This is a genomic window from Pseudomonas sediminis (genome assembly GCF_002741105.1).
GTDB classification, from domain to species: Bacteria; Pseudomonadota; Gammaproteobacteria; order Pseudomonadales; family Pseudomonadaceae; genus Aquipseudomonas; species Aquipseudomonas sediminis.
The window spans coordinates 274075-331745 of record NZ_NIQU01000001.1 but is presented as its reverse complement, the minus strand read 5'-3'; the positions used below and the strand labels follow the sequence as shown (position 1 = coordinate 331745).

The window sequence follows — 57671 nt, the reverse complement described above, 5'->3', positions numbered from 1 at the left end:
CCGGCAGCGCCAGCGAGATCCGTGCGCAGCAGGGCAACAAGATCCGCACTCTGGCGATCTTCAGCGAGGAGCGTCTGGGTGGCGATCTGGCCTCCATCCCCACAGCGCGCGAGCAGGGCTACGAAATTCAGTGGCCGTTGATCCGGGGTTATTTCCTTGGCCCGGACGTAAAGGAGGAAGACGTCGCCTGGTGGCACGCGCAGTTCGACAAGCTCAATGCCTCCAAGGACTTCCAGACCTACCTGGCTGACCGTGACGTACTGCCTGATTACGTGACCGGTCCGGCGCTGGAGCAACTGGTCAAGGCGCAAGTGCAGGAATACCGAAAGCTGGGCGAAGAGTTCGGCCTGGTTGAGTGATAGTCCTATGCGCCGCCTCTGCGCGGCGCATCGCTGCGGAGCAACACCATGCATGATCGTATCTTTGCGGGGGTGACCCTGCTGCTTTGCTGCATCCTGGGTTTTTTCGCCTGGGGTTACAGCGCCCCGTTTTCCTACGAACCGGTCGGGCCCAAGGCCTTCCCGTTGCTGCTGTTACTGCTGATCGCCTTTGGCTGCCTGCAACTGCTGCTCAAGCCCGCCGGTGATGTGCAGAGCGAAGAACCGCCCCTGAACCGTGAAGTAATGGTCAAGGCGCTGGTCTTTCTCGGCCTGATGATCGGCTATGCCGTGCTTTTCGAAACCATCGGTTTCATCCCCGCCAGCGTGCTGTTCGGCATCGGCATGGCGCGTCTGTATGGCGGCAGTTGGCTGCACAGCCTGATCAGCGGCGTGGTGTTGGCCATCGGCCTCTACCTGCTGTTCGACAGGGCACTGGCCGTACCGCTGCCGCTTGGCATTCTTTCAACCCTGGAGGGCTGAACCCATGGATACTCTCGGTTATCTCAGCCATGGCTTCGGCGTGGCGCTGAGCCCCTACAACCTGGTCACGGCCCTGTGCGGGACCCTGATCGGCACCGTCGTTGGCCTGCTGCCGGGGCTTGGCCCAATCAACGGCGTGGCCCTGCTGATTCCCGTTGCCTTCGCATTGGGGCTGCCGCCGGAAACCGCCTTGATCCTGCTGGCGGCGGTGTACCTGGGCTGCGAATACGGCGGTCGTATTTCCTCGATTCTGCTGAACATTCCGGGTGAGGCATCTGCCGTGATGACCACCCTCGATGGCTACCCGCTCGCCCGCCAGGGCCAGGCCGGCGTCGCGCTGTCCCTGTCGGCCTGGAGCTCGTTCATCGGTGGCCTGATCGCTACCGTCGGTGTCGTGCTGTTCGCTCCTTTACTGGCCAAGTGGGCGGTGGCGTTCGGCCCCGCCGAATATTTCGTGCTGATGGTCTTCGCCATCACCTGCCTGGCCGGCATGGCTGGCAACAAACCCCTTAAAACTGCCGTTGCGGCGCTGGTCGGCCTGCTGCTCTCCTGTGTGGGCATCGACGCCAACAGCGGAGTCTATCGCTTCACTTTCGGCAGCCTGGGCCTGGCCGATGGCATCCAGTTCGTGGTGCTGGTGCTGGGTCTGTTCTCGGTCAGCGAACTGCTGGTCCTGCTGGAGCGCACCCATCACGGGCAGAAGGCGATCAAGGCCAGCGGACGCATGCTGTTCAATATGAAGGAGGGCGGCTTCGTACTCGCCACCAACCTGCGTAGCGGCGTGGTCGGCTTCGTCCTCGGCGTGCTGCCGGGTGCAGGCGCGACCCTGGCTAGCGCGGTGTCGTACATGAGCGAAAAGCGCATGGCAGTGAAGGACAACAAGTTCGGCAACGGTGACCTGCGCGGCCTGGCCGCACCGGAAACCGCCAACAGTGCCGCTGCCTGCGGCTCCATGGTGCCGATGCTGACCCTCGGTGTGCCTGGCTCGGGCACCACGGCGGTGATGCTCGGCGCCCTGACGCTGTACAACATCACCCCGGGGCCGCTGCTGTTCCAGAATCAGCCGGACATCGTCTGGGGCCTGATCGCATCGCTGTTCGTCGCCAACGTCATGCTGATCATCATGAATGTGCCGATGATCAAGGTCTTCACCAAGGTGCTGGCCGTGCCGTACTGGGCGCTGGTGCCGGCAGTGGCGATCATCACCGCCATCGGCGTGTATGCGGTGCATGCGACCACCTTCGACTTGTACCTGATGATCGCCATCGGCCTCTTCGGCTACGTCATGCGCAAGCTGGACTTCCCGCTGTCGGCGATCCTGCTCGGTTTCATCCTTGGCGGGATGATGGAGCAGAACCTGCGTCGTGCGCTGTCCCTGTCCAGCGGTGATCTCGGTATCCTGTACGCCAGCCCGATCACCTGGGTGGTCTGGGCGCTGGTGGCAGTGATGATCGTGCTGCCGTTCTGGCGCGCCTGGCGTGCGCGCCGTCAGCAGAGCCCCGTTGCCAGCGAGGCCTGATTCGGAGACTTGGCATGCGTATCGTGATACCGGATGACTATCAGCGCGTCGTGCAACAGCTCGATTGCTTCGGGCTGCTGGAGGGTTTCGATGTTCGCGTGTATCACGATGCCGTCAGTGACCCGGATGTACTGGTCGAGCGCTTCGCCGACGCCGATGCGCTGGTGCTGACCCGCGAGCGTACGCGTATCGACGCCGCGCTGCTGGCACGCTTGCCCAACCTGAAGCTGATCAGCCAGACCGGGCGAGCCGGCCCGCATCTGGATGTGGAGGCTTGCCGCGAGCGCGGTGTGACCGTTGCCGAGGGCACTGGCTCACCCATCGCGGCGGCCGAGCTGACCTGGGCGTTGATCCTCAATGCCCGGCGTCAGCTGCGTGAAGCCATGAACGGCCTGTATGCCGGGCACTGGCAGGTCAACCTGGGCCAGCGCCTGTATGGTCAGACGTTGGGCATCTGGGGTTACGGCAAGATCGGGCAGCGCCTGGCACGTTATGCACGCGCGTTCGACATGCAGGTGCTGGTGTGGGGCAGCGAGGCCTCGCGCCAGGCCGCCATCGCCGATGGCTACGAGGCCGCATCGACGCGCGAAGCTTTCTTCGAACAGTCCGACATTCTCACTCTGCACCTGCGCCTGGTGCCGGCTACGCGACATTGCGTAAGCGCAGCCGACCTGGCGCGGATGAAGCCTGACGCCCTGCTGGTCAACACCAGTCGCGCCGAACTGATCGCCCCCGGGGCATTGCTCGCTGCGCTGGACCATGGCCGTCCTGGCCAGGCCGCACTGGACGTGTTCGAGCAGGAGCCGATTTTGCAGGCCAATCACCCGTTGCTGACCCACCCGAAAATCCTCTGCACGCCGCACCTGGGCTATGTTGAAAAGCACAGCTACGAAGCCTACTTCGGCGAGGCATTCGCCAATGTCAGGGCGTTTGCATTGGGCACCACTGCTCAGGGCCTCTAGCGCCTCGCCTGAATCTCAGCATATGCGGCTGACGCAGCCTGCCGTCAGTTTTCTCGTTGCTCTTGGTAGGTGCGTCCGTACGGCAAATTTTCGGTAGTCGTGCCGCTTCTGACTGTGCCGTTTGCGGAGGGCAATGGTTCCTGCCCGCTCCTGCGCGTTCATTCTGTTGCATCTGGTTATATGCCAATCGGCTTCAGTTGGTCGCGACTTGGCGGATCATGGTTTATAACCCTATGACTGATTCAGCTGCGTTACACATCAAACCCCGAGCCCGTCAGGCAAGCCAGCGAACGACTTACAACGAAAAAGGATTTGCGCCATGAAGTACAGCGCTGCAGTGTTCCCGTTTCGCCACTCCCTGATGCTCTCCGCCGCGATTGCTGCCTGTATCTGGGGCGCAGACAGTGCCCGGATGGCGAGTGCGCAAGTGACCTTCACGGGGGACGTGAGCCCTACACCGCCCCCAGGCAATGACTGGGTCGTTGGTGGCGATCTTGTCGTAGGTGATAGTGCTGCCGGAACCTTGCTTATCGATGCTGGTGGCACCGTCAGCGGTACCGCAGATGCCTATGTCGGCAACTTCGACAGCGGCACGGTGACCGTCCAGGGGGAGGACGGTGCAGGCAATGCCTCCTCCTGGACGATAGATGGTGAGGCCTATATCGGCGTCGAGACGGGCAGCACTGGCCGGCTGGATATCCTCGATGGCGGTGTGGTGAGTAGCGACGGCGGCGTTTCTGTCGGTCGAGAAGTTGGCAGCACCGGCAACGTCACCGTCTCGGGGGCCGACTCCTTATGGGAAGCCAGGGCGACCGGGGGGCTCAGCCCCAGTTTTCAGATCGGCGTCGGTGGCGTCGGGACACTGGATATCAACGATGGCGGCGTGGTGCGCAGCCAGCAGGGGTTGATAGGTGTCATTGCTGGAGGCGATGGTCGTGTCACCGTCAACGGTCTTGGGTCGAGTTGGGCGCCGCTCGACAACATTTATGTCGGTTTCGAGGGCACGGGTCTGCTGCAGGTCGAGGACGGTGCCGCGGTCAGTACTGAGCAGGCCGGCGGTGGCGCTGCGACCATCTACATCGGCTATGGCGTAGGCAGTGACGGTTCGGTGAGCGTATCGAGCACCACCGGGGATGTGTCGACGCTGAGTGCTACGGACGACCTGCGGGTCGGCGTCGATGGCACTGGCTCGATTGCGATCGACAGTGGTGGCCTGGTACAGATCGCCGACAACGTGCATATCGCCGATACCGCCACCAGCAGCGGTACGTTGCAGCTCAATGGCAGCGCCGCCGGACGTGGCGTTCTCGAAACCGGGGCGGTGATCGCCGGGCTCGGCACTGCTGATCTCGATATCGATGGTGGGATTCTACGCGCCAACCGTGACGAGAACGACTTCCTGAGAAACTTCACGGCGGGGTTGGCCGTCGGCGCGCAAGGCGCCTGGATCGATAGCAACAGCTATGACATTGGCATCGACACGGCCTTTTCCGGCTCCTCGACCTTCAACAAGCTGGGCACGGGCACGCTGACTCTCACTGGCAACAGCGCCACCTTTACCGGTGACGCCCTGGCACAGGCAGGCACCCTGCAGGTCGATGGCACTCTTGGCGGCACCATGGATGTGTTGGCAGGGGCGCGTCTTACCGGTATCGGCCAGGTCGGTGTAACCACCAACCGCGGGGTGATCGCGCCGGGGCAGCCCGGCAGCCTGGGGACGCTGACGATTGCCGGGGATTACACGCCAGCCGGTGGCAGCATCGAAATCCGCACCCAACTGGGCGACGACAGCTCGCCGACTGACCGCCTGGTGATCACCGGCTCCACCTCTGGCAGCACACCCATCACCGTCATCAACGTCGGTGGTACCGGTGCACAGACCACCGAAGGGATCAGGATCATCGAGGTCGGTGGCGTATCCAACGGCGTATTCACCCTGGCGAGCAGCACGACCTACGAAGGCGACCCGGCGGTGGTGGCCGGCGCCTACGCCTATCGGCTGTATCAGGGCGGCGTATCCACGCCCCTGGATGGCGACTGGTATCTGCGCTCGGTCATTCAGAATACCTCCGCGCCCCCCGGCACGCCGCTTTACCAGCCGGGCGTGCCCAGCTACGAGGCTTATCCGCAGATCCTGCTCGGGCTCAATGGCGTGTCGACGCTGTATCAGCGCGTGGGCAATCGCCTTTGGGAGGAGGGTAGAGCAGTGTCGTCGGCCTAGGAGGCCGGTGGCCGTTTCACCACCTCGAATGGCGTCTGGGTACGGATAGAAGGTGGGCACAATCGCGTCGATCCGCAGCGTTCGACCTCCGGCAGCGAGTATCGCTACGACATGACCAGAACGCAGATCGGTGTCGATGCTCTGTTGCTGCAGAACGCTGGCGGCCACCTCGTTGGTGGTCTTTCTCTGCATTACGTCAACGGCAGTGCTGATACCAATTGGCGCTATGGTGCGGGTGACTATGGCTCTGGCGACATCTCCACCGATGGCTATGGCCTTGGTGCCACGCTGACCTGGTACGGCAACGACGGCTTCTATGTCGACGGTACCGTGCAGGCGACCTGGTACGACAGCAACCTGTCGGCGCGCCCGGTGCGTGGCCTGGTCAGCGACAACGATGCCTTCGGCTACGCCTTCTCGCTGGAGAGCGGTAAACGCATCACCCTGGATCGAGGCTGGCTCATTACCCCGCAGGCTCAGGTGACCTACTCGAAGGTGCGCTTCGACAGCTTCAGCGATGTATTCGGCGCCTCGGTTCGCCCTGGCCGTGACGACAGTCTGCAAGGGCGTGTGGGCGTCAGCCTGGAGCGTCAGCTCGACGCTACACGGCTCTATACCATCGCCAATCTGTACAACGAGTTTCTCGACGGCACCTCGGTGCGTGTCGACGATCAGGTGTTTCGCAGTCGCGACGACCGCGTGAGAGCCGGCGTCGGTTTCGGTGGCTCGCATGACTGGGACGGCGGCAAATATTCGCTTTACGGTGAAGGCAACTTCACCCGTAGCCTGGCCAGCAGCGACTCTTACGGCTACGGCGCCACGCTCGGTTTTCGTGTGAGGTGGTAAGCACATCATTACGATGCTCAGCTCGCCCTGATTTGTCTGGCCACCGGTGCTCGACGGTCAGAGGCTGAGAAGCTGAAACTGACTGGCCTGCGTAACGGCGTGATCACCTTCAGCGGCACCAAGAACGGCAAGTTTCGTTCGGTGCCGATCACTGCAGAGCTGGAAGCCAAGATCGTCAGGCACTGGAAGCCACTCGGCCATCACCTCGTTCCGCCGCGCCCTGGCCAGGACGACCATCCGCCTACCGAAAGGCTAGGCAGCTCACTCCCTGCGCCACACCTTCGCCAGTCGCTTCATCCAGAACGGCGGGAACATCCTCACACTGCAGAAATCCTGGGTCACTTCAGCCTAGCCATGATCATGCGCTACGCGCGCCTGGCGCCGGATCATCTGCAGGATGCGGTACGCATTGGCCCGCTCTCGTCTCTATGATTCAGATATTCCATTGATGGAATATTCCTTTGAGGTTATATTTTCTCCATGACTTGGGATATCGAATACACCGACGAATTCGGTGAGTGGTGGGAAAGCTTGTCTGCTGAGGAACAGGAGTCCGTTGCGGTGTCAGTCCAGCTCCTGGAGGAGCGAGGCCCGTCACTTGGCTTTCCACACAGCAGCGGAGTCAATGGCTCTCGTCACAGCCACATGCGCGAGCTGAGGACCCAGCACGAAGGCCGACCCTACAGAACCCTGTATGCATTTGATCCCAGGCGTTCGGCTATTTTGCTGATCGGTGGCGACAAGACTGGTGATGATCGTTGGTATGACATCAACGTTCCGCTGTCTGATCGACTGTACGACGAACATCTGGAACAGCTTCGTAAGGAGGGCTTGATAGATGGCTAAGAAATTTGCAGAGCTGCGCGCAAAAATGGCGCCTGAGGCTCAGGCCAGGGTAGAGGCCAAAGCCCAGGAGCTGCTTGCAGAGATGCCGCTTAATGAGCTGCGCCAGGCTCGTGGGCTGTCACAGAAGGTGCTGGCTGAGGTGCTGCATGTACAGCAACCATCCATCGCCAAGATGGAAAAGCGTACAGACATGTACATTTCCACTTTGCGTAGCCACATCGAAGCCATGGGTGGTCAGTTGGATGTCATTGCCCGGTTTCCCGATGGTTCGGTGAAGATCAGCAATTTTTCAGACATCGAAAGCGATCTTCTCCAGCAGGCTTAACGCTTCGACGCCTTTTCGACACCCAAAGAAAAACCCCTAACTTTCTCTATGAAAATCAGGGGCTTATGCTTGCTTGAATTGGTGGAGCCGGGGGGATTTGAACCCCCGTCCGCCAGTTCTCCACTGTCGGTACTACATGCTTAGCCGTGTCTATTGAGTTAACCCTCAGCCGCCCGACGGGCAGGGTGCATTGGGCGAGTTGTGTAAGTTTTAGCCACTTCGTCCACAACGTACTACGCGGCGATCCTGTTCTGCATGACAATCACTTCAGGTTTACAGGCATCCCCTAGTGATCGCTGGAGCCGAAGCTACCAGAAGGACTAGTCGCGCCGCTTACGCAGCGAGAGCGTAGCCCTCGTAGTTTTCGTCATTGGCAACTATAGAAAGTTGCAACAGTTTATTTACGACTTCTGTTACCAAGTCGGCATGCACCTCGAGCTTCGCTACCGGCGTCGAATCCTAATCGGCCCCAAAACTTTTCGGTTACAGATAGGACGTGAAGTGTACGGCAAAGGTTCCTCAGCGTCGACTGCGGATTCCGTCCGGGGAGGCTATGATGGCGCCTCGCATCTGCCTGCGCCCTCTGCCAAGGAGCCGTAATGCCGAGTTCTAGCCGCTACCCTCTCCGTCAGTGGATCTGGCGCGCGTTTGTGCAAAGCGCACTGATCCCGCTGATTCTGGTGGAGTCGGTGTTGATTGCGGTGTATCTGCTAAGCAACCAGGCGATTCGCGATGCGCAGATCGGCCATCTGCAGGAGACGGCGGTCAAGGACCTGGCTAGCGCGGCGTTGCGTGAGGGGCAGATCATCGACGGTCGCCTGCGCTCGATCGAGTCCCTGGTGCAGGTGTACCGTGATGCCACCCACAAGGCCCTGCTCGATACCCGCTTTGAGGCTGACGAACTCGAGCGTCAGCGTCATGCTGTGACCGACGGCGTCTTCTATACCCGCAGCGATGACGGGCGTGCGGCCTCCTTCTATGCCAACAGCACGCCGCTGGCACAGCAGGATCACGCCAAGGTGATGCGCCTGTCGCAGCTCGATCCGCTGATGAGTTCGATCCGCCAGGCCAACCCGCTGGTGGCAGCCCTGTATTTCAACACCTGGGATAGCTACAACCGCATTTACCCCTGGTTCGATACGCCCGCGCAGTATCCCCACGACATGGTGATACCCGATTACAACTTCTATTACCTGGCCGACGCCAAGCACAACCCGCAGCGCAAGGTGATGTGGACCGAGGTGTATCTCGACCCCGCCGGCCTGGGCTGGATGATGTCGGCCATCGCTCCGGTGTATCGCGATGATTTTCTCGAAGGTGTGGTCGGTCTCGATGTGACCGTCGGACAGATCCTGGGTGAAATCGCCGAGCTCAACGTGCCCTGGCAGGGCTACGCGATGCTGGTCAGCCATGACCACAACATCATGGCGTTGCCGAAGGCCGGGGAACGGGACTTCGGTCTGCGTGAGCTGACCCAGTATTCCTACGACGAAGCCGTGCGCCGTGAGGTGCTCAAGCCCGAAGACTTCAACCTCACCAAGCGCGAGGGCATGGCGTCGCTGTTGCAGGCGATGAATGAAGGTAATGGCAGCGCGCAAGAGGTGATGCTCGGTGGCCGCAAGCAGTTGGTGGCCTGGAGCGAGATTCCACAGACCGGCTGGCGCCTGTTACTGGTGGTGGACGAGGAGCAGATCTTCCATGACACCAACCAGCTGGCCGAGCGCTACATGCAGATCGGTTATCTGCTGATCGCCGGTCTGGCCGGGTTCTATCTGTTGTTCTTCGCCCTGATGTGGCTGCGCTCGCGCCACCTGAGCGACCAGTTGTCGAGGCCCATCAATGGCATCGTCGACATGGCCGCCAGCCTCGGTCAGGGCAAGTATCTGCCCGCCGCACCGGACAGCCACATCGCCGAGGTCAGCCGCCTGGCCGATGCCGTGCAGCAGGCCGGTAAACAGCTAAAGGCCAGCGAGCATGAGCGACAGGAGGCGCAAAGCATCCTGCAACTGGTGCTGGAGAGCACCACCGAAAGTCTCTGGCAGATCGATACCGCTGCACTGACCATCGAGCTCAGCGAGCGCTTCGTGCGGCGTTTCGGGTTGGGCGCGTCGCTGCTGACCTTGAGCGAGTTCAATCAGCGTGTGCATCCGGACGATCTGGAGCGCTTGCGTCACCTACGCAAGCTGTTCGCCGACAGTGGCGAGGAATACTTCGACGCCGAGTATCGTTATCTCGATTGCCGTGGCGAATACCTCTGGCTGCTCAGCCGTGGCAAGGTGCTGTCGCGTGACGAGAACGGCTGGCCGCTGCGCATCGCCGGTACCCACGTCGACATTACCCGGCTCAAGCAGGTGCAGGAGGAGTTACGTCACGCCAGCCTCGAAGCGCTTGCCGCCAGTCAGGCCAAGAGTCGTTTTCTGTCTAGCATGAGCCATGAGCTGCGCACGCCGCTCAACGCCATCCACGGCTTCGCCCAGTTGATCGAGATGGAGGTGCAGGACAAGCAGGATGCCACGCTGGAGACCGATTACTCGCGTGAGATCGTCAGCGCCAGCCGCCATCTCACCTCGCTGGTCGATGACATCCTCGACCTGTCGAGCATCGAGAGCCGGCGCCAGCAGTTGCAATTCCAGCCGATCGAGATCGGCAGCCTGCTCAAGGGCTGTGCCGAGCTGGTGCAGCCCGAAGTGCAACAAAAACAGCTGCAACTGCAGGTGATGGAGGCGGCCGATCCTCCCTTGTTCGTGCAGGGCGACCCGCGGCGGGTAAGGCAGATTCTGCTCAACTTGCTGTCCAACGCGATCAAGTACAACAGCCCGCGCGGGATGATCCGCATGGGCTACGAGGTGCGTGCCGACTGCGTGCGCCTGTGGGTCGACGACACCGGGCCGGGGCTATCTGGCGAGCAGCTGGCGCAGCTGTTCCAGCCATTCCAGCGTCTCGGCCGTGAAAGCTCTAATATTCCCGGTACCGGCATCGGGCTGGTGCTGTGCCGCGAGTTGGCCACGCTGATGGACGGCGAGATCGGCGTGCGTAGCGAGGCGGGAGTGGGCAGCCGTTTCTGGCTCGACATTCCCAGCGCGGCAAGCCCTGAAGGGCTGGGCGACGAGGTTGACGACGTCCCCGCGCAGAGCGTGCAGAGCCTGGTGCAGGTTCTGTGCGTGGAGGATCACCCGGCCTGCATGAGAATCCTTCAGGCGTCATTGCGTGAATTTGCCGAAGTCAGGGGCGTGAGCTCCTGCCAGCGGGCGCTGGCTGAGTTGCAGGACAGTGAACCAGCGCTGGTGTTGCTGGATATCGACTTGCCCGACGGCAGCGGACTCGAGGTGCTCGACGCCATGCGCGCCGAACCTCGCTTGCGTGATGTGCCGGTAATGGTGATCAGCGCAGTGGCCGACGCCCGCTTGTTCGAGGATGCTCGGGCCCGCGGAGCGTCAGCCTGCCTGAGCAAACCTGTGGATTTGCAAGAGGTCAGGCAGGTGGCGCTGGGGCTGCTTTACAGCGGCTTCTGAGCGCTCACTCGCTGGCCGACAGCAGGTCCAGGGCTTCGCCGAGTACCTTGACCGACTCGGTGTGATCGCCAGCCTTGTGCAGGGCTTCGCCCTCGGCGCGCAGCTCCTTGCCCTTGGCCAGCACCTCGGGGTCGGACGGTGGATCGCTTTGCAGCAGTGCATCGATCTTGGCCATGTCCTGCGGGCAGTGCATGGCCCACAACGGCAGGCTGATCAGGGTAGCGGCGAGAAACATGAGCGTGCGACGCATGATGACTCTCCTGAAACGGGTGAAGGAAATTTCAGTATAGAAGCCCGCCTTCTGCGTGTTGCCCTTTAGTAGTGATACCAGCGCAGCTCCAGTTTCACTTCATTGACCGGGCTAGCCAGCTGGCTGAATTCGCGCTGGGCGCTCAGGCGCAGGCCGAGGTTGCGCGAAACTTCCCATTGCTGGTTGAGCGATAGACGTCGGCGCACTTCACCGTTGTGGAAGTAATCGCCTGCAGCTTCCAGGGTCATGTTGCCCAGCGGGTTGCGCCAGAGCAGGCCGCTGTTGAAGCCCAGCGCTGGGGAGATAACGGCGGCAAAGTCCTCGTTGTATTCCAGGCGTGCGGTGCCGAGGGCAAAGCCCAGTAGGTCGTCGTGCAACTGCCAGGTGGCGCCGGCACCACCGCTGATATGGCCGACCAACCGGCTATCGCCATCTTCGCCTAGCACCCGCTCCAAACCGCCGCCGATCTGCCAGGACAGCGGCTGCAGCAGGGCGTTGCGTGGTGTTAGCGAGCGGATATTGGCCAGATCCAGGCGTTGCAACTGCCAGTGGTTGTTCTCGTACTGGCGCAGCTTGAGCTGGAAGATCTCGATCTGCGCGCCGAGTGGGAAGCCGTCGAGGTTGTCGGTGAGGTCGTGGTAGGCCATGCGCAGGCCGTACTCGGCAAAGGCGCGATCATCGCGGCTGCCGCCAGCCAGTTGCCAGGTGCGTGATTCGTGGCCTTCCTCAGGCAGCGGCGGGCGCTCGACTGCCAGTGGCGGTGGCGGGTTGCGATTGATCGCGCCGAGTAGCTGGAAGCTGCGCTGGGCGTTGCTGCTGCGCTCTTCATCGTTGGCGTGGTAGCGCACCAGACGGAAGGCGGCGTCCTGGATCAGGGCACGGCGTTCCGCCGGCAGGGCGAGGAGGGCGCTGTCGTCGAGTTGCGTTGGGTCTTGGCTCAGGCGCAGCACCCAGGCCTGTTCGTCGCGCTCCAGCGGTTCAGCGCGGGCCAGCAGTTCGCGTTCGCGCGAGGGGCGGTAGTCGATGCGTTCGATCAGCCCGGCATCCTTGACCGCGCGCACTGTGTCGGTGGGGATGGCTGTGAGCGGGAAATGTTCGGTCAGCTCGATACCGGGGCGGGCGATTTCCAGCAGTTCCAGCAGGCGGTAGGAGCAGTTCTCGTCGAAGAAAAAGTAGTCGAAGCGGATCTGCTTGAGTTCCCAGACGTGCTCGACCATGCGCGCGGTTTCTTCCGGCGTCAGGTTCAGCCGGTATTCCCACAGGTCGCGATTTTCCAGGCGGTTGTATTCGCTGAGTTTCTCGCGGTACGGCACCAGGGCGAACAGGCCGGGATAGCCGCCCATCAGGCCGCGCCAGGCGTAGAGGATGCTGTTGTCGTTACCTTCGATGAACGCACCGAAATTCAGCGCGTAACTGAGCAGTGCGGTGTTGTGGCTATCGATGTCAGGCTGGTCGATGCGCAGCAGGGTATGGCCGAACATCGACGAGGGGCTGTTCAGGTAAGCTGCCGGGAACACCAGCACCGTGCTGTGTGGATTGACGTCGGCGAACCAGTTTCGATATTCGGCGCAGTCGGGGCTGGGCATGTCATCGAGTTGCAATTGCGCCTTGAGCCAACGGGTACGCGCCGGGTAGACGCACTGCGGGTGGCGGTCGCCCAGTTCGGCAGTTTGGTACAGCGCCTTAAGGGTCGCCTGCAGTTCAGCTGCCGGGTCGCTGTCGCCATCTTCGGCGAGAAAGAAATCGTTGTCGTCGACATAGCTACGCCAGCCGCCGAGCTTGCCGGTTTCATAGTGGCCGAGGGCGAGCCAGTAAGGATCGTTGGCCAGTTGTTCGAGCGTGGCAGCGTGCAGGGGAAAGCTGAAGCTCAGGGCAAGGACGGCGAATATCCGTTTCAAGATCGCTGTTCTTCTGGTCATGGCGATGGCCGAGCTTTGGCCACGCGGCCAACTGGTGTCAAGGCAGTCGACGTCGGCATTTTGCGCAAGTGCTGGTCGGTGCTCGTTATGAGCGTTGCGCGGTACATCACGGTTGAATCGCTCTTCATTTTTTGAATCAAGCCTTGATCCCTTTCGCGCCACAGGCCCAGAATCACCCCATGTTTTGCGGAAACTTCCGCCCGCTATAAGGATTGCCAATGTCCAAGCGTAGCCTCGATGCTTTGCGCCTTGCCCCCGACTCACTGACCCGCCCCTTCGCCCCCGAGCAATTCAATTTCAGCAGTACCGATGACCTCGAACCCTTCCGCGGCGTATTGGGCCAGGCCCGCGCGGTCGAAGCCCTGCAGTTCGGTGTGGCCATGCCGCGCCCTGGCTACAACGTGTTCGTCATGGGCGAGCCCGGTACCGGGCGCTTCTCCTTCGTCCAGCGCTACCTCAAGGCCGAAGCCAAACGCATGGAGACGCCGGCCGACCGGGTTTACGTCAATCATTTCGACGAACCCCGTGAGCCGCGTGCGCTGGAGCTGCCAGCTGGTACCGCGAGCGATTTCATCGCCGACATCAACCTGCTGATCGACAACCTGCTGGCCACCTTCCCGGCGGTGTTCGAAACCCCGACTTACCAGCAGAAGAAAAGCGCCATCGATCGCGGCTTCAACAAGCGCTACGACCAGGCGCTGGACGTGATCGAGCGGCTGTCGCTGGAGAAGGGCGTGGCCCTGTACCGCGACAGCACCAATATCGCCTTCACCCCGATGGCCGACGGCAAGGCGCTGGACGAAGCCGAGTTCGCGCAACTGCCCGAAGCCGAGCGTGAGCGCTTCCACGCCGATATCGCCGCGCTGGAAGAGCGCCTCAACGAGGAGCTGGCCAGCCTGCCGCAGTGGAAGCGTGAGTCGAGCAACCTGCTGCGCCAACTCAATGAAGAGACCATCACCGTTGCCCTGCAGCCGCTGCTGGCACCGTTGTCGGAGAAGTACGCGGAAAATGCCGATGTCTGCGCCTATCTCCAGGCCATGCAGGTCAACCTGCTGAAAACCGCCGTCGAGCAACTGGTGGATGTCGACAAGGCTGACCCGCAACTGCGCAAGCTGCTGGAGGAAATGTACTGCCCGAGCCTGGTGGTTGGTCACCATGCCAACGGCGGTGCGCCGGTGGTGTTCGAGTCGCACCCGACCTACGACAATCTGTTCGGCCGTATCGAATACAGCTCCGATCAGGGCGCGCTGTACACCAGCTACCGGCAACTGCGCCCCGGCGCGCTGCACCGCGCCAACGGCGGCTATCTGGTGGTCGAGGCAGAAAAAATGCTGGGTGAGCCTTTCGTCTGGGAAGCGCTGAAGCGTGCCCTGCATTCGCGCCAGTTGAAGATGGAGTCGCCGCTGGGTGATCTCGGCCGCATCGCCACCGTCACGCTCAACCCGCAGGTCATCCCGCTGCAACTGAAGGTCATCATCATCGGCTCGCGTCAGCTCTATTATGCGCTGCAAGACGCCGATCCCGACTTTCAGGAGATGTTTCGCGTCCTGGTCGACTTCGACGAGGACATCCCGCTCGCCGAAGAAAGCCTGGAGCAGTTCGCGCAATTGATGAAGACTCGCACCTCGGAAGAAGGTATGGCGCCGCTGACTGGTGCTGCCGTGGCGCGTCTGGCTACCTACAGCGCACGCCTGGCTGAACATCAGGGGCGTCTGTCGGCGCGTATTGGCGATTTGTTCCAGTTGGTCAGCGAGGCGGACTTCATTCGCCAGCTCGCCGGAGAAGGTCTCACCGATGTCGGTCACATAGAGCGCGCACTCAAGGCCAAGGCCACCCGCACCGGGCGCGTGTCGGCGCGGATCATCGACGACATGCTGGCCGGCATCATTCTGATCGACACCACGGGCGCGGCGGTGGGCAAGTGCAACGGTCTGACCGTGCTGGAAGTCGGCGACTCGGCTTTTGGCGTGCCAGCGCGGATTTCCGCCACGGTCTATCCCGGCGGCAGTGGCATCGTCGATATCGAGCGTGAGGTCAGTCTCGGTCAGTCCATCCACTCCAAGGGGGTGATGATCCTCACCGGCTTCCTCGGCAGCCGCTACGCACAGGAATTCCCGCTGGAGATTTCCGCCAGCATCGCCCTGGAGCAGTCCTACGGTTACGTCGACGGCGACAGCGCGTCACTCGGTGAGGTCTGCACGTTGATCTCGGCGTTGTCGCGCACGCCGCTGAAACAGTGCTTCGCCATCACTGGCTCGATCAACCAATTCGGCGAAGTGCAGGCGGTCGGCGGCGTCAACGAGAAGATCGAAGGCTTCTTCCGTCTGTGCGAGGCGCGTGGCCTGACCGGCGAGCAGGGGGTGATCATCCCGCACTCCAACGTCGCCAACCTGATGCTCGACGAGCGCGTGCTGCAGGCCGTGCGAGAAGGCCAGTTCAACGTCTACGCCGTGCGTCATGTCGACGAGGCCCTGAGCCTGCTGGTCGGCGAGGCGGCTGGTCATCCGGATGAAAAGGGTCGCTTCCCCAAAGGCAGCGTCAACGCTCGGGTGGTCGAACGTTTGCGCGATATCGCCGAGATCGGGCTGGAGGAAGAGATCAAACCGGCTGACGCGGACAAGGCGAAGGCCGAAGCCGAGGCGGCCGCGGTGAAACCGGCCAAGGCGCCGCGGCGCAAGAAGGGGGAGGGTGAAGGCACTGTGGGCTGAGCAAATATTGCACGATTGTCACGGATCGCCCGGGGCAGGTGCATCTTGAATGTTGCTCACTACTCATGCACAGAGTTATCCACAGATTGCGTGGATAACTTTTGCCTTCACAGTGCGGCTGCTCGGGGTGTAGGCTGAAGCCTGGATTCTGCGAGGGTCGCCGCCATGTCGCGCAGCCTCTGCCTCACCCGCCAATGCCTGGGCCTGGTCACTCGCATCGAATGCGTGATCAGGCCACTGGCAGGAGACAACGGACGTTGGACACTGCTTTGCGCCGCCGGTATGTCGGGGGCGCAGCCTTCCGCGATCAAGGCGCAAGGCCCGTTCTATGGGCCTTCCGTCGCCGAGGATGCCCTGGCGGCGATTGCCGAGAGTCTGGCTCTGCAGGGCTACGTCGAATGCTCTGAAGCGCCGATCTGGCGTCTGCACCTGCAGGCCGAGTTACGCCGAGTCAATGGTGAGCGGCACAGCGTTGCCGGGCCCTTCCAGCGCCATCCTGAAACCGACGGACAGAGCTGAGCGCCCGAATCATGGCGCGTCTGGGCAATCCGGGCGTTGCCGCCGGGCTGGGGTTATCCACAGTGCTCAGGCACCTTCTTTTGGTGCAATGCGATGGGTATACTCGCCGCGATTTTCCCCTCCTTCAGTGAGCCCTCCATGGAACGCTTCATCGAAAACACCATGTACGCATCGCGCTGGTTGCTGGCGCCGATCTACTTCGGTCTTTCTCTCGCCGTGCTCGCCTTGTCGGTCAAGTTCTTCCAAGAGCTTTATCACATCCTGCCGCAGATCTTTTCCCTGGCCGAAGCCGACGTGATTCTCAAGCTCCTGTCGCTGATCGACATGGCGCTGGTCGGTGGGCTCTTGGTGATGGTGATGCTGTCCGGCTACGAGAACTTCGTTTCACGCCTGGATATTCACGAAGGCACCGAGAAGCTGAGCTGGCTCGGCAAGATGGACTCCAGCTCGCTGAAGATGAAAGTGGCTGCGTCCATCGTGGCGATTTCGTCCATCCACCTGCTGAAAGTGTTCATGGACGCGAAGAACTACGATCTGGAGTATCTGAAATGGTACGTGATCATTCACCTGACCTTCGTTGGGTCTGCCTTCGCCATGGGCTATCTGGACAAGGTCACCAAGCACGACTGATCCGAAGCCGCCTCGCAACCGCCCGTCCGAACGTGACGGGCGTTTTGCTTTCTGGGCTTGAGCTTTTTCTTTGTTGTACAAGAATTGTTTTTGTATAAGTTCTTGTATAGTTAAGGTCGGAGGCAAGCCTGATGAACCTGAATGATCTGTCCACCCACGCCCAAGCCGGGCGCATCGATGAACTTAACCTGATCTCGCTCGAAGGCGGTATCTATCTGCTTGAAGCGCGCATGGACGGGCGGGCGCACCCGATCATCAATGAACAGGGCAACACGCTCAACCTGCGCTCGGTGGAGCATGCACGTGATGTCCTGCAGGAAATACCGGCGCTGCCGTTTTTCCTGGTGCACAGCTCGGTCCATGATGAAATGTGCGGCATGCCTTCGGCTGACAACAGCCTGCGCGTGCCTCTCGCTTTCCGCTCCAACTGGTGACTGCCGCCTTTGCACCGGCCGCGACGTTGCAGGGCAGGGCCCTGGCCGTCGTGGAGGTGAAGACCACAGGCGTGCATCCGGCACGTGATGCCATCTGGGAGCTGGCGATCATTCAGGTCGATGTCGACGGCACGGTCGAGGCGCGCCTGCACTGGCTGTTCGAGCCTGGCGTGGCCGTACCCCCGCCGTTGCTCAGCTTGGCAGGCCTGCATCCGTTGGAGTTGCGTGGCCAGCCGCGTATCGAATGCGAGGCGCAAGCCATTGCCGAGGCCATTCGTGGCCGCGTGTTGGTGGGCCACAACCTGCGCTTCAGCCTGGCGTTCCTGCGCCGCGTGCTGCCCGAGTGGAAGCGCCTGCGCCCACCCCAGCTGTGCACACTGCGCCTGGCCAGAGCGGCACTGCCAGAGTTGGCGAGCGGCGGTTTCGATGCACTCTGTACGCATTTCGGCATCGCGCGGTTTTTCCGCGATCGTGCGGTGCCGGATGCCGAGGCCGCCCTGGCCTTGGCCCTGCAGCTGTTGACGCGGGTGGCGCCGTCGGCGCTGGGCAGTCAACTGCGTAGCGCTGCACGTCCGCCCCTGCTGGCGGCAGAGCGTTTCGCCCGGTTGCCGGAGCGGCCTGGCGTGTATTACTTCCTGGGTGATGGCGGGGCGCAGCTTTACGTGGGCAAGAGCCGTAATTTGCGCCGCCGGGTGATGTCGCATTTTCAGAACGATCACCGCGACCGTCGCAGCCTGCAAATGGTGCAGCAGATTCGCGACGTGCAACTGGCAGTCACTGCCGGTGAGCTGGGCGCGCTACTGCTCGAGTCTGCCGAGATCAAGCGACTGCAACCCTTGTACAACCGTCATCTGCGCAAGCAGCGCGAGCTGCTGACCTGGGCGCTGGCGGGCGAGCCTGGTGAGCTGCACATCGAACTGCTGCAGCACCATGCATTGAGGCCCGGGCTCAGGCATGTTGGGCTGTTCCGCTCGCGTCATCAGGCGCGTCAGTGGCTTCTGGAGCAGGCGCGCGAGCGGCGACTGTGTCTGCGCGTGCTGGGGTTGGAGGAGGGCGAGGGAGCCTGCTTCGCCTATCAGCTTGGGCGCTGCGCGGGCGCCTGCTGTGGTGAGGAACCGCGCTCGGCCCATGACCGGCGGCTGCTTGCCGGTGCCGAGCGCCTGCAGACCCAGGCCTGGCCCTGGAGCGGGCCGGTCGCGCTGGTCGAGCGCGACGAGCAGCACGGCCTCACTCAGTGGCACGTGCTCGATCAATGGCGTCATCTCGGTACGGTCGACCAGCTCGAGCATGCCCAGCCGCTACTAGCTGCGCGTCGTGGCGGTTTCAATCTCGATACCTATCACATCCTGATCGGCCATCTGCGCCGCCACCCGAATATGGAGATCGTGCCGCTGTGAGTGCGCGCCGTCTGATTCTGATCCTGGGTGACCAGCTTACCCACGGCCTTGGTGCATTGAAGGACATCGACCGCGAGCACGACCACGTGCTGCTGGCCGAAGTGATGGAAGAGGCCAGTCATGTGCCGCATCACCCGAAGAAGATCGCCCTGATCTTCAGCGCCATGCGCCATTTCGCCGAAGCCTTGCGTGAGCAGGGCCAGCAGGTGCATTACGTGGCCCTGGACGATCCGGACAACACGGGCTCGTTGCCGGGCGAGCTGCTGCGCTGGACGCAACGGCTCGACCCTGCCGAGGTGCATCTGACCGAGTGCGGCGACTGGCGCCTGGAGCAGGCGCTGCGTCACTGTGGCGTGCCGATTCACTGGCACCAGGACAGCCGCTTTCTATGCAGCCGCGATGCGTTCGCTGCCTGGGCCAAGGGGCGCAAGCAGTTGCGCATGGAGTTCTTCTACCGTGAGATGCGCCGTGACAGCGGGCTGCTGCTCAACCCTGACGGCACACCGGAGGGCGGTGCCTGGAACTTCGATGCGGACAATCGCAAGGCATTGCCCAAAGGCATACATCCACCCGCGCCGCTGAGTATCGAGCCGGATGCCATCACCCGTGATGTGCTGGCGCTGGTCGAGCGGCGTTTCACCAGTCATTACGGCAGCCTGGAGGGTTTCGATTATCCGGTCACGGCCGAGCAGGCCGAACGCCTCTGGCAGTATTTTCTGGCCCAGGGCCTGGCAGACTTCGGTGACTACCAGGACGCCATGGCCGATGGTGAGCCCTTTCTCTTCCACTCGCGCATTAGCGCTGCGCTGAATATCGGCTTGCTCGATCTGCGGCGGATCTGCGCCGAGGTCGAGGCCGCCTATCGTGCCGGCGACGTGCCGCTGAATGCCGCCGAAGGTTTCATCCGCCAGTTGATCGGCTGGCGCGAATACGTGCGCGGCATCTACTGGCTACGTATGCCGGAGTACGCCGAGGGCAATCGCTTTGGCAACTCACGAGCGCTGCCCCAGTTCTACTGGACCGGCAAGACGCGGATGAACTGCATGCGTCAGGCCATCGGCCAGACTCTGGAGCATGCCTACGCGCACCATATCCAGCGGCTGATGGTCACCGGCAACTTCGCCTTGCTCGCTGGCATCGCGCCCAAAGCCATCTGTGACTGGTACCTGGCCGTGTATATGGACGCCTTCGACTGGGTGGAGCTGCCCAACACTCTGGGCATGGTGATGCATGCCGACGGTGGCTACCTCGGCTCCAAGCCTTATTGCGCCAGTGGTCATTACGTCAAGCGCATGTCCAACCATTGCCAGGGCTGCAGCTACAAGGTGGGCGAGAGCACCGGCGAATCGGCCTGCCCGTTCAACGCGCTGTACTGGCATTTTCTGATGCGCCACCGCGAGCCCCTGGAGCGTAACCCGCGCATTGGCATGGTTTACCGAAACCTGGCGCGCATGACCGAGGCTAAGCAACAGGTGCTGTGGGATTGGGGCGAGCGCCTGCTGGCCAAGCTCGATGCCGGGGAGATGCTGTGAAGAAAAGCGAGTTGCCGGTGAAGACCTGCGCGGTCTGCGGCCTGCCGTTCAGCTGGCGCAAGAAGTGGGCGCGCTGCTGGGACGAGGTGCGCTACTGCTCAGAGCGCTGTCGGCGTTCGCGCTGAGCGGGTGACCGGAGTAACCTCCGGGCACCCGCTGCGAAGGCTCAGACCTGAAAGCGCGCGACCATGCCCTGCATGTTGGCGGCCAGGCTCGACAGCGAGCGGCTGGCGGTGCTGGTCTGTTCCGAACCAGCCGAGTTCTGCAGCGACAGGTCGCGAATGTTGATCAGGTTGCGATCCACTTCACGGGCGACGTGGGCCTGCTGTTCGGTGGCGCTGGCGATCACCAGGTTGCGGTCGCCAATCTCGGCAATCGACTGAATGATCTGATCCAGCGCGGCTCCCGCGCCCTCGGCGATATCCAGCGTCTGCTTGGCTAGCCCATTGCTCGATTCCATGGCGCGCACCGCCTGTTCGGTGTCACCTTGCACGGTACTGATCATGGTCTCGATCTCGCGGGTGGATTGCCCGGTCTTGTGCGCCAGGGCGCGCACTTCATCGGCAACCACGGCAAAACCGCGACCCGCTTCGCCTGCACGTGCAGCCTCGATGGCGGCGTTGAGGGCAAGCAGGTTGGTCTGTTCGGCGATGCTGCGAATCACGTCGAGTACCTGGCTGATGCCACGGATCTTGCCGGCCAGTTGGCCGAAGTTGCTCGAGGTCAAATCGACATCGGCGGCCAGCTGGTTGATCGATGACAACGTCTGGGTGATGCGCTCGCTGCCCTGGCGGGCAATGCGCCCGGATTCGCTGGAGCTTTCCGAGGCACTGGCGGCGTTACGCGCCACCTCATCCACGGCGCTGCTCATTTCGGTGACGGCGGTGGCGGCCTGGTCGATCTCCAGGCTTTGCTGGTGCAGGTTGCGCGCGGTGCCATCAGTGACGGCACTCAGTTGTTCAGCGGCCGATGCCAGTTGATTGGAGGCGTCGGCGATCTGTTCGATGGTGCCGCGCAGATTGCCCTGCATGCTCTTGAGCGCCTGCAACAACTTGGCCGGCTCGTCATTGCCCTGGGTGTCGATGTTCAGGGTCAGATTGCCGCTGGCCACCGAGTCCGCCACCTGTACCGCGTCAGCCAATGGCTTGACGATGCTGCGAGTCAGCAGCGCGGCAAGTATCACCGTGGCAATGGCCGAAAGAGCCATGACCAGCAACGTGCCGCGGGTGGCCTGGGTGTAAACGGAATCTGCGGCTTTTGCTGCATTCGAGGCGCCCTGGCGATTGAGGTCTATCAGGGTATTGAGGGCCTTGACCATCATGTCAGCCTGCTTGTTCATGCCCCCTGCGAGCAAATCCTGTGCGGTCTGACGGTCACCGTTCTGCAGATGCTGAACGAGTTGGTCACGCAGTCTCAGATAGGCTACCTCGGCACTCTTGAACTCTTCGTAGGTGCCGCGTTCCTCGGATGAGCTGATCAAGGTCTCGTAGCGGGACTGTGCACCCTTCAGGTCATCCAGCAGCTTCTGCGCCAGTGCCATGTTTTCCTGCAATTGCTGGGGGGTTTCGCTGAGCAGCATGCGCAGGGTCACTGCGCGCAGACGCAGGATGTCCTGCGTGACGTCGCCCAGGGTATTGAGGCTGGGAATCCAGTTGGTTTCTACCTCGCTGGAGCGGTCATGCATGCTGTTCATCTGTAGCAGGGCAAAACCGCCGAGGGCGAAGACCAGCAGGGCGATCAAGCCAAATCCTATCGCAGCACGAGGGGCTATGGAGATGGATCTGAAGTTCATGGTGGCAGTACTCAAAGATTTAAGAGATGACTAGCGGGCTGAGGCGTTACGTGTCGTTATCAAGGTCCATCAGTCTCCTTGAGGGCAATCGCTGAGGTCGTGCTGGAGGGTCTCGATCTGCTCATAGAGGCTCTCCACCAGTGCGACCAACTCTGGGTCGAAATGCTTGCCGGACTGTTCACGAATAAACACCTGGGCTTTTTCGATGGGCCAGGGCGCCTTGTATGGGCGTGGCATGCGCAAGGCGTCGTAGACGTCGCAGATGGCGACGATGCGCCCGGACAGCGGGATTTGTTCACCGCTCAAACCATTGGGGTAGCCGCTGCCATCCCATTTCTCGTGATGGGTCAGGGCGATCTCCGCGGCCAGCGTGGTCAGCTCGGAGGCATGCTGGTCGCTCAGAATGGCGTGGCCGATGGCGGGGTGCTCCTGCATCTGCCGGCGTTCATCATCGGTCAGGGGGCCGGGTTTGAGCAGAATGTGGTCGGGTACGCCGATTTTGCCGACATCATGCATAGGCGCTGCCTGACGAATCAGCTCTACCCATTCGGCGCTCATGCCCAGGGCCTCGGCGATCAGCGCGGCGGATTCGCCAATACGCAGGATGTGGTTGCCGGTCTCGCTGTCGCGATAGGCGGCTGCTCTCGACAGGGTGCGCACCACGGCGCTATAGCTCTGGGTCAGCTGGGCGGTGCGTTCGTGTACGCGTTGCTCCAGTGTCGTGTTGGCTTCATACAGGGCAATGCTGGCCTGGCTCAGTTGCAGGTTGCTGCGTACCCGCAGGATCACCTCGGGCAGGTCGACGGGTTTGCTCAGATAATCGTTGGCGCCCAGTTCCAGGCCGGTACGGCGGCTGGCCGCGTCGTTCAGCGCGGTAATGATGATGATCGGGTTGCTGCTGCGATCACGGTCGGCCAGCGCGCGGAGAATGTCGAAGCCGTTCGGCGCCGGCATGTCCAGATCGAGCAGCAGTAGGCTCCAGGGGTTGTGCTGCAACCAGTCCAGCGCGGCGGACGAGTCGGAGAAACTGATGGTGTCGCGCAGGCCAAAGGCCCGGAGGCTGGACTCCAGCAGGCGACTGTTGGCGATCACATCATCGACGATGACCACGCGTGATTGGCGAAAGTCCTTAGACAGCATCGGTTGCCTCCTTGCCGGTCAGGTCGCAGACCAGTTGGTGTAGTTCATCAGGGTCGATGGGCACGCCGAGCAAGGCGCTGGCACCCAGACCGACCAGTTCCTGCAGCTGATCTTCACGGCTCAGCAGAATCACCGGCAGGTCTGCCAACTCGGCGCTCTGGTGCAGGGCGCGGAGCAGGTCGCGGCCGTCCAGGCCATTCAGTTCGACGCTGAGCAGCAGCAGATCAGGACGTCTGCTGTGAAGCGCTGCCAGCAGTTGCTGGCCATCATCGAACTGCTGCAGATCGATATCGGCCAGTGCCTGGCTGACGATTTCACGGTTCGTGCGGTCGAGGTCGCCGTGATAGACGCATGCCTGAAGCGGCGTCGATTCAGGTGCTTCAGCTTGTACCGGGGGGACGTGGCGCGGCAGGTCGATCCAGAACTGGCTGCCCTTGTTCGGCTCGCTGTGCAGGCCCATCTCGCCATTCATCAGCGCTGCATATTCCTTGCACAACGATAGGCCAATTCCGGTGCCCTGGATGGCGCCGTTCTCCTGGCCCAGGCGCTGGAAGGGTTCGAACAGCAGCGGTTGCAGCTCGCTGGCGATGCCCATGCCGGTGTCGCTGACCATCAGCCGTACACGGTCATCATGTTCGGTGCAGCTCAGGCTGATGCTGCCAGATGGGGTGTACTTGATGGCGTTGGACAGCAGGTTGAGCAGCACCTGGCGCAAGCGCCGTTGGTCCGCCAGTACCGGCACGGCTGTTTCCGGCAGCGCCAGCTTGAGCGCCAGGCCATGGGCTTCGACTTCCGGTGCGACCAGGTCGGCGCACTCGTTCATCAGGGCGACGGCGTCGACCTTGGTCATGTCCAGGCGTGGCTGGTCGCTCTGTAGGCTCGACCAGTCGAGGATATCGCCCACCAGCTGGTTGAGGTGGCGGCTGGCGAGCAGGATTTCCTCGAGGTAGTCGGTGTCCTGTTTGTCCGGCTGCTCCTGCTGTATGCGCATCAACTGTGCGAAGCCCTGGATGGCGTTGAGCGGGGTGCGCAGCTCATGGCTCATGCTGGAAATGAACTGGCTCTTGGCGCGGCTGGCTTCCTGGGCCTCGTGGCTGGCGCGCTGAAGCTGGGTGGCGCTGCGTTCCAGGCGCTGGCCCATGGATTCGACGTCATCGATGATCGCCTCGAGTTCGGTGATGGTGGTCGCCGGGCGCTTGGGCTTCCAGTTGCCCTGGCCGATTTCGCGGAGCATGGCAACGATGCCACCGATGGGTTTGCGCAGGCGCTCGGTCAGTTCACGGGCACGGCCCCACATGAAGGCGAAGAACACCAGGTAGAACAACACCAGGCCGCCGATCAGCAGGTAGCCGATGTTGCGGTAGTGGCTGGCCAGTGCGTTGGTCTGGCTGAAGACTTCGGCCTCGTCGACTACGGTGAGCATGTGCCAGTCGGTAGCCGGGATCGTGGCCCAGGCGACCAGGTGCGGACGGCCGTTAAGTCGGACCGAGAGCACGCCTTTGTCCTGCTGTGCGATGGCCTTGGCGAGGTCTTCGGTATCGGCACGTTTGCCCAGGTTGAAGTCTTCGGGTTTGAACAGCTCCGAGCTGATGGCTTCGTCGTAGGAGTGGGTGGTCAGCTCGTCCAGGCCGAAGTCGTCTTCGCCAGCGGGAGGCAGGGCCATGATGTTCATCTGCTTGCTGACGATCACGCCATAACCATTCCAGGGCACGTCGAGGCTCTGAATGTGTTCGAGCAGCTTGCCGACGGTGATGTCCAAGCCCACCACGCCTTCCAGAAAGTCGCCGCGCGTGACAGGGGCAACGGCAGAAAGCATCCAGCCTTGGCCGGCCGGGTCGAGGTAGACGTCGGTCCAGGCGACCTTGCCTTCGGGGTTGTGCTTGGCGTCTGCCAGGTAATAGAAGTTGTAGTCCGGTATCACCATGTCGTGGGGATACTGCGAAGGTGTGTCGAACCAGGGAAAGATGCGGTTGTAGCTGTCCCAGCTGTTGAAATAGATGCTGGCTACCAGCGGGTTTTGCCGCACGGTTTCGCGCATCAGCGGGTCGAGGGCGGCCAAGCGCGCTACCTTCTGCAGATCCTGCTTATCCAGGGGCGTGACGTTGGAGTAGAAGGAGGCCGCGCCACCGTCATCGCGCGGGCTGTAACGCACGCCGCTGGGCGTAACGGCCAGTTCTGCCGGCGCACTCGACTGGCTATTGTCCAATGCTTGCTGGGTCAGGGAGGCATAGGTGCTGGTGAGTCGCGCGATATGGCCGAGTTCGCTTTCGACCAGATGGGCTTCCTGATTGGCGGCCGCCTGTAGATCGTTGAGAGTGGTTTCGCGCAGGTGGGATATCTGTGCATCACGGATCGATACGTTGCTGATCAGGTAGACGCTGATCAGTACCGTCTCCACCAGAATCAGCGGAATCAGCGCCGTCTGTACGAAGGCACGCCATATCCATGTCCGAAGACTGACTTGAGAGCCGTTTTGCATGGCGCACGCTCCTGAGGGGCGAACGAATGATGTCTAAATGATATCTGTGCTTTCCTTAAGTGAAGCTTAGCTAAAGGTAGTAGCTGTTGCTCCAGGTCAAAGGCGACGCATCTACGTGGAGCTGGCGGACTGACGGTGGGGCGGGCGCCCGGTGACTCTGCGTTCTGTGCTAGTCTGGCCGACCTTTTTTCACAGCCCCAAGCGGAGCCTTTCATGTCCGAATTCAACTTCAGCCCCGATCTGTCCTCCGATGAGGGCCGCGTCAGCTACGGCATCGGTCGTCAACTCGGTGGTCAGTTGCGTGACAACCCGCCGCCTGGCGTCGACCTGACCGCTATCCTGGCCGGTCTGACCGACGCGTTCAGTGGCCAGGCCAGCCGCGTTTCCGAGGCTGAGCTGGGTGCCAGCTTCAAGGTCATCCGCGAGATCATGCAGGCCGAAGCTGCCGCCAAGGCCGAAGCCGCTGCCGGCGAAGGCCGTGCGTATCTGGTTGAGAACGCCAAGCGCGAGGGCGTTACCGTGTTGGCCTCCGGCCTGCAGTATGAAGTGCTGGTCGCAGGCGAGGGCGCCAAGCCGTCGGCTGAGGATCAGGTGCGTACTCACTACCACGGCACCCTGATCGACGGCACCGTGTTCGACAGCTCCTACGAGCGTGGCCAGCCGGCTGAATTCCCGGTCGGTGGTGTGATTCCGGGCTGGGTCGAGGCGCTGCAACTGATGGGCACCGGCAGCAAATGGCGCCTGCACGTACCGAGCGAGCTGGCCTACGGCGCTCAGGGCGTCGGCAGCATTCCGCCGCACAGTGTGCTGGTATTCGATGTCGAGCTGCTCGACATCCTGTAAGAGTCGTTAACGGCCTGCTGCGCGTCGGCGCTACTGCGTTAAAAACAAGCGAGTAATGCTCATGTACAAAAGTACACTGCGCTTACTCGCTTGTTTTTGCCTTGTATCGCTCTAGCTCGCGATGCCGGAGAAAGGTTTGTAAGGTGGACAACGCTTTTTTTGTTCACCATCGCGACCACGGTGGACGGGTGAAGCGTCGTCCACCCTAGGCAACGTACGAACGGCCCTTCTGCATTGCACAAGGGCCGTTTTGTCTTTCAGGATGGGCGCAATGCCCGGGCGTAGCAGTACAGAAACAGGCTGCGCACCAGTTCCTTGAGGACGATGGGTTCGCTGGAGCTGAGCTCGTGCAAATCCAGGTCGCCCTGATCACGCAGTTCGTCTAGGGCTTCTTCTTCGAGCATGGCGCAAACTTCACCGGTTTCACGGTTGAGGATGCGCAGGTAGGGATGCGGGCGGTCCAGCCAGGCATCGATCAGGTAGGTCATGGCAGGTCTCCTTGGCCGTCATTACATAAATGAGAATAATTCCTATTACATAAATAGCAAGGGTTAATTGCTGCCTTTTGTCGTTTGTACGTTCTCAGCAGGTGCAGCGGGCAGGGCGAAGCCTTGCTCGCCTTGCGGACCTTTAGCGCAGGCGAGTTGGAGGGCGCAGCATACTGTTGACCCCGCGCCTCGCTACTCACTCTGCGCGCAGGCGGTAGATGCTGGAGGCGGAGACGCGTGCCATGCCGGTTCGCAGATCTGGTCAGGAGCCCAGGCGGCGAGTCACTTCGCCCAGTTGCCCGGACATATCATGCAGGTTGCGGCTGGCTTTCTGCGTACGTTCGACGTTGTCCTGGTTGGCGCTGGCGATGGCGGTCAGCTCGGTGAGGTTGCGCGAGATATCCTCGGCTACCGAGGTCTGCTCTTCGGCGGCGGTGGCGATCTGCTGGTTCATGTCGCGGATGGCTTCCACGGCCTCGGTGATGCGCTGCAGCATTGCACCGGCCTCGGTGACCTGGGTCACGCCCTGTTCGCTGCGCTGCTGGCCGCTCTCGATGGCGCGCACGGCATTCAGAGCACCGCTCTGCACGGTGTCGATGATCTGGTTGATCTCTGCGGTGGACTCGGCGGTGCGCTGGGCGAGGTGGCGCACCTCGTCGGCGACCACGGCGAAACCGCGGCCCTGTTCGCCAGCGCGAGCGGCTTCGATGGCGGCGTTGAGCGCCAGCAGGTTGGTCTGCTCGGCGATGCCGCGGATCACTTCCAGCACCTTGCCGATACGCCCGCTGTCGCTTTCCAGGCGACGGATCACCTCGGCGGTGTTGGCGATCTCGCCGCGGATGTCGGTGATGGTGGCGATGGTCGATTGCATCACCGTGCTGCCCTGGCGGGCCGAGTCGTCGGCATCGTTGGCCGCGTGCGCGGCGTCGGCGGCGTGGCGCGCGACTTCCTGCGCCGTGGCGGACATCTCATGCATGGCCGTGGCGACCTGATCGGTGCGCTCGAACTGCTCGCTGACGCCCTCGGTCATGCGTGAGGCGATGGCGTTCAGCTCGCTGCTGGCGCTGTCGAGGTTCTGCGTACTGTGGTGCAGGCGCTCGCTGGTGCTGGCAAGAAAGTCGCGCAGGGTGTTCGCGGCGCGCGCCAGCAGGCCCAGTTCATCTTGTCGGGTGCTTTCCACGCGTTGGCCGAAACGGCCTTGGCTGAGTTGGTCGACATGTCCGATCAGGTGGCGGATGGGAATGATCAGGTTGCGATTGACCAGCCACAGGCTGAATACGGCGATGACCAGGGCGGCGGCCAGCATCACGATGGTGCCACTGAGAATGGTGCGCGCGGCGCTGGCGTTGATCTGCTCGGCCTGGCTCAGGCTGTTCTGGCGTAACTGCTCGACCAGAGCCGTCATCTGCTCGCTGGCGGCGCGGTCGATACCTTTGACTGCTTCATCGCCGGCTCTGGCATCTGCTCCGGCGGCCACGAAGGCGTCGCGGCCCTTGCGGTAATTGCCACCCAGCGCCTGATGTTCGCTACGCAGACGCTCGACCTGCGTCTTCAACGCCGGGTCGGCTGCGGCGATCCCGGTCAACTGGCCGAGAATATCCTGCACCTTGCGCTCCTGCGCTTCGAACTGGCTCCAGTAGCGTTGCAGGTTGGCGCTGTCCTGGCCGCGCAGCAGGACGTTCTTCCATTCCTGCACCTGAATCTTGAATTCGACGTTGGCCGCGTCGATCAGGCGCGAAGACTCCAGCGGCCCATCGAGCAGGCCACGGTAGGATTGAATGCCGCTGGAGAGAAAGCTGAAGCAGGCCAGAGCGGTGATCAGGATCAGTGCCAGACTGCCGCCGAGTAAGGCGAGAATCTGCGCACGCAGGGATTTTTGCAGGAACATGATCGGATGCCTCGGAGGTCAGGCGCAGCAGGACATGTTCAAGCGTAGTTGGTGAATGTTGCAGATTTGTGAAATGTCTAGACGAGTAGTCGCGGTGCCGAATCAGTCAGGAACCGCAGATAATTTCGATGCTTGAATGATTGCGCAATCATCTTAATCTGACTCGGGTTGTCCATTTTCGGCGGCCCAAAGGGCGCCGAGTTCATCACGAGGAAGAAGTCATGACTGATAACGCCACTCCACGCGCCGATGACGACCGCATTGCCTGGCTGAGCCTGCGTTCGGTAGCCCTGCCGCTGGCCAACCCGATCAGCGATGCCAAGGTGCTCACCGGCCGGCAGAAGCCGATGACCGAGATCGCCATCCTGATCGCCGAGATCGAAACCCGCGATGGTCATCGTGGCCTCGGTTTCAGTTACTCCAAGCGTGCCGGTGGCCCCGGCCAGTTCGCCCATGCGCTGGAAGTGGCGCCGAACCTGATCGGCGAGAACCCCAGTGATATCGCCAAACTGTGGGACAAGCTGTGCTGGGCTGGCGCATCGGTCGGCCGCAGCGGCCTGGCGAGCCAGGCCATCGGTGCCTTCGACGTCGCCCTGTGGGATCTCAAGGCGCGCCGCAGTGGCCTGTCGCTGGCACGTTTGCTCGGTAGTCATCGTGACTCGGTGCGCTGCTACAACACCTCCGGCGGCTTCTTGCATACACCGCTCGATCAGTTGCTGAAGAACACCGATATCTCCCGCGAGAAGGGCATTGGCGGCATCAAACTCAAGGTCGGCCAGCCTGACTGGGCGCTGGATATCCACCGCGTCAGCACGGTGCGTGAACATCTGGGTGAGAGCTTCCCGCTGATGGTCGATGCCAACCAGCAATGGGACCGCCCGACTGCGCGGCGCATGTGCCGTCGTCTGGAGCCCTTCGACCTGATCTGGATCGAGGAGCCGCTGGACTGCTACGACGCTGAAGGCCACGCTGAGCTGGTGCGTCTGTTCGATACACCGATCGCCACCGGCGAGATGCTCACCAGCCCGGCCGAGCACTGGGAGTTCATTCGCCAGCGCGGCGCCGACTTCCTCATGCCCGATGCGCCGCGTGTCGGCGGTATCACCCCGTACCTACGCGTGCAGACCCTGGCCGAGCAGGCCGGCATGACCCTGGCGCCGCACTTCGCCATGGAGCTTCACGTGCACCTGGCCGCCAGCCACACGCGCGAGCCCTGGGTCGAGCATTTCGAATGGTTGGAGCCGCTGTTCAACGAGCGTCTGGAGATTCGCGACGGGCGCATGTTGGTGCCGACTCGTCCGGGCTTGGGGCTGAGCCTGAGCGAGCAGGTTGCCGGCTGGACGGTGCAGCAGGCAGAGGTCGGCAAACGCGCTTGATGCGTCAGCTCTGCGGATAGATGTCGTGCGCGGCCTGACGCACAGCTGCGATCATCGACGGTAAGGCCGGGTTGTCGTTGTCGTCGCGCCAGACCAGATGCAGTTCGCCGCATACACCTTTGGGTAGCGGCAGCTCGCGGAAACGCACCTGCTCGAAGCGAATGGCACTGGCGCTGCGCGGCACCAGTGCCAGCCCCATACCGGCATTGACCAGCGACAGGATGGTCAGCGTCGACCCCAGCGCCTGAACGAACTCGGGTTGGATGCCGCTGGCGCGAAAAAGGCCGGTGTGCAGTTCGTTGAAGGGCTGCCAGGCGGTATGTGCATAAAGGATGAAGGGTTGGCCATGGAGCATTTCCAGGGTCGGCCTTTCGTGCTGCGCCAGCGGATGTTCGGCGGGCGCAGCCAGCACGAAGGGTTCGCGCAGCAGGCATTCGCTGACCAGGCCGGGTTGCTGCAAGGGCGCTCGGACGATGGCCAGGTCCACACGGCGGGCGCGCAGTGCCTGCACCTGTTCGAAGGTACTCATCTCCAGCAAGGCGATATCCACCCCAGGACGTTCGCGCTTGGCGGTGGTGATCGCGCGCGGCAGCACGTCATACACCGCGCTGGCGACGAAGCTGATGTTGAGTGCGCCGCTTTCGCCGATGGCAGCCAGCCTGGCGCTTTGCGCTGCGCGGTGGGCCTGGTCGAGCAGAGCCTGGGCTTCGACGAAGAAGGCGCGGCCAGCTGCCGTCAACGCCACCGAGCGGGTGCTGCGGGTGAACAACGCCACGCCCAACTGGTGTTCGAGCAGCTGGATCTGCCGACTCAGTGGCGGCTGAGTCATGTTCAGGCGCTCGGCAGCGCGGCGGAAATTCAGCTCGGCGGCCAGGGTGGTGAAGCAACGCAGTTGCGATAGCTCGAACACTGATTCAATCCAGGTATCAATTGAGTAGAAAACTAGATTAGACCTGGATCAATGGCGGCGTCCATCATCGCTCCACGCTTTCGCGTCCGGAGTGACGATGAGTCTCGACCTTTACACCCCTGATCCGATCACATGGATCGGCCTGCGCTCGGTGGATCTGCCACTGGCTCGGGCCGTGAGCGATGCCAAGGTGTCCACTGGTCGACAATTGCCGCTGTCGGCCGTCAGTCTGTTGTTCGTCGAGCTGCAAACCCGCCAGGGGCATACCGGGCTCGGCTTCAGCTACACCCTGCGCACCGGTGGCCCGGCGCAATACGCTCACGCCCGAGAGCTGGCACCGCTGCTGCTCAACGAAGATGGCAACGATATTGCCCGTCTATGGGGGCGGCTCAGTTGGGCAAGTGCCTCCATCGGCCGCAGTGGTCTGGCAGTGCAAAGCATCGCGGCGTTCGACACGGCGTTGTGGGATCTCAAGGCGCGGCGGGCCGGTTTGCCGCTAGCCAAGCTGCTCGGCGCCCAGCGTGATGCGGTGCCTTGCTACAACACCTCTGGCGGCTACCTGCAGGCGCCCATCGAGGAGGTCATCGACCGCGCCGGGCAGGCACTGGCGGGCGGCATCTGTGGCATCAAGCTCAAGGTCGGGCAGCCGAATCAAGCTGAAGATTTACGTCGCGTGCGGGCGTTGCGTCATGCCCTCGGTGATGAAGTGGCGGTGATGGTGGACGTCAACCAGCAATGGGATCGCACCACGGCGCTGCGCATGGGGCGCGCTCTGGAAGAGCTGAATCTGACCTGGATCGAGGAGCCGCTCGATGCGCACGATCTGGAGGGGCATGCGGCGTTGTCCGCGCAACTGGTTACCCCGGTCGGCAGCGGCGAGATGCTCAGTAGCGCAGCCGAGGCGTGCGCTTACGTGGAGCGCGGAGCGGTCGACGTGATCATGCATGACGCACCGCGAGTCGGTGGTATCACGCCGTTCCTGCAGGTTGCCGAGGTGGCCAGACGGCACGGGTTGGTCATGGCACCGCACTTTGTCATGGAACTGCACATCCATCTGGCGGCTGCCTACGAGCATGCCACCTGGGTGGAGCATTTCGAGTGGCTGGAGCCTGTGTTCAACGAGCGCCTGGAGATTCGCGGCGGTTGCATGCAGGTGCCGATGCGGGCCGGGCTAGGCCTGAGCCTGAGTGAACGGGTGGCCGGCTGGACAGTGGCGCAGGACGCCTTTGGAGTGCGGGCGTGAGAGGGGAGATGCTGGTATTCCCCTCGCCGTGTTGGCGAGGGGAACGGTGGGATGGGTCAGGTGCGAAGTATTTCGTTGATCGCGCTGGGTTTCGGGCGCAATGCACTGAACACCTGCCAGAGCACGAACACCAATGCCAGGCCGAGGAAGGTGCCGGCAATCGGATTGGTGAAGAACTCGGCGAAGCTGCCGTCCGACAGCATCAGGCCGCGTCGCAGGTTGGTTTCCGCCATTGGCCCGAGGATGAAGCCGATGATGAACGGCGCCGCCGGCATACCGGCCTTGACGAAGGCATAACCGAGCAGACCGAACAGCAGGATCGACCAGACGTCGAACAGGCGGCTGGACAGACCGAAGGCGCCGACCACGCACAGCACCAGAATGATCGGCAGCAGGATGTGCTTGGGCACGTCGAGCAGCTTGATGAACAGGCGCAGGCCGTAGAACTCCATGAACAGCATCATGCAGGTGGCGACGATCAGCGCGGCGAAGATGGTGTACACCAGTGGGCCCTGGCTGATGAACAGCAGCGGACCTGGCTGGATGCCGTGGATCAGAAAGCCGCCGAGCATGATCGCGGTGACGGTGTCGCCGGGGATGCCCAGGGTCATCAGTGGCATCATGGCGCCGCCGATACCGGCGTTGTTGGCCGTCTCGCTGGCGACCACGCCGCCGATGTTGCCTTTACCGTAGGTGTGCCCGTCTTTCGCGCGCTTCTTGGCGATGATGTAGGACACCAGGTTCGAGGTGCCCGCACCGATGCCTGGCAGGATACCGATGCCCAGACCGATCAGGCCGGAGCGACCGGCGTTGGGCAGTTGCTCGCGGAATTCCTTGAGCGAGAAACCGAAGCCCTTGATGTTCTTCATGCTCACCGACTTGGCCTTGCCCTGCACGGCATGGCGGCCGGTTTCGGCGAGCTTGATGATCTCGGCCACGGCAAACATGCCGATCATTACCGTGAGCATCGAGAAGCCGCCATTGAGCTCACTGACGCCGAAGGTGAAGCGGCGTACTGCCTCGACCGGGGCGATGCCGACGGTGGATACCGCGATACCCAGCGCACCCGCGAACAGGCCCTTGACCATGGAGCCGGCCGACAGGGTGGCGATCAGGGTCAGGGAGAACACGGCGATGGCGAAGTATTCGTGCGGGCCGAAGCTCAGGGCGACCTTGGCCAGCTGCGGGGCGATGAACATCAGCGCGACGATGCTGAAGATGGTGCCCAGGAAGGAGAACACGATGCCGACGCCCAGTGCCTTGACGCCCTGGCCCTGTTCCATCAGCGGGCCGCCGTCAAACACTGTAGCGATCGATGAAGGTGTTCCCGGAATCTTCAGCAGGATCGCCGAGATCAGGCCGCCAGACGTGGCGCCGATGAACAATGCGACCAGCAGCGACAGACCCGCTTGCGGGCCCATGGTGAAGGTCAGCGGCAGGCATAGCGCCACGGCCATGGTCGCCGACAGGCCGGGCACGGCGCCGAAGACGATGCCCATGGCCACGCCGACGGCCATCAGCATCATGATGTTCAGTGAAAAGACGGCACCGAAGCCTTGCTGCAGTAATTCGAGCATGGTCGATCCTCAGATGAAATTGTTCAGCAGGCCAGCGGGCAGCAACAGGTCGAAGGCCTCGCGGAACAGCAGGAAGATGAGCGCAGAGCAGATGACGGCGATCAGCAGATAGGTCAGGTGTCTGGCTTTCTGGTTTACCGGGGTCAGCACGAGGAACTGCAGATACAGGTAAACCACGGTCATGATCGGGAAACCCACAGGGCCGAGCAGGGCCATGTAGCCAAGGATCAGGCCGAGTGTCTTGATGACGGTCTTCGGCTCGACGATTTCAACAGTTGGCTCTTCGGCTTCTGCAGGAGCCGGACTGGCGGCAGGTTCGGCAGCGGCCTTGGGTTTGGCAAAGGCGCTGACCAGTTGCATCACGCCAAGCAGAGACAGGAATCCGGCCAGCAGTTTCGGCACCGTGGCGGCATCGACACCATCATGCCCGGGCAACTGTTGTGCCAGTACCAGGTAGGTAAGGCTGGCGCCGAGCATGGCAATGCCGATGATCAGTTCTTTCTTGTTCAGGGTGTTCATCGTGTACCTCGATGTTCTGAGGCGAAGCGCCGGCCCGAATCGGTCGGGCCGGCGCTGCGGTATGGCTTACTTGGCCTTGCGCAGTTCATCCTTGAACTGCATGAAGTCTTCGCGGGTCTTGGCCAGAATCTGCTTGGCGTCTTCGGTGGCGAAGAACGCGACCGGCTGCTTGAACTTCTTCAGGTCTTCAGCGTAGGCAGGCTGCTCGGTGATCTGCTGCATGATGTCGGACATCTTCTTCACGATCGCCGGGTCGGTGCCTTTCGGGAAGGCCACTACGTAGGGCTTGTCCATGGTGATGTCGAGGCCCTGCTCCTTGAGGGTCGGCACTTCACCCAGCATGGCGTTGCGCTCGGCGTTGGGTTGGCCCAGTGCGACCATCTGGCCGCCCTGCACGTAGTCCTGTACGGAACCGTAGGTGATGGCGCCCATGTCCAGGCGGCCGCCCAGCATGCCTACCACGCGGTCGGAGACTGTGCCGCCGTCGACCATCTTCAGCTTGGCGCCGGTAAGTTTCTCCAGCATCAGGCCTTGCAGGTGGGAGAAGCTGCCCATCTCGGTGCCGTAGGTGATGCTGCCCGGGTTGGCCTTGGACTTGTCGACCAGGTCTTTCATGCTGGTCACGCCCGACTGCTTGGAGGCAACGAACACGGTGCTCTTGTCGACGCCAGCGATGCAGGAAACGTCGAAGGTCTCGTAGCTGTCTTCGGTCAGGCCGGCGACTTCGTTGACGATCAACTGGCCCGGGTGGGTGAACAGGATGGTGTTGCCATCCGGCGCTGCGCCCTTGACCTGCTCGGCAGCCAGGGTGCCGCCGCCGCCAGCGACGTTGGTCACTACCATGGTCTTGCCAGTGATCTCGTTGAAGTACTTGGCCATCATGCGGGCGTTGAAGTCGGTGTCGCCGCCTGGGTTGGCGATTACCACCACCTGGACAGGGCGGGTCGGCCATTTCACTTCATCGGCGAAGGTGGCGGAATGAGTGGCCAGGACACCCATGCCGACCAGGGCAGAAAGGAGGGAGGCGCGGAATGTTTTTTTCATTGGAATACTCCGGGTTGGGATAAAAGCCGCGCGAGTCACTCGCGGCCGAGGCTGGGACGTTTCGGGTCGTATTGCCAACCCGGAACCAGGTACTGCATGGCCATGGCGTCGTCACGCGCGCCGTTGGCCACCTTTTTGTAAAGTTCGTGAGCGGCCATGATCCGCTCCATGTCCGGCTCGATACCGAGGCCGGGCTTGTCCGATACCTGCACCTGGCCACCGATGATCTGCAGCGGCTCGCGGGTCAGACGTTCCTCGCCTTCCTGCCAGATCCAGTGGGTGTCGATGGCAGTGACGCGGCCAGGTACGGCCGCAGCGGCATGGGTGAACATGGCTAGGGAAATATCGAAGTGGTTGTTCGAATGCGAACCCCAGGTCAGGCCGAACTCTTCACAGACCTGACCGAGGCGCACGGCGCCTTGCATGGTCCAGAAGTGCGGGTCGGCCAGGGGAATGTCCACGGCCTCCAGGCGCAACGAGTGCCCCATCTGCCGCCAGTCGGTGGCGACCATGTTGGTGGCGGTGGGGATGCCGGTGGCGCGCTTGAACTCGGCCATGATCTCGCGACCCGAGTAGCCATTCTCAGGGCCGCAAGGGTCTTCGGCATAGGTCAGCACGTGACCTTGTCCTTGGCACAGGGCGATGGCTTCATCCAGCGACCAGGCGCCATTGGGATCGAGGGTGACGCGGGCATCGGGGAAGCGCGCCTTGATCGCGCGGATCGCGTCCATTTCCTCGGCGCCACGCATCACGCCGCCTTTCAGTTTGAAATCGTTGAAGCCGTAGCGCGCATGCGCCGCTTCGGCCAGGCGGGCGATGGCGTCCGGTGTCAGCGCGGCTTGATGGCGCAGGTGATACCAGTCATCTGCCGAGCCTTTACCTGCGAGATAGGGCAGGTCGGTGCGCTGGCGTTCACCTATATAGAAGAGGTACGCGAGCATCGGCACGCTGTCGCGTTGCTGGCCGCTGCCGAGCAGTTCGGCCACCGGCAGGTCGAGATGCTGGCCGAGCAGATCGAGCAGCGCGGCTTCGACCGCGGTGATCACGTTGTCCAGGCGCAGATTGATCTCGTGCGGTTGCTTGAGTACACGCGCTTCGGATTCGGACGTGACCTGATGCTGGGTGGTCTGCGGCCCTTTGGCCGGGCCGGCGATGGCCTGGCGCAGGCGATTGAGCACATGGTTGTAACGGCCTACCGATTGGCCGATCACCAGTTCGCGGCAGCGCTCCAGCGCCTGGCGGATGCCTTCGCCACCGGGAACCTCACCACAGCCGATGCGCCCGGCATTGTCCTTGAGCAGCACCAGGTTACGGGTGAAGTAGGGGGCATGGGCGCCGCACAGGTTGAGCAGCATGCTGTCATGGCCGGCGACCGGAATGACCTGCATCTCGACGATCTGGGGTGTGCTGCTACGGGAGGCTTCGTACATCTTGGCTGGGGCTCCGAAACTGGTGCGGCCCTCGGCCGCAATGGCAAAGGTACGGTTCAGTCGTGCACCGGGATCATCGTGCGATCCGCGCGGTAGCAAGTGAGAGCATGGGCAAAGACGGCAACGAGGCCTGCGCGGACTGCGCTGTTCAGGCGGCTGCTGACATCGGTGCGATGGTCGGCACGATGGCAGGGTGGGGCGGCAGTGAAGGTCTGTGACATGACCAGGGCCTCGTTTGTTTTTATTGGAATGTCATAGGTTGTCGTATGACTTGGTGAAATTAGTACCAGCCTGTTCCAGGCCTGTCAACGCTGCTCATGGTTAATGATGATTGCGCTGCCATCTCTTCTGGCGCCATGATGGAGCCTGCTCTACGCTGAGCTTTCACGCTTACGCAGCGGTTTTGCGGGCAGGCTGGGCGAAGGCGATAAAAACTTCGACGAACGGGTAATACAAAAACTGGTGTTTTTTTTGTTGTTGTACGATAACGTATCTCTACAGCTACGGCTGACGTCATTCCTCACAACTCGCTTTAACAGGGTGTTCGCATAATGAATCCACAAGAACTTAAGTCCATCCTCTCCTCCGGTCTGCTGTCTTTCCCAGTAACCGACTTCGATGCTGCCGGTGATTTCAATCAGGCTGGCTATGTGCGCCGCCTCGAGTGGCTGGCGCCTTACGGTGCTTCCGCCCTGTTCGCTGCCGGCGGTACTGGCGAGTTCTTCTCCCTGGCGCCGGACGAATACAGCGCCGTGATCAAGACCGCCGTGGACACCTGCGAGAAGTCCGTGCCTATCCTGGCTGGCGTTGGTGGCCCGACCCGCGTTGCCATCCAGATGGCGCAGGAAGCCGAGCGCCTGGGCGCCAAGGGCTTGCTGCTGCTGCCGCACTACCTGACCGAAGCCTCGCAGGACGGCGTTGCCGCTCACGTCGAGCAGGTGTGCAAGTCGGTGAAGATCGGCGTGGTGATCTACAACCGTAACGTCTGCCGTCTCAACGCCAACCTGCTGGAGCAACTGGCCGAGCGTTGCCCGAACCTGATCGGTTACAAGGATGGCCTGGGCGACATCGAGCTGATGGTGTCGATCCGCCGGCGCCTGGGCGAGCGTCTGACCTACCTCGGCGGCCTGCCGACCGCTGAAGTCTACGCTGCGGCCTACAAGGCGCTGGGTGTGCCGGTCTACTCCTCGGCCGTGTTCAACTTCATCCCGAAAACCGCCATGGACTTCTACCGCGCCATCGCCGCGGAAGATCACGCCACCGTTGGCAAGCTGATCGATGATTTCTTCCTGCCGTACCTGGACATCCGTAACCGCAAGGCCGGCTATGCCGTGAGCATTGTCAAGGCCGGTGCCAAGATCGTCGGTTACGACGCCGGTCCGGTACGCGCACCGCTGACCGATCTGCTGCCGGACGAGTACGAAGCCCTGGCCAAGCTGATCGAAGCCCAAGGCGCGCAGTAATACCGCAGAGGGCCGCTCGCTGCGGCGAGCGGCCTGGCCGCGCCCCGGAAGTCCGGGCGCGACGGCATTGAACCATTGTCGAACCCGCATAAGAACAACAGGGTAACGCTCATGACTTCACAGATTCCTGCCGCTGTCGGCACTCCGCTGATCACCGAGCTGCAAGTCGTACCGGTCGCCGGTCAAGACAGCATGCTGCTCAATCTGAGCGGTGCCCACGGCCCGTATTTCACCCGCAACATCCTCATTCTCAAGGACAGCGCCGGCCACGTCGGTGTCGGCGAAGTCCCCGGCGGCGAGGGCATTCGTAAGACCCTCGACGACGCCCGCTCGATCCTCGTCGGCCAACCGGTCGGCAACTACAACGCCTTGCTCAACCAGGTACGCCGCGCTTTCGCAGATCGTGATTCCGGCGGTCGCGGCCTGCAGACTTTCGATCTGCGCATCACCATTCACGCCGTCACCGCGCTGGAGTCCGCGTTGCTCGACCTGCTCGGCCAGCACCTCGGTGTGCCGGTGGCTGCACTGCTCGGCGAAGGCCAGCAGCGCGATGCCGTGGAAATGCTCGGTTATCTGTTCTTCGTCGGTGACAAGGACAAGACCGATCTCGGCTATCGCGATGAGCGCGATGCCGATGACACCTGGGAGCGCGTGCGCAACCAGACCGCATTGACGCCGGAAACCATCGTCCGCCAGGCCGAGGCCGCGCATGCGCGTTATGGCTTCAACGATTTCAAACTCAAGGGCGGTGTGCTGCATGGCGAAGCCGAAGTCGAGGCGATCCGCGCCCTGGCCGCGCGCTTCCCTGAGGCTCGTGTGACGCTGGACCCGAATGGCGGCTGGTCGCTGGATGAGGCCATTGCCCTGTGCCGCGACCTGCATGGCGTGCTGGCCTATGCCGAAGACCCGTGCGGCGCCGAGAACGGCTACTCCGGTCGGGAAGTGATGGCCGAGTTCCGCCGTGCCACCGGCCTGCCGACTGCGACCAACATGATCGCTACCGACTGGCGGCAGATGGGCCACACCATCTCCCTGCAATCGGTGGACATCCCGTTGGCCGACCCGCACTTCTGGACCATGGCCGGTTCCGTGCGCGTGGCGCAGATGTGCAACGACTGGGGCTTGACTTGGGGTTCGCACTCCAACAACCACTTCGACATCTCCCTGGCCATGTTCACCCACGTCGCCGCGGCGGCGCCGGGTCGAGTCACTGCCATCGATACCCACTGGATCTGGCAGGACGGCCAGTACCTGACGCGCAACCCGCTGCGCATCGAAGGTGGTCTGGTGCAGGTGCCGAAAACCCCAGGTCTCGGCGTCGAGCTGGATTGGGACGCGCTAGCCAAGGCGCACGAGCTGTACCAGACCAAGGGCCTGGGCGCGCGTGACGACGCCATTGCCATGCAGTACCTGATCCCCAACTGGACTTTCAATAACAAGAAGCCCTGCCTGGTTCGTTGAGCCAAGCCCGGACTTTATTCCGTAGGGTGGGCTTCAGCCCACCTTGATTGCAGTCCTTTAGGATGAGCCGGGCGGCGTTCCGCTTCAGCCCACCGAGACTGTAGCTGGTGGGCTGAAGCCCACCCTACGGGTGTTCGGCCTGGCCTACGGGGTCAATCTTTACTTCTGTCTCGCGAGCCTTGCCGATGCCAGATGCCAAACCGGGTCGTGTGCGCTACAGCATCTTGTTGATGCTGTTTCTGGTCACGACCATCACCTTCGCCGATCGCTCCAGTCTGTCCGTTGCCGGTTCGGCGATGCAGGCCGGCCTCGGTATCGACGCGGTGACGCTCGGCTACATCTTCTCGGCGTTCGGCTGGGCCTACGTGATCGGGCAGATTCCCGGTGGCTGGCTGTTCGACCGCTTCGGCACCAAGCCGGTGTACACCCTGGCGTTGTTCGTCTGGTCGGCGCTGACCCTGTTGCAGGGTTTCGTCGGCTGGCTGCCGGGCACCTGGGCCGTGACCTCGATGTTTCTGCTGCGGCTGTTGGTGGGCTTTGCCAGTGCGCCGTGCTTTCCCGGCAATGCACGGATCATCGCCTCGTGGTTTCCTACCGCTGAGCGCGCCACCGCCACGGCCATCTCCAGTTCGGCGCAATATGCTGCCACCGCCCTGTTCGCACCCTTGATGGGCTGGGTGGTGCAAACCATGGGCTGGCAGTCGGTGTTCATCGTGCTCGGTTGTCTGGGGCTGGCGCTGTCGCTGCTGTGGTTGAAGCAGCTGCATGGCCCGCGTCAGCACCCGCGTATCGAAGCGGCCGAGCTGGAACACCTGGAGCAGGGCGGGGCGCTGATTGATCTGGAAGGGCAGCGTGGTGGCATTGGCGGTTCGCAGTGGGGCTACCTGGGCCTGCTGCTGCGCCAGCGCACGATGATCGGCATCTACCTCGGCCAGTACTGCAACAACGCCATTACCTATTTCTTTCTCACCTGGTTTCCGGTCTACCTGGTGCAGGCGCGCGGCATGAGCATTCTCGGCGCCGGTTTCGCTGCCGCCTTGCCGGCTATCAGCGGTTGCGCCGGTGGCGTGCTTGGTGGGCTGCTGTCCGATGGCATGTTGCGTCGCGGTCACTCGCTGACTCTGGCGCGCAAGCTGCCGATGGTGTTCGGTCTGCTGCTGTCGAGCGCCGTGGTGCTGTGCATTTTCGTCGAGAGCGACACGGCCGTGATGGCGCTGATGGCCCTGGCCTTCTTCGGCAAGGGCCTCGGCTCGCTGGGCTGGACGCTGGTGGCCGACACTTCGCCTCGGCAGATCCTTGGCTTGTCCGGCGGGCTGTTCAACACCTTCGGTAACCTGGCAGCGATCACCACACCTATCGTTATCGGCTACCTGGTCAGCCGTACCGGATCATTCGATTGGGCATTGGCCTATGTTGGTCTCAATTCCCTGCTGGCGGTCGTGAGCTTCGGCTTGATCGTCGGCCGTATTCACAGGGTCGAGCTGGACGCCACGTCCGGCTCGGCATCCTGAACGCACAACAGGAGCAAGCGTCATGCAGTTGATTCCCCATCAGGATTCGCCCCGCTATATCCGCCTGCACCCGAGCGACAACGTCGGCGTGGTGGTCAATAACCAGGGCGTCGCCGCAGGCGGCCAGTTTGACGACGGTCTGACGGCTATCGAGGGCATCCCGCAGAGCCACAAGGTGGCGCTGGTGGATATCGCCGAAGGCGGCGAGGTGGTGCGTTATGGCGAGGTCATCGGCTATGCGCTCAAGCCCATCGCCGCCGGCAGCTGGGTCACCGAGCAGGTGCTGCGCATGCCCGAGCCGCCGGTGTTGGACAACCTGCCCAAGGCGACCCTCAAGACCGCACCTGGCGAGCCGCTGGAAGGCTATACCTTCGAGGGCTTCCGCAATCCGGACGGCAGCGTTGGCACCCGTAACATCCTCGGTGTGACCACCACGGTGCAGTGCGTGGTCGGCGTGCTCGATCACGTGGTCGAGCGCGTGCGCAAGGAAGTCCTGCCCAAGTACCCCAACGTCGACGACGTGGTGGCGTTGTCGCACAGCTATGGCTGCGGCGTAGCGATCAACGCGCCGGACGCGGTGGTGCCGATCCGCACGCTGTACAACATCAGCCGCAACCCCAACCTGGGTGGCCAGGCGCTGGTGATCAGCCTCGGCTGCGAGAAGCTGCAGGCCAACCAGTTGATGGATGGCGACCAGCTCACCAACGGCATGGACGAGGAGGACTGGTTGTTCCGCCTGCAGGATTCCGGCACCGGTTTCACCGGCATGGTCAAGCAGATCATGGGCATGATCGAGGATCGCCTGAAAGTGCTCGACCAGCGTCGTCGCGAGACCGTGCCGGCTTCCGAATTGGTGGTCGGCATGCAGTGCGGCGGCAGCGACGCCTTCTCCGGTATCACCGCCAACCCGGCCCTTGGCGTGGCGGCCGACCTGCTGGTGCGCGCCGGTGCCACCGTGATGTTCAGTGAGAACACCGAAGTGCGTGACGGCATCCACCTGCTGACGCCGCGTGCGGCCACGGTCGAAGTGGCCGATGCGCTGATCCGCGAGATGGACTGGTACGACCGCTACCTGCAGCGCGGCATGGCCGACCGCAGCGCCAACACCACGCCGGGCAACAAGAAGGGTGGGCTGAACAACATCGTCGAGAAGGCCATGGGTTCGATCGCCAAGTCCGGCAACGGTACCATCGCTGGCGTGGTCGCGCCGGGCGAGCGCATTCGTGGCAAGGGCTTGTGGTTTTGCGCCACGCCGGCCAGCGACTTCATCTGCGGCACCCTGCAGCTGGCGGCGGGCATGAACCTGCACATCTTCACCACCGGTCGCGGCACGCCCTATGGCCTGTCCATGGTGCCGGTGATCAAGGTGGCCACGCGCACGCAACTGGCCGAACGCTGGCCGGATCTGATCGACGTCGACGCTGGACAGATCGTCTCCGGGCGCATGACGCTGGAGCAAATGGGCTGGCATATCTTCCAGCTCTATCTGGACGTGGCCAGCGGTCGAAAGCAGACCTGCGCCGAGCATCTGCGGCTGCACAACGATCTGGTGCTGTTCAACCCGGCGCCGGTGACCTGAGATGAGTGGCCTGTCCGATGATCTGCTGCAGGCATTGTGCGAGGCGGTCGGCGAGGCTGGCCTGATCACTGACGCCGAGCGCATGCAGAGCTACCTCAGCGACTGGCGGGGTGCCTACCGTGGCCAGGCGGCTGCCGTGCTGCGCCCGGCGTCGACCGAGGAAGTTGCCGCCGTGGTGCGTTTGTGCGCGCAGGCCGGCGTCGCCCTGGTGCCACAAGGCGGTAATACCGGGCTGTGCGGCGGCTCGATCCCGGACGACTCTGGCGCGCAGGTCGTGCTGTCGCTGACGCGCATGAAGCGTATCCGCGCAGTGGACGTGGGCAATGAAACCATCACCGTCGAAGCGGGGGTGATCCTGCAGCAGCTACAGGAAGCCGCCGCCGAGGTGGGCCGGCTGTTCCCGCTGTCGCTGGGCGCCGAGGGCAGTTGCACGGTCGGTGGCAACCTGGCGACCAATGCCGGCGGCACCGCGGTGCTGCGCTACGGCAACATGCGCGACCTGGCCCTGGGCCTGGAAGTGGTGTTGCCCGATGGGCGCATCTGGGACGGCCTGCGCGGGTTGCGCAAGGACAATACCGGCTACGACCTCAAACACCTGTTCATCGGCAGCGAGGGCACCCTGGGCATCATCACTGCCGCCGTGCTCAAGTTGTTCCCCGCCGTGCGCAGCCTGACCACCGCCTGGGTGGCGCTGCCCAGTCCGCAGGCAGCGGTCGAGCTGATCGGGCAGATGCGCGGGCTGTGTGGCGACCGCCTGACCGGCTTCGAACTGATGTCGCGGCAAAGCGTCGAGTTCGTCCTGCGCCATGTCGCCGGTGTCAGCGATCCGTTCGCCGACACGCATCCCTGGTACGTACTGATCGAGCTGAGTGACACCCAGCCCAACGCGCCCTTGAACGAGTTGCTGGAAGAGGGCCTCGGTGCTGCCTTCGAGCAAGGCGTGGCGCTGGATGCCGTGGTCGCCGCCAGCGACGCCCAGGTACGCGCCTTGTGGGCGTTGCGTGAAGGCATTTCGGAAGCGCAGAACCACGAGGGGCCGAGTCTCAAGCACGACATCAGCGTGCCGGTCAGCCGTATCCCCGACTTCATCGAACTTACCGATGCCGCACTGCAGCAGGCCTTCCCCGGTGTGCGCATCGTGGCCTACGGGCACGTCGGCGACGGCAACCTGCATTACAACATCAGCAAGCCAATCGGCGCCGAGGATGTCGCGTTCAAGGCGCAGGCCGAGGCGATCATGCGCGTGATCTACGACCAGACCCTGCGCTATGCCGGCAGCATCAGCGCCGAACATGGCCTGGGACAGTCCAAGCGCCTGGCCGCGCAGCACTACAAGGCGCCGCTGGAGCTGGAGTTGATGGCCCGCGTCAAGCAGGCGCTGGATCTGGCCGGACTGATGAATCCGGGCAAATTGCTGTAGCAGGCCGTTGAAAAACGTAGGCGAGGTAGCCAGTGCAAGGCAAATACAGGCGAAAAAGCGGAGTTTACGAGCTGTAAATGAGCATTTTGAGCCTGTATTTAACGCAGCATTGGCAACGCAGGTAGTTTTTCAACAGCCTGGTAAATCGCACGATCCAAACAGGAGGTTCCATGAGCAAACCCAAGGTGCTGCAGATCGGCCCGCTGAGCGAGCGTTTCAACCGCGAGCTGGCCGAGCAATACGAGGTCAGTGCGCTGTGGCAACAGGCCGAGCCGCTGGCGTTCCTGCGCGAGCACGGCGAGCAGTTCATCTATATGGTGTCCTCAGCACGCTTCGGCTGTACGGCTGACCAACTGGCGCTGCTGCCGAATCTGCGCGCCATCTGCAGCTTCGGCGTGGGCTACGATCCCTATCCGCTGGATCTGCTGCGTGATCGCGGCATCGTGCTCAGCACCACGCCGGACGTGCTCAACGACTGCGTCGCCGACCTGGCCATGGGCCTGATGATCGACAGCGCGCGGCGCCTGTCCGAGGCTGATCGCTTCGTGCGCAGCGTCGCCTGGAGCAGCACCACGGGCTTCCCGCTGGCGCGTCGGGTCAGCGGCAAGCGCCTGGGGATCGTCGGCCTTGGCCGCATCGGCGAGGCGGTAGCCCTGCGCGCCTCCGGTTTCTCCATGCCGGTGCGTTACCACAATCGCCGTGCGGTCGAGGGCAGCCCTTACCGGCACGAGCCGGATCTGCTGGCGCTGGCGCGTTGGGCAGACTTTTTGGTGCTGACCTGCCCGGGCGGCAAGGCCACCCATCACCTGATCAACGCCGAGGTGCTCGAAGCACTCGGCCCGGATGGCTTTCTGGTCAACGTCGCGCGTGGCTCGGTGGTCGATGAGGCCGCGCTGATCACGGCGTTGCAGGGCAAAGTGATCGGCGGTGCCGGGCTGGACGTTTTCGAGCGTGAGCCTCAGGTACCGGCGGCGCTGCGCGAACTGGACAACGTGGTGCTGTTGCCGCACGTCGGCAGCGCCAGTGTCGAGACGCGTCAGCAGATGGCTGATCTGGTGCTGGACAACCTGCGCGCCTTCATCGCCACCGGCAAGCTGCTGACGCCGCTCTGATCCCGCTCGCCACCGAATACGCCGGGCGGCGCTTGCCGCCAGGCCTATCGTTACATCGCCACAAGCGCTGTAATCGTTTCTACCTCACCTGCAGCATCCCCGGCGCACCACAAGTGCGCCGTTTTTTCTTCCGCGCGCTGATGTCGGCGGCTCATGCCCTGTAAACTGTTGCGTTTTCCGCAGGCAAGGGGCCATCCACCGTGCAGTCGGTCATCTCCATCCAGCAACTGAACAAGATCTATGCGTCCGGGCATCCGGCGCTGCAAGGCATCGACCTGGACATTCGCCAGGGCGAGATTTTCGCCTTGCTCGGCCCCAACGGCGCGGGCAAGACCACCCTGATCAGCATCATCTGCGGCATCGTTAATCCTGGCGAGGGCAAGGTGCTGGTCGGCGGTAAGGACATCGTCCGTGACTACCGCGCGGCCCGCTCGCAGATCGGTCTGGTGCCACAGGAACTGGTCAGCGACGTGTTCGAAACCGTCTGGGCGACGGTAAAGTTCAGCCGCGGTCTGTTCGGCAAGAAGCCCGACCCGGCCTACCTGGAGCAGTTGCTCAAGGATCTGTCGCTATGGGACAAACGCAACGCCAAGATCATGGAACTGTCCGGCGGCATGAAGCGCCGGGTGATGATCGCCAAGGCGCTCTCGCATGAACCGCAGATTCTCTTTCTCGACGAGCCCACCGCTGGCGTCGACGTGGAGCTGCGCCGCGACATGTGGAACATGGTGCGGCGTCTGCGTGAGCGCGGCGTGACCATCATCCTGACCACCCACTACATCGAGGAGGCCGAGGAAATGGCCGACCGCATCGGGGTGATCAGCAAGGGCCGCATCATCCTGGTGGAAGACAAGCAGGTGCTGATGCACAAGCTGGGCAAGAAGCAGCTGACCCTGCACCTGCAGCAGCCGCTGTCCTGCGTGCCGGCCGAGCTGTCGCGCTATGGCCTGGAGCTGGCCGATCAGGGCCATGCTCTGGTGTTCACCTTCGATGCCCAGCACGAGAACACCGGCATCGCCGAACTGCTGCGCGACCTGGCTCAGCACGGCATCGACTTCAAGGATCTGCAGTCGAGCCAGAGCTCTCTGGAGGAAATCTTCGTGTCACTGGTCTCAGGCCGATGAGACGCTACTGCGCTCGCCCAGGCTGCGTTGAAGTCAGGCTCGGCCTGCTCATGTACAACGCGTACACTCCGCGGCCTCGCCTGACTTCGCCTTGCCTGACCTTCGCTCGCTACGCCTCTCAGCGCCCTGAAATGGAGATTTGCGCATGAACCTGTACGCCATCAAGGCTATCTACCTGTTCGAGCTGGCGCGCACCTGGCGCACCCTGCTGCAGAGCATCGCCACACCGGTGATCAGCACCTCGCTGTATTTCGTGGTGTTCGGCTCGGCCATCGGTTCGAGCATGACCCAGGTGCAGGGCGTGAGCTACGGCGCCTTCATCATTCCGGGCTTGATCATGCTGGCGCTGCTGACCGAGAGCATTTCCAATGCGTCGTTCGGCATCTACATGCCCAAATATTCCGGAAGTATCTACGAGCTGCTGTCGGCGCCGGTGTCCTATCTGGAAATTCTGATCGGTTATGTCGGCGCGGCGGCGACCAAGTCTGTGATCCTCGGCCTGATCATCCTGCTCACCGCGCGGTTGTTCGTCGATTTCGAGATTCAGCATCCGATCTGGATGGCGGCGTTCCTGGTGCTGACGGCTCTGACCTTCAGCCTGTTCGGTTTCATCATCGGCGTGTGGGCCGATGGCTGGGAGAAGCTGCAGATCGTCCCGGCGCTGATCGTCACGCCACTGACCTTTCTCGGCGGCGCTTTCTATTCGATCAGCATGCTGCCGCCTGCCTGGCAGACGGTGACCCTGTTCAACCCGGTGGTGTACCTGATCAGCGCCTTCCGCTGGAGCTTCTACGGCGTGTCCGACGTCAACGTCGGCGTCAGCCTGGCGATGGTGCTGGGCTTTCTGGCGCTGTGCATCTTGCTGGTGGGTTGGATCTTCAAGACCGGTTACCGGCTCAAGAGCTGAGGTCGGGCGAGAGCCGCGAAACGCGGAAACGAAAGGGGCGCATGAAGCGCCCCTTGTTCGTTTTCGGCCTGTAGAGCGGGTGCAACCCGCCAATGAATAGATGGTGGTACGGAACCGTGGGAGGCGCTTTAGCGGCGATTTGCTTCAAGTCGTCGCGGCTAAAGCCCCTCCCACAGAAGCTCTACCTTGTTCGGCTTGCTCATTTCACCCGCAATTCACACTCGAAGGTTTCCGCTGGCGGCACGTTAGGCTCCCAGGGCTGCTGGTACGTCAGCAGCAGGCGACCTTCGCCTGGCTCACGCGCGGTGAAGCGCCAGGTGGAGATGCCGCCAGCGCCTACCAGTCCAGCGTCTTCCGGGTTGCTGTAGACCTCGGGGCCGAGGCTTTGCAGCACGTTCGCCGCTCCATCGCGAACTTCCCAGCGAAAACCGGTGGTGGGGTTGCTGGGTAGGCTGAGAATCAGTTGCTGACCCTTGTTCAGCGTCAGCGGGCACTGCCGATCTTTCTTCAGCTCCAGCGTGCCGGATTGATGAGCGCAGGCCGTAAGCAGGGCCAGGGCGGGCAGGGTAAGCAGGCGCAAGGTGGCGTGCATGACGAACTCCAGTCGACGAAACCTGGCCCAGCATAGCGGCATAGACCTGTCGGTGGCGACCGTGGAGATGCTGGGTTCGCTGTAGGAGCGAGCTCTGCTCGCGAATATCGGCGAGGCTGAAAGCTTCGCGAGCAACGCCCGCTCCCTCATCTGCCTGTCTAGTCGAACAACACCTTGGCCACGTCGCTGTAGCGCTTGGCGAAGTGCACGGTAATTCCTTCCTTGAGGTAGTCCGGCAGTTCCTCGTAGCTGCCGCGATTGGCCTCCGGCAGGATCAGCTCGTGAATCTTCTGCCGCCGCGCCGCGATCACTTTCTCGCGTACGCCACCGATGGGCAGCACCTGGCCAGTGAGGGTCAGCTCGCCGGTCATGGCTACGCCCTTTTTCGGCGCCTGGTTACGAGCGAGAGAAAGCAGGGCGCTGGCCATGGTGATGCCGGCGCTGGGACCATCCTTGGGCGTGGCCCCTTCCGGTACATGCAGGTGGACGAAGGCCTGGTCGAAGAAGGTCGGGTCGCCGCCGAACTGCTTCAGATGCGAGCTGACGTAGCTGTAGGCGATCTCCGCCGACTCCTTCATCACTTCGCCGAGCTGGCCGGTGAGCTTGAAGCCGCGATTGAGCGTATGGATGCGCGTTGCTTCGATCGGCAGGGTGGCGCCGCCCATGCTGGTCCAGGCCAGGCCGGTGATCACCCCGGTGCCGGCCAGTACCCGTTCATTGCGGAATACCGGCATGCCGAGAGCTTGCTCGAGGTCCTTGGCGCCAATGCGAATCTTCGCGTCGGGATCGTCCAGCAGCTTCACCACTGATTTACGCACCAGCTTGCCCAGCTGTTTCTCCAGCTGACGCACGCCGGCTTCACGGGCATAGCCTTCGATCACCTTACGCAGCGCTGCATCGCTGATGGACAGGCGCGCTTTCGGCACGCCGGCTTTTTCCAACTGCTTGGGCCACAGGTGGCGTTTGGCGATGGCCAGTTTTTCCTCGGTGATATAGCCGGACAGGCGGATCACTTCCATGCGGTCGAGCAACGGGCCGGGGATGGAATCGAGGGTGTTGGCGGTACAGACGAACAGTACCTTGGACAGGTCCAGGCGCAGATCCAGGTAGTGGTCGAGGAACTCGACGTTCTGCTCCGGATCGAGGGTTTCCAGTAGCGCCGAGGCGGGGTCGCCCTGGTAGCTGGTGCCCATCTTGTCGATCTCGTCGAGCATGATCACCGGGTTCATCACCTCGGCCTCCTTCAGCGCCTGCACCAGCTTGCCGGGCATGGCGCCGATGTAGGTACGGCGATGGCCCTTGATCTCCGCCTCGTCACGCATGCCGCCCACCGAGAAACGGTAGAACGGCCGGCCGAGCGATTCGGCGATGGATTTGCCGATACTGGTCTTGCCCACGCCGGGCGGGCCGACCAACAGCACGATGGAGCCGGCGATCTCGCCCTTGAAGGCGCCGACGGCCAGGAACTCGGTGATGCGCTCTTTGATGTCGTCCATGCCGGCGTGGTGCTTGTCCAGCACCTTGCGCGCGTGGCCCAGGTCGAGCTTGTCCTGGCCATGAATGCCCCAGGGCAGGGCGGTGGACCAGTCCAGATAATTGCGCGTGACGGCGTACTCAGGCGAGCCGGCTTCGAGGATCGACAGCTTGTTCAGCTCCTCGTCGATGCGCTTCTGCGCCTGCGCAGGCAAGGTCTTGCCTTCGAGGCGGGCGAGGAATTCTTCGCGATCCGCGCTCTTGTCGTCCTTGCTGAGACCCAGCTCCTGCTGGATCAGCTTGAGCTGCTCCTTGAGGAAGAACTCGCGCTGGCGTTCGCCAATCTGCTTGTTCACCTCGGCCGAAAGTTCTTTCTGCAGGCGACCGACCTCGACCTCCTTGCGCAGTAGCGGCAGCACCTTCTCCATGCGCTTGAGCATGGGCACGGTGTCCAGCACTTCCTGTAGTTCATGGCCGGAGGCAGTGGTCAGGGCCGCGGCGAAGTCGGTGAGCGGTGACGGCTCGTTGGGACTGAAACGATTGAGGTAATTCTTCAACTCTTCGCTGTACAGCGGATTGAGCGGCAGCAGCTCCTTGATCGCGTTGATCAGCGCCATGCCGTAGGCCTTGACCTCGTCGCGCGGGTAGGCCGGCGGCTGCGGGTATTCGACTTCGGCCAGGTAGGGGCCGCGCCGGCTGAGCCAGCCACGAATGCGCACGCGGGTCAGGCCCTGGGCGACGAACTGCAGCTTGCCGCCTTCCTCGCTGACGTGGTGCACGCGCACCAGGGTACCGTGCTCGGGCAGGCTATCGAGATCGAACTCGCCGTGCTCGTCCGGTGGGTTGTCGACGTAGAACACCGCCAGGCATTTGTGTTCGGTGTTGTCCACGCGCTTGAGCGTGCGCCCCCAAGGGTGCTCGTTGACGATCACCGGCAATACCTGCGCGGGGAAGAACGGGCGGTTGTTGATGGGGATGATATAGAGCTTGTCCGGCAGCCTTTGTGCAGGCAGCACCAGGCCGGTGGTGGATTGCACGTTGTCGTCGACAGCTTCGGAGTGGATGTCCTGATCGTTCATGGAGCACCTTTGCTTGCACGTTGGTTGCTACATGGGGCGACTGCGGGATTTTTTCAACGTTTCAATCCAGGCTCAGACGAATGCCCAGCAGGCGCTGTTCGATCAGTGGGGTGAGCAGGGCGAAGCACTCACCGGGCGCCAGGCGAATCTGCGCGGGCTCGATCAGATCACTCTGCAGGCGCTCGATCAGTGCGAGCAGATGCGAGTCCTGCTCCTGATCGAGCATGCGCTTGCAGAGAAAGCGTAGTTGCATCTGCAGGCCGGGCGGGCAGCGCTCGTAATTGGCCGCGCGTACCGCCAGGCCGCGCAGCCTGGCAAGGTCCTCCAGCGCGCGGCAGGCCTCACCGAGCCCGCGAATTCTGGGATGATGCTGACGGTAGAGGCGGTCTTCGAGTTGTTCGATCACCGTCAGCAGTGCCTCGATCAGTCGGCAGTGGGCAGCGAAGTCGGCGGGTTTGCGGCGCAACTGCGGCCAGTGTTGCTGCAAGGGCGGTAGTTGCATGGCGGCGCCGGGCCAGTCGAGCCAAAGCTGGTCCAACTGCTGCGCCTGCGCATTGCGCTGCGCAACGCTCGCGGCATCCAGCTGTGCGCCCAGTCCGCGATGTTGCTGCAAGGCCTGAAGCAGGTCGAGGCAGCGCTGCACGATCCTGGTGTCCGCCTGCTTGCTGGCCCTCACCTGGCGATTTTCCGCGCGGTGGGTGAGCCAGTAGCTAAGTGTGAGCAACGCGACCAGCAGGGTCAGAAAAATGAGGGCGGCATTGCTCATTGAGGTTCGCTTGTCATGATCGTTAGAGAGGAGCGAAGCAACTCTCCTGCCATTTTCCCGAGGCTACGTAATGCGGTTCAGTGGGACTGATAGGGTGCACGGTAATGGAGCCAGCGGGTATTCGGAGATGCGATTTGGTGCGTAGGTTGCTATAGGTGCAACCATTTCGCTGATAGGTGGTTGCGGCGTTTTCTGTTGGAAAGGAGTAAAGTGCAACCCTTGTTTCGTGCCGCCAGTCTTTTGCGATGTTGCAAGCCCGTGTGATCCGCCTGGATGAACAGGCCCATGAACATGCCCATGATCATCATCAACTGGTGATGTCTCTGGTCGGCCGCGCCGAATTCGAAGTCGGCGGTCGTGGTGGAGAAGTCTGCCGGATGCGTGCCTGCCTGGTACCGGGCGATGCCGCTCACCAGTTCGCCGGCATGGGCGACAACCGCATGCTGATCCTCGATCTGGACGAGCAGGACACCCCCAGCGAAGACCTGGAATTGCTCCACCGTCTGTTCGAAACGCCTCGCTATCCCGCCCTCGATGTCGATTTCCAGCGCCTGCTGACCTATGCCGGCGCGGAGCTGGAGCGCTATGGCAGCGACTCGATTCTGGCACGCTCGCTTGGCGGCGTGTTGCTCCGCGCCCTGCACCTGCGCCTGTTCGGCGAGCAGCGCAGGCAGCCGCAAGGGGCAATGGACCTACAGCGCCTGGACGATTACATCGGCGAACACCTGGCGCGGCGCATCAGTGTCGCCGAGCTGGCACACGAAATGTGCCTAAGCCCCAGCCACTTCCATGCCCAGTTCAAGGACAGCGTCGGCCTCACGCCACACCAGTACCTGCTCCAGACCCGCCTTGACCGCGCTGCGCGCATGCTTCGTGAAAGTAACCTACCGCTGGTACGAATCGCTGAAGAGTGTGGGTTCTCCAGTCAGAGTGCATTGACTACGTCCATGCGCCGCTACCTCGGCCTCACGCCCAAACGCCTGCGCCGCGAATAGCGTCGTTGCTGGCTAATTGCCGCTGGCCGGTTGGCCGCTGGCCAGCTAGGCTATGCCTCCAGTACGACAAACTCGGTTGCCAGGACGGCATGTAATCCTGTGAGCGTCCGGCCTCAAGCTCGGGCCAAGGTAAGCGTATGACTGTGTGCAATTCCCGCCTGTTCTCTCTTGCTCTGTTTGCTGCCCTGACTATGGTCAGCTCGGCGTATGCCTCGGCGTTTCAGGCCGAACTGGTGGACGCTGCCGGTGAGCCTCTGGGTGATGCAGTAATCACGCTGCGTGGTCTGGCGGACTCGCCCCGTGCACCGCTGCCGGTGCAAATGGACCAGCGCAATCAGCAGTTCCAACCTCATGTGCTGGCGGTGCGCACTGGCACATCCGTGTCTTTTCCCAACAGTGATGATATCCGTCACCAGGTCTATTCCTTTTCACCGGCCAAGCGTTTCGAGCTGCGCCTTTACCAGGGCACGCCGAGCGAGCCGGTGCTGTTCGACAAGCCCGGACTGGTGGTGCTTGGCTGCAATATCCATGACTGGATGCTCGGTTACATCTACGTCACGGATGATCCCTGGTTCGCCGTCAGCGACGACGACGGCCGTGCTGTTATTGCGGACCTGCCGGCTGGGCGCTACGTCGTGACCCTGTGGCACCCTGGCAACCCGGATTTGCTGCCTCAGGTTGCTGGCGAGATACAGTTCGATGCTCGCGTGTCGAGTCAGCGTTTTGTCCTGGGTAGCCCCGGCCCTGCCGAGCAGCCCGCGCCGCCGGCACCGAGCGCGTTCGGTGAGGCGTTCAGGAAAGCTGCCGAAGATGCTGCGAAGTAGCTTCCAGGCGCGCATAGCCGGTGTCCTGATCCTGCTCCTGCTGGTGGTGATCGGCGCCCTCTACGTCGCAGTCAAGGCGGCCACCAATGTTGCAGTGCGCGCTCAGGCACAGGAGCAGCTGAACGTTGGTAGTCGGGTCTTCGGGCAATTGCTGGCGCAGCGCAGCGATCAGTTGCAGCAAGCTGCCCAGGTTTTGGCAGCTGATTTCGGATTCAAGGACGCGGTGGCCAGCGGTGATGTGCCGACCATCCGCTCGGCTTTGGTCAATCAGGGGGCGCGGATCAATGCCAGCGCGGTGTTCTTGCTAGGCCTCGATGGTAGCTTGCAGGTCAGCACCGGCCTGGACATTGATGCAGAGGCTTTGGCAAGACTTGGCCGTCAGTTGCAACAGCCGCGGCGCGACGGCCCACGACTGTTCCTGCTGCCCATCGGCGAGCAGATATACCTGCTGGTGGATGCTACGGTGAGTGCGCCGCTGCCGATCGCCCGGCTGCTGATGGGTTTTGCCGTGGATCGTGCGTTCGCTCTGCAAATACGTGAGTTGACTCATCTGGAACTCAGCGTGGTGGCTCGTCGCGATGGCACCGCACCTACCTGGGTCAGTACCCTGCCGAACAGCGCCCAGAGGCTGTTGGAAACGCACGTGGAGGCGGTAGGTGCGATGCCGCAGCACGTTGATGACGACATCGAGCACTACCTGAGTCAGCACCTGCAACTCGCCAGTGGCCCTGGCTATCGGATCGAAGCGCTGCTACACCGGTCCCTTGGTGAAGCCGAAGCGGCGTTCGCACCGCTTGATCGTCGCATCCTGTTGATCAGCTTGGGGGCCATGCTTGCCTCGCTGGTCGGTGCGCTGGTGTTGGCGCGTAGTGTTTCGCGGCCGGTGCGCGAGCTGGCCGATGCCGCCCAGCGCATTGGCCGTGGCGACTATCAGCAACCGGTGACGCTGGTCCGTAGCGACGAACTGGGCGTGCTGGCTCTGGCCGTCAATGACATGCAGCGGGGCATTGCCGAGCGTGAGCGACAGCTGGCGCACAACGCCCTGCACGACGCCTTGACCGGTTTGCCCAATCGCACCCTGGCGCTGGAACGGCTGGGCAGCGCGATCACAGCCGGGCGACCGATCGCCCTGCTGTATCTGGGGGTGGGCAACTTCGCCGCGATAAACGAGAGCTGTGGCCAGAGCGGCGGCGACTTCGTCTTGCAGCAGTTGTCGCGGCGCCTGCAAGCGACCCTGCGCCCTGGAGACAGCTTGGCGCGCCTGCTGGGCGACGAATTCCTCGTGCTGCTGGAGCACTGCGACGGCAGCAGTGCAGTGGCCAGTGCCGACCGTCTGCAGCAACTGCTGCTCAAGCCACTGCGCATCGGCACCCAAGATGTCGCCCTGGACTGTCGCATGGGTATCGCTGCTTACCCGGCTGACGGTGACACGCCGGACGATCTGCTGCGCCGTGCACGCATCGCCATGCAGGATGCCGCCCAGCACTCCGGGCGCCTGCAGATCTATCAGCAAGGGCGCGACGCCGCCCAGCAGCGGCAGATCCGCCTGATCCGCGATTTGCGCCACGCTGCCGAGCAGGGGCAACTACTGTTGCACTACCAGCCCAAACTGGATATTCGCGACGGTCGCGTACGCCAGGCCGAGGCCTTGTTGCGCTGGCAGCATCCGCACTTGGGCATGGTCTCGCCCGGTGAATTTATCCCATTGGCCGAGCGTACCGGCAGTATCCAGTTACTTACCACCTGGGTCATCGAGGAGGTCATGCGCCAACTGCATGAATGGGATGGACGCGGGGTCTGGGTACAGGTTTCGCTGAACATTTCCACCGAGGACCTACTCGACACTGCTCTGCCAGCGCGGGTTGACGCGCTACTTGCGCGATACCAGGTTGCACCGGAGCAACTGATCTTCGAGATAACGGAGAGCGGTGTGATGCTCAATCCCGAGCGTGCGCTGGAGGTGCTGCACGGCTTGCGCCGCTGCGGCATCGGCTTGTCAGTGGATGATTTTGGAACCGGCTATTCCTCACTGGCGCAGCTCAAACGCATGCCGGTGCAGGAGCTGAAGATCGACCAGAGTTTCGTGCGCGAGCTGGACGATAACAGTGAAGACTCGGTGATAGTGCGCTCGACCATCGAAATGAGCCACAGTCTGGGCCTGAAGGTGGTGGCCGAAGGCGTCGAACTGGCGCCCAGCCTGAGCTTGTTGCAGCGCTGGCACTGCGATACCGCGCAGGGCTACCTGATCAGCCGCCCACTGGCCGCAGAGGCCTTCGAGGTCTGGTTGGCGCAACCCTATCGTTTCCCCCAGGCCGAGGTGCACTGACGTATGCGGTTCGTTTATCTGCTGGGACTGTTTTTCTGTAGCGAGTTGCTGGCTGGCGAAGGCCGCCTGCTGGCTACTGGCGGTGCGACCAGCCTGGAGGGCGCTGCCGGGGGCGGCATCATGCCCTGGGCGGTGCTGGCAGGATATGGCGAGCGCGGCGAATGGGGGGCGGACGTGTTCGCCACCCGCGTCGAGACCGGTGACTACCGCCTCGACGTGGCCGGCGTGGCCGCGGCCTACGGTAACCGGATTGAGCTGTCCTACGCGCGCCAGCGCTTCGACCTCGGTACCCTGGCGCGCGACCTGAATCTGCCAGACAACAGCCTCAGTATGGACACGCTCGGTCTTAAAGTGCGCCTGGCTGGTGATCTGATCTACGATCGGTTGCCGCAGATTTCCCTCGGCCTGCAGCACAAGCGCCAGCGCGATTTTCTGGTACCCAGCCTGGTTGGCGCGCAGCGCCGCGAGGACACCGAGGGCTACTTGGCGGCCAGCCGGCTGATCCTCGGGGGTGCCTTCGGCTACAACCTGCTGCTCAATGCCAACCTACGATATAGCCGGGCCAATGAGTTGGGCCTGTTAGGCTTCGGCGGCGACCGCCGCGATCGTCATTCCTGGCTCAAGGAAGGCTCGGTTGCAGTGCTGCTGGATCGGCACTGGGCGGTGGGCATCGAGTACCGGGAGAAGCCCGATAACCTGAGCTTCGCTGGTGAAAGTGATTGGGCCGATCTGTTCGTGGGTTACTTTCCGAACAAGAATCTGGCGCTGGTGCTGGCCTATGCGCGGCTCGGCGAGATCGCCACGCTGGATAACCAGGACGGCGTCTATCTGTCTGTGCAGGGGAGTTTCTGAGCATGCGCCTGGTGTTGTTCTGCTTGTCTCTGCTGCTGGTTGCCTGCGCCCAGCAGCCCCCACGTGATGATGGCCTGTACCGCGCCTTGGGCGAGGAGCCCGGTATCGTGCGGATCGTCGAAGGCATGCTGCTGGACTCCGCGCGCGACCCTCGCATTGCCCGGCACTTTCTCAACATCGACATCGAGCGTTTGCGGGCGAAGCTGATCGAGCAGCTGTGCTTCGAGAGTGGCGGCCCCTGCGTCTACACCGGCGACAGCATGGAGGAGAGTCACAAGGGGTTGCGGCTGACCCCGAGCGACTTCAATGCCCTGGTCGAGCACCTGCAGGACGCGATGAACGCCGAGGGCGTGCCGACGCCGGCGCAGAACCGGCTGCTAGCACGGCTGGCGCCGATGCGCGGGCAGGTGATCGACCGCTAGCGAGCAACGCTGGCGGGCTCAGGCGTAGTTCTGCGGGCTCAGCTTGCGCTCGATCAGCTCGATGAGGATGTGCAGGGTCTTGATGTGCAGCTCCTGCACACGGTCTGCGAAGTCGCCGCCCGGGGCACAGATGCACACGTCGGCCAGGCTTTCCAGCAGTGAGCCGGGCTTGCCGGTCAGGGCGATCACCTTCACGCCCAGCGTCTTGGCCGCTTCGGCGGCCTTGACCACGTTCGGGCTCTTGCCGCTGGTGCTGATGGCGATCAACACGTCTCCTGCGCGGCCATGGGACTCGATGTAGCGCGAGAAGATGAAGTCGTAGCCGAAGTCGTTGGCCACACAACTGATATGGCTGGGGTCGCTGATCGACACGGCGGCGATGCCGGGACGGTTCTTGCGGTAGCGCCCGGTCAGTTCCTCGGCGAAGTGCATGGCGTCGCACATCGAGCCGCCATTACCGCAGGAAAAGGCCTTGCCCTTGTTCTCGAAACTCTCGACCAGCAGTTCAGCGGCCTTCTGGATGTTGCCCAGGGTCTGCTCGTTGGCGAGGAAGGCC

Annotated in this window: 47 protein-coding genes, 1 other RNA gene and 2 pseudogenes (2 of these 50 only partly in view); 32 read left to right on the top strand and 18 right to left on the bottom strand. The window is 62.7% G+C overall.

Annotated features, from left to right (window positions below; all coding sequences use genetic code 11):
- The 8 genes and pseudogenes from CDO35_RS01655 to CDO35_RS01615 form a co-directional block, all read left to right on the top strand.
- A protein-coding gene (locus tag CDO35_RS01655) for a tripartite tricarboxylate transporter substrate binding protein (protein WP_099522273.1) crosses the window boundary here: on the top strand, positions 1 to 359 show its 3' portion. It extends 622 nt beyond the left edge of the window; 359 of the gene's 981 nt are visible here — the last part of the coding sequence; its start codon lies off the left edge, out of view; it ends in the stop codon at positions 357 to 359.
- A 48-nt stretch (positions 360 to 407) separates the two neighbouring features.
- Positions 408 to 860 carry a tripartite tricarboxylate transporter TctB family protein gene (locus CDO35_RS01650; RefSeq protein ID WP_099522272.1) on the top strand — a complete coding sequence of 151 codons (453 nt, stop codon included), beginning with the start codon at positions 408 to 410 and terminating at the stop codon, positions 858 to 860.
- 4 nt (positions 861 to 864) lie between these two features.
- Entirely contained in the window at positions 865 to 2379 is a 1515-nt protein-coding gene (locus CDO35_RS01645) for a tripartite tricarboxylate transporter permease (protein WP_099522271.1), read from the top strand.
- Positions 2380 to 2393: 14 nt separating this feature from the next.
- Positions 2394 to 3341, top strand: coding sequence for a D-2-hydroxyacid dehydrogenase family protein (locus tag CDO35_RS01640; protein WP_099522270.1), 948 nt, complete (start codon positions 2394 to 2396; stop codon positions 3339 to 3341).
- Between the two features lie 319 nt (positions 3342 to 3660).
- Positions 3661 to 6408: pseudogene (locus CDO35_RS01635) on the top strand (autotransporter family protein).
- 99 nt (positions 6409 to 6507) lie between these two features.
- Positions 6508 to 6840 (top strand): site-specific integrase, encoded by a 333-nt coding sequence (locus tag CDO35_RS01625; protein WP_243699033.1) that lies wholly within the window; start codon positions 6508 to 6510, stop codon positions 6838 to 6840.
- Positions 6841 to 6888: 48 nt separating this feature from the next.
- Positions 6889 to 7254 carry a type II toxin-antitoxin system RelE/ParE family toxin gene (locus CDO35_RS01620; protein WP_099522267.1) on the top strand — a complete coding sequence of 122 codons (366 nt, stop codon included), beginning with the start codon at positions 6889 to 6891 and terminating at the stop codon, positions 7252 to 7254.
- Positions 7247 to 7579: an XRE family transcriptional regulator gene (locus CDO35_RS01615; protein ID WP_074675645.1), complete on the top strand. Its 333-nt coding sequence runs from the start codon at positions 7247 to 7249 to the stop codon at positions 7577 to 7579. The genes CDO35_RS01620 and CDO35_RS01615 overlap by 8 nt, the downstream gene beginning before the upstream one ends.
- Positions 7580 to 7658: 79 nt before the next feature.
- Here the strand turns inward: CDO35_RS01615 and ssrA are convergent.
- Positions 7659 to 8050, bottom strand: a transfer-messenger RNA (tmRNA) gene (gene ssrA, locus CDO35_RS01610).
- A gap of 128 nt (positions 8051 to 8178) precedes the next feature.
- Here ssrA and CDO35_RS01605 point away from each other — a divergent pair.
- A complete protein-coding gene (locus CDO35_RS01605) occupies positions 8179 to 11091 on the top strand; it encodes a hybrid sensor histidine kinase/response regulator (protein WP_099522266.1) in 2913 nt (970 codons plus the stop codon).
- 4 nt (positions 11092 to 11095) lie between these two features.
- On the opposite strand, the gene CDO35_RS01600 is transcribed toward CDO35_RS01605, so the two are convergent.
- Both CDO35_RS01600 and CDO35_RS01595 read right to left on the bottom strand, forming a co-directional pair.
- Complete coding sequence (locus CDO35_RS01600) at positions 11096 to 11341, bottom strand: hypothetical protein (protein ID WP_099522265.1); 246 nt, start codon at positions 11339 to 11341, stop codon at positions 11096 to 11098.
- Positions 11342 to 11406: 65 nt separating this feature from the next.
- Positions 11407 to 13242: an Lnb N-terminal periplasmic domain-containing protein gene (locus tag CDO35_RS01595; RefSeq protein ID WP_425048521.1), complete on the bottom strand. Its 1836-nt coding sequence runs from the start codon at positions 13240 to 13242 to the stop codon at positions 11407 to 11409.
- Between the two features lie 236 nt (positions 13243 to 13478).
- Here CDO35_RS01595 and CDO35_RS01590 point away from each other — a divergent pair, with 236 nt between their 5' ends.
- The 7 genes from CDO35_RS01590 to CDO35_RS01560 all read left to right on the top strand — a co-directional run bounded on the left by CDO35_RS01590 (position 13479) and on the right by CDO35_RS01560 (position 20605).
- Positions 13479 to 15968 carry a Lon protease family protein gene (locus tag CDO35_RS01590; protein ID WP_099522263.1) on the top strand — a complete coding sequence of 830 codons (2490 nt, stop codon included), beginning with the start codon at positions 13479 to 13481 and terminating at the stop codon, positions 15966 to 15968.
- Between the two features lie 165 nt (positions 15969 to 16133).
- Complete coding sequence (locus tag CDO35_RS01585) at positions 16134 to 16487, top strand: PA4575 family protein (protein ID WP_099522262.1); 354 nt, start codon at positions 16134 to 16136, stop codon at positions 16485 to 16487.
- 138 nt (positions 16488 to 16625) lie between these two features.
- Positions 16626 to 17117, top strand: a complete 492-nt coding sequence (locus CDO35_RS01580; protein ID WP_004423362.1) for a TIGR00645 family protein — start codon at positions 16626 to 16628, stop codon at positions 17115 to 17117.
- 131 nt (positions 17118 to 17248) lie between these two features.
- Complete coding sequence (locus CDO35_RS01575) at positions 17249 to 17551, top strand: DUF6482 family protein (protein WP_099522261.1); 303 nt, start codon at positions 17249 to 17251, stop codon at positions 17549 to 17551.
- Positions 17548 to 18948, top strand: a complete 1401-nt coding sequence (locus CDO35_RS01570; RefSeq protein ID WP_166432375.1) for a 3'-5' exonuclease family protein — start codon at positions 17548 to 17550, stop codon at positions 18946 to 18948. Before CDO35_RS01575 ends, CDO35_RS01570 begins: the two co-directional genes overlap by 4 nt.
- The gene (locus CDO35_RS01565; protein ID WP_099522260.1) at positions 18945 to 20480 is read left to right on the top strand and encodes a cryptochrome/photolyase family protein; all 1536 of its coding nucleotides are present in this window, start codon (positions 18945 to 18947) and stop codon (positions 20478 to 20480) included. Before CDO35_RS01570 ends, CDO35_RS01565 begins: the two co-directional genes overlap by 4 nt.
- Positions 20477 to 20605 (top strand): DUF2256 domain-containing protein, encoded by a 129-nt coding sequence (locus CDO35_RS01560; protein WP_021488275.1) that lies wholly within the window; start codon positions 20477 to 20479, stop codon positions 20603 to 20605. Before CDO35_RS01565 ends, CDO35_RS01560 begins: the two co-directional genes overlap by 4 nt.
- Before the next feature lie 41 nt (positions 20606 to 20646).
- Here the strand turns inward: CDO35_RS01560 and CDO35_RS23145 are convergent, their stop codons facing one another.
- From CDO35_RS23145 to CDO35_RS01545, 4 genes and pseudogenes are all read right to left on the bottom strand, one after another.
- Positions 20647 to 21510, bottom strand: coding sequence for a methyl-accepting chemotaxis protein (locus CDO35_RS23145; protein WP_425048520.1), 864 nt, complete (start codon positions 21508 to 21510; stop codon positions 20647 to 20649).
- Positions 21505 to 22272, bottom strand: a pseudogene (locus tag CDO35_RS23140) (MCP four helix bundle domain-containing protein); the annotation flags it as partial. The gene CDO35_RS23145 and the pseudogene CDO35_RS23140, both read right to left, overlap by 6 nt.
- 69 nt (positions 22273 to 22341) lie before the next feature.
- Entirely contained in the window at positions 22342 to 23412 is a 1071-nt protein-coding gene (locus CDO35_RS01550; RefSeq protein ID WP_099522258.1) for an HD domain-containing phosphohydrolase, read from the bottom strand.
- A complete protein-coding gene (locus CDO35_RS01545) occupies positions 23402 to 25891 on the bottom strand; it encodes a hybrid sensor histidine kinase/response regulator (RefSeq protein ID WP_099522257.1) in 2490 nt (829 codons plus the stop codon). The genes CDO35_RS01550 and CDO35_RS01545 overlap by 11 nt, the downstream gene beginning before the upstream one ends.
- A gap of 213 nt (positions 25892 to 26104) precedes the next feature.
- Here CDO35_RS01545 and bamJ point away from each other — a divergent pair, with 213 nt between their 5' ends.
- Positions 26105 to 26734, top strand: a complete 630-nt coding sequence (bamJ, locus tag CDO35_RS01540) for a BamJ family beta-barrel-assembly machinery protein (protein ID WP_064494199.1) — start codon at positions 26105 to 26107, stop codon at positions 26732 to 26734.
- A 257-nt stretch (positions 26735 to 26991) separates the two neighbouring features.
- On the opposite strand, the gene CDO35_RS01535 is transcribed toward bamJ, so the two are convergent.
- Together CDO35_RS01535 and CDO35_RS01530 are read right to left on the bottom strand one after the other, a co-directional pair.
- Positions 26992 to 27222, bottom strand: a complete 231-nt coding sequence (locus CDO35_RS01535) for a PA4570 family protein (RefSeq protein ID WP_004423370.1) — start codon at positions 27220 to 27222, stop codon at positions 26992 to 26994.
- A gap of 262 nt (positions 27223 to 27484) precedes the next feature.
- Entirely contained in the window at positions 27485 to 29110 is a 1626-nt protein-coding gene (locus CDO35_RS01530) for a methyl-accepting chemotaxis protein (protein ID WP_099522256.1), read from the bottom strand.
- A 221-nt stretch (positions 29111 to 29331) separates the two neighbouring features.
- Between CDO35_RS01530 and CDO35_RS01525 the strand changes: the two genes are divergently transcribed.
- Positions 29332 to 30486: an L-talarate/galactarate dehydratase gene (locus tag CDO35_RS01525; protein ID WP_099522255.1), complete on the top strand. Its 1155-nt coding sequence runs from the start codon at positions 29332 to 29334 to the stop codon at positions 30484 to 30486.
- A gap of 4 nt (positions 30487 to 30490) precedes the next feature.
- Here the strand turns inward: CDO35_RS01525 and CDO35_RS01520 are convergent, their stop codons facing one another.
- Positions 30491 to 31396, bottom strand: a complete 906-nt coding sequence (locus CDO35_RS01520; protein ID WP_099522254.1) for a LysR family transcriptional regulator — start codon at positions 31394 to 31396, stop codon at positions 30491 to 30493.
- Between the two features lie 97 nt (positions 31397 to 31493).
- On the opposite strand from CDO35_RS01520, the gene CDO35_RS01515 reads away from it, so the two are divergent.
- The gene (locus CDO35_RS01515) at positions 31494 to 32639 is read left to right on the top strand and encodes an L-talarate/galactarate dehydratase (RefSeq protein WP_099522253.1); all 1146 of its coding nucleotides are present in this window, start codon (positions 31494 to 31496) and stop codon (positions 32637 to 32639) included.
- A 56-nt stretch (positions 32640 to 32695) separates the two neighbouring features.
- Here CDO35_RS01515 and CDO35_RS01510 read toward each other — a convergent pair whose 3' ends face one another.
- The 4 genes from CDO35_RS01510 to CDO35_RS01495 form a co-directional block, all read right to left on the bottom strand.
- Entirely contained in the window at positions 32696 to 34216 is a 1521-nt protein-coding gene (locus CDO35_RS01510; protein ID WP_099522252.1) for a tripartite tricarboxylate transporter permease, read from the bottom strand.
- Between the two features lie 9 nt (positions 34217 to 34225).
- Positions 34226 to 34735, bottom strand: coding sequence for a tripartite tricarboxylate transporter TctB family protein (locus tag CDO35_RS01505; RefSeq protein WP_099522251.1), 510 nt, complete (start codon positions 34733 to 34735; stop codon positions 34226 to 34228).
- Positions 34736 to 34801: 66 nt separating this feature from the next.
- Entirely contained in the window at positions 34802 to 35779 is a 978-nt protein-coding gene (locus CDO35_RS01500) for a tripartite tricarboxylate transporter substrate binding protein (RefSeq protein WP_099522250.1), read from the bottom strand.
- A gap of 35 nt (positions 35780 to 35814) precedes the next feature.
- Positions 35815 to 37209, bottom strand: coding sequence for an enolase C-terminal domain-like protein (locus CDO35_RS01495; protein ID WP_099522249.1), 1395 nt, complete (start codon positions 37207 to 37209; stop codon positions 35815 to 35817).
- A 551-nt stretch (positions 37210 to 37760) separates the two neighbouring features.
- On the opposite strand from CDO35_RS01495, the gene kdgD reads away from it, so the two are divergent.
- From kdgD to CDO35_RS01455, 8 genes are all read left to right on the top strand, one after another.
- Positions 37761 to 38672: a 5-dehydro-4-deoxyglucarate dehydratase gene (gene kdgD / locus CDO35_RS01490; protein ID WP_099522248.1), complete on the top strand. Its 912-nt coding sequence runs from the start codon at positions 37761 to 37763 to the stop codon at positions 38670 to 38672.
- A 111-nt stretch (positions 38673 to 38783) separates the two neighbouring features.
- The gene (gudD, locus tag CDO35_RS01485; protein ID WP_099522247.1) at positions 38784 to 40133 is read left to right on the top strand and encodes a glucarate dehydratase; all 1350 of its coding nucleotides are present in this window, start codon (positions 38784 to 38786) and stop codon (positions 40131 to 40133) included.
- Positions 40134 to 40318: 185 nt separating this feature from the next.
- Entirely contained in the window at positions 40319 to 41644 is a 1326-nt protein-coding gene (locus tag CDO35_RS01480) for an MFS transporter (RefSeq protein ID WP_099522246.1), read from the top strand.
- A gap of 22 nt (positions 41645 to 41666) precedes the next feature.
- Positions 41667 to 43223, top strand: coding sequence for a galactarate dehydratase (gene garD, locus CDO35_RS01475; protein WP_099522245.1), 1557 nt, complete (start codon positions 41667 to 41669; stop codon positions 43221 to 43223).
- Between the two features lies 1 nt (position 43224).
- The gene (locus tag CDO35_RS01470) at positions 43225 to 44643 is read left to right on the top strand and encodes an FAD-binding oxidoreductase (RefSeq protein WP_099522244.1); all 1419 of its coding nucleotides are present in this window, start codon (positions 43225 to 43227) and stop codon (positions 44641 to 44643) included.
- A 170-nt stretch (positions 44644 to 44813) separates the two neighbouring features.
- Entirely contained in the window at positions 44814 to 45755 is a 942-nt protein-coding gene (locus CDO35_RS01465) for a 2-hydroxyacid dehydrogenase (protein ID WP_099522243.1), read from the top strand.
- A gap of 200 nt (positions 45756 to 45955) precedes the next feature.
- Complete coding sequence (locus tag CDO35_RS01460; protein WP_099522242.1) at positions 45956 to 46879, top strand: ABC transporter ATP-binding protein; 924 nt, start codon at positions 45956 to 45958, stop codon at positions 46877 to 46879.
- Positions 46880 to 47024: 145 nt separating this feature from the next.
- Positions 47025 to 47786, top strand: coding sequence for an ABC transporter permease (locus CDO35_RS01455; RefSeq protein ID WP_017678012.1), 762 nt, complete (start codon positions 47025 to 47027; stop codon positions 47784 to 47786).
- A gap of 199 nt (positions 47787 to 47985) precedes the next feature.
- Here the strand turns inward: CDO35_RS01455 and CDO35_RS01450 are convergent, their stop codons facing one another.
- From CDO35_RS01450 to CDO35_RS01440, 3 genes are all read right to left on the bottom strand, one after another.
- Positions 47986 to 48378, bottom strand: coding sequence for a protease inhibitor I42 family protein (locus CDO35_RS01450; protein ID WP_064494209.1), 393 nt, complete (start codon positions 48376 to 48378; stop codon positions 47986 to 47988).
- A gap of 158 nt (positions 48379 to 48536) precedes the next feature.
- Positions 48537 to 50930: an endopeptidase La gene (lon, locus tag CDO35_RS01445; RefSeq protein ID WP_099522241.1), complete on the bottom strand. Its 2394-nt coding sequence runs from the start codon at positions 50928 to 50930 to the stop codon at positions 48537 to 48539.
- A gap of 61 nt (positions 50931 to 50991) precedes the next feature.
- Complete coding sequence (locus CDO35_RS01440; RefSeq protein ID WP_099522240.1) at positions 50992 to 51696, bottom strand: hypothetical protein; 705 nt, start codon at positions 51694 to 51696, stop codon at positions 50992 to 50994.
- A 245-nt stretch (positions 51697 to 51941) separates the two neighbouring features.
- Between CDO35_RS01440 and CDO35_RS01435 the strand changes: the two genes are divergently transcribed.
- From CDO35_RS01435 to CDO35_RS01415, 5 genes are all read left to right on the top strand, one after another.
- Positions 51942 to 52691 (top strand): helix-turn-helix domain-containing protein, encoded by a 750-nt coding sequence (locus tag CDO35_RS01435; protein ID WP_099522239.1) that lies wholly within the window; start codon positions 51942 to 51944, stop codon positions 52689 to 52691.
- Between the two features lie 137 nt (positions 52692 to 52828).
- Positions 52829 to 53515, top strand: a complete 687-nt coding sequence (locus CDO35_RS01430; protein WP_099522238.1) for a hypothetical protein — start codon at positions 52829 to 52831, stop codon at positions 53513 to 53515.
- Positions 53502 to 55841 (top strand): putative bifunctional diguanylate cyclase/phosphodiesterase, encoded by a 2340-nt coding sequence (locus CDO35_RS01425; RefSeq protein WP_099522237.1) that lies wholly within the window; start codon positions 53502 to 53504, stop codon positions 55839 to 55841. The genes CDO35_RS01430 and CDO35_RS01425 overlap by 14 nt, the downstream gene beginning before the upstream one ends.
- 3 nt (positions 55842 to 55844) lie before the next feature.
- Positions 55845 to 56693, top strand: a complete 849-nt coding sequence (locus tag CDO35_RS01420) for a DUF3034 family protein (protein ID WP_099522236.1) — start codon at positions 55845 to 55847, stop codon at positions 56691 to 56693.
- A 2-nt stretch (positions 56694 to 56695) separates the two neighbouring features.
- Positions 56696 to 57115 (top strand): group I truncated hemoglobin, encoded by a 420-nt coding sequence (locus tag CDO35_RS01415; RefSeq protein ID WP_099522235.1) that lies wholly within the window; start codon positions 56696 to 56698, stop codon positions 57113 to 57115.
- A gap of 18 nt (positions 57116 to 57133) precedes the next feature.
- Here CDO35_RS01415 and lpcA read toward each other — a convergent pair whose 3' ends face one another.
- Positions 57134 to 57671 carry the 3' portion of a D-sedoheptulose 7-phosphate isomerase gene (gene lpcA / locus CDO35_RS01410; RefSeq protein WP_037003644.1) on the bottom strand. Its footprint extends 50 nt past the window's final position, so only the last 538 of its 588 coding nucleotides appear in the window; the start codon falls outside the window, past its right edge; the stop codon is at positions 57134 to 57136.

Excerpts from the sequence above, each read along its gene's own strand:
- CDO35_RS01650 (WP_099522272.1), top strand. The coding sequence starts at position 408 with ATGCATGATCGTATCTTTGCGGGGGTGACCCTGCTGCTTTGCTGCATC.
- CDO35_RS01645 (WP_099522271.1), top strand. The coding sequence starts at position 865 with ATGGATACTCTCGGTTATCTCAGCCATGGCTTCGGCGTGGCGCTGAGC.
- CDO35_RS01640 (WP_099522270.1), top strand. The coding sequence starts at position 2,394 with ATGCGTATCGTGATACCGGATGACTATCAGCGCGTCGTGCAACAGCTC.
- CDO35_RS01620 (WP_099522267.1), top strand. The coding sequence starts at position 6,889 with ATGACTTGGGATATCGAATACACCGACGAATTCGGTGAGTGGTGGGAA.
- CDO35_RS01615 (WP_074675645.1), top strand. The coding sequence starts at position 7,247 with ATGGCTAAGAAATTTGCAGAGCTGCGCGCAAAAATGGCGCCTGAGGCT.
- CDO35_RS01605 (WP_099522266.1), top strand. The coding sequence starts at position 8,179 with ATGCCGAGTTCTAGCCGCTACCCTCTCCGTCAGTGGATCTGGCGCGCG.
- CDO35_RS01600 (WP_099522265.1), bottom strand. The coding sequence starts at position 11,341 with ATGCGTCGCACGCTCATGTTTCTCGCCGCTACCCTGATCAGCCTGCCG.
- CDO35_RS01590 (WP_099522263.1), top strand. The coding sequence starts at position 13,479 with ATGTCCAAGCGTAGCCTCGATGCTTTGCGCCTTGCCCCCGACTCACTG.
- CDO35_RS01585 (WP_099522262.1), top strand. The coding sequence starts at position 16,134 with ATGTCGCGCAGCCTCTGCCTCACCCGCCAATGCCTGGGCCTGGTCACT.
- CDO35_RS01580 (WP_004423362.1), top strand. The coding sequence starts at position 16,626 with ATGGAACGCTTCATCGAAAACACCATGTACGCATCGCGCTGGTTGCTG.
- CDO35_RS01575 (WP_099522261.1), top strand. The coding sequence starts at position 17,249 with ATGAACCTGAATGATCTGTCCACCCACGCCCAAGCCGGGCGCATCGAT.
- CDO35_RS23145 (WP_425048520.1), bottom strand. The coding sequence starts at position 21,510 with ATGCAGGGCAATCTGCGCGGCACCATCGAACAGATCGCCGACGCCTCC.
- CDO35_RS01550 (WP_099522258.1), bottom strand. The coding sequence starts at position 23,412 with ATGCTGTCTAAGGACTTTCGCCAATCACGCGTGGTCATCGTCGATGAT.
- CDO35_RS01545 (WP_099522257.1), bottom strand. The coding sequence starts at position 25,891 with ATGCAAAACGGCTCTCAAGTCAGTCTTCGGACATGGATATGGCGTGCC.
- bamJ (WP_064494199.1), top strand. The coding sequence starts at position 26,105 with ATGTCCGAATTCAACTTCAGCCCCGATCTGTCCTCCGATGAGGGCCGC.
- CDO35_RS01535 (WP_004423370.1), bottom strand. The coding sequence starts at position 27,222 with ATGACCTACCTGATCGATGCCTGGCTGGACCGCCCGCATCCCTACCTG.
- CDO35_RS01530 (WP_099522256.1), bottom strand. The coding sequence starts at position 29,110 with ATGTTCCTGCAAAAATCCCTGCGTGCGCAGATTCTCGCCTTACTCGGC.
- CDO35_RS01525 (WP_099522255.1), top strand. The coding sequence starts at position 29,332 with ATGACTGATAACGCCACTCCACGCGCCGATGACGACCGCATTGCCTGG.
- CDO35_RS01515 (WP_099522253.1), top strand. The coding sequence starts at position 31,494 with ATGAGTCTCGACCTTTACACCCCTGATCCGATCACATGGATCGGCCTG.
- CDO35_RS01510 (WP_099522252.1), bottom strand. The coding sequence starts at position 34,216 with ATGCTCGAATTACTGCAGCAAGGCTTCGGTGCCGTCTTTTCACTGAAC.
- CDO35_RS01505 (WP_099522251.1), bottom strand. The coding sequence starts at position 34,735 with ATGAACACCCTGAACAAGAAAGAACTGATCATCGGCATTGCCATGCTC.
- CDO35_RS01500 (WP_099522250.1), bottom strand. The coding sequence starts at position 35,779 with ATGAAAAAAACATTCCGCGCCTCCCTCCTTTCTGCCCTGGTCGGCATG.
- CDO35_RS01495 (WP_099522249.1), bottom strand. The coding sequence starts at position 37,209 with ATGTACGAAGCCTCCCGTAGCAGCACACCCCAGATCGTCGAGATGCAG.
- kdgD (WP_099522248.1), top strand. The coding sequence starts at position 37,761 with ATGAATCCACAAGAACTTAAGTCCATCCTCTCCTCCGGTCTGCTGTCT.
- gudD (WP_099522247.1), top strand. The coding sequence starts at position 38,784 with ATGACTTCACAGATTCCTGCCGCTGTCGGCACTCCGCTGATCACCGAG.
- CDO35_RS01480 (WP_099522246.1), top strand. The coding sequence starts at position 40,319 with ATGCCAGATGCCAAACCGGGTCGTGTGCGCTACAGCATCTTGTTGATG.
- garD (WP_099522245.1), top strand. The coding sequence starts at position 41,667 with ATGCAGTTGATTCCCCATCAGGATTCGCCCCGCTATATCCGCCTGCAC.
- CDO35_RS01470 (WP_099522244.1), top strand. The coding sequence starts at position 43,225 with ATGAGTGGCCTGTCCGATGATCTGCTGCAGGCATTGTGCGAGGCGGTC.
- CDO35_RS01465 (WP_099522243.1), top strand. The coding sequence starts at position 44,814 with ATGAGCAAACCCAAGGTGCTGCAGATCGGCCCGCTGAGCGAGCGTTTC.
- CDO35_RS01455 (WP_017678012.1), top strand. The coding sequence starts at position 47,025 with ATGAACCTGTACGCCATCAAGGCTATCTACCTGTTCGAGCTGGCGCGC.
- CDO35_RS01450 (WP_064494209.1), bottom strand. The coding sequence starts at position 48,378 with ATGCACGCCACCTTGCGCCTGCTTACCCTGCCCGCCCTGGCCCTGCTT.
- lon (WP_099522241.1), bottom strand. The coding sequence starts at position 50,930 with ATGAACGATCAGGACATCCACTCCGAAGCTGTCGACGACAACGTGCAA.
- CDO35_RS01440 (WP_099522240.1), bottom strand. The coding sequence starts at position 51,696 with ATGAGCAATGCCGCCCTCATTTTTCTGACCCTGCTGGTCGCGTTGCTC.
- CDO35_RS01435 (WP_099522239.1), top strand. The coding sequence starts at position 51,942 with ATGTTGCAAGCCCGTGTGATCCGCCTGGATGAACAGGCCCATGAACAT.
- CDO35_RS01430 (WP_099522238.1), top strand. The coding sequence starts at position 52,829 with ATGACTGTGTGCAATTCCCGCCTGTTCTCTCTTGCTCTGTTTGCTGCC.
- CDO35_RS01425 (WP_099522237.1), top strand. The coding sequence starts at position 53,502 with ATGCTGCGAAGTAGCTTCCAGGCGCGCATAGCCGGTGTCCTGATCCTG.
- CDO35_RS01420 (WP_099522236.1), top strand. The coding sequence starts at position 55,845 with ATGCGGTTCGTTTATCTGCTGGGACTGTTTTTCTGTAGCGAGTTGCTG.
- CDO35_RS01415 (WP_099522235.1), top strand. The coding sequence starts at position 56,696 with ATGCGCCTGGTGTTGTTCTGCTTGTCTCTGCTGCTGGTTGCCTGCGCC.